The organism is Rhizobium cerradonense, assembly GCF_030182455.1.
GTDB lineage: Bacteria > Pseudomonadota > Alphaproteobacteria > Rhizobiales > Rhizobiaceae > Rhizobium.
This window is the reverse complement of the sequence record NZ_JAQJCK010000007.1, coordinates 56791-114461: the sequence shown is the minus strand read 5'-3', so window position 1 is coordinate 114461 and position 57671 is coordinate 56791. Positions and strand designations below refer to the sequence as shown.

Sequence of the window (57671 nt, the reverse complement as noted above, 5' to 3'; positions counted from 1 at the left end):
GGCTCGCACTACTGGAATTTTGGCCGATCGCGCAATTGCGGCGCTCTTCGAAGCGGGGCGGCTGACGAGCGAAAAGGAACTGGATGTCGATCAGATCCAGCCGGCGAGCCTTGACCTGAGGCTCAGTGCCCATGCTTTCCGTGTCCGCGCCAGCTTCATGCCCGGCCCGTCGCATCTTGTCGCCGACAAGCTCGACCGGCTGAAGCTGCATGTCGTCGATCTCTCGGAAGGCGCGGTATTGGAAACCGGCTGTGTCTACATCGTGCCGCTGATGGAGCGGCTCGACCTGCCGGCCGACATGTCCGCCTCCGCCAATCCGAAAAGCTCGACCGGCCGTCTCGACATCTTCACCCGCGTCATCACCGACCGCGCCCAGGAGTTCGACAAGATCCCGGCCGGCTATTCCGGCCCTCTTTATCTCGAAATCAGCCCGCGCACCTTCCCGATCGTCGTTCGTCGCGGCTCGCGCCTGTCGCAGATCCGCTTCCGCGTCGGCCAGGCCATGCTCTCCGAGCCGGAATTGCTGGCGCTGCACGAGAGCGAGACGCTGGTCGCCAGCAAGAAGCCGAACGTCACCGGCGGTGGCATAGCGCTCTCGATCGATCTGGCTGGCGACAAGGAAGGCCTGATCGGTTATCGCGGCAAGCACCACACGGCGGTCGTCGATGTCGACAAGAAGGCGCAGCACGATATTTTCGATTTCTGGGAGCCGCTCTATAGCCGCGGCCGCACCGAACTGATCCTCGATCCGGACGAGTTCTATATCCTCGTCTCGCGTGAGGCGGTCCATGTGCCACCGCATTATGCCGCCGAAATGACGCCCTTCGATCCCTTGGTCGGCGAATTCCGCGTTCATTACGCCGGCTTTTTCGACCCCGGCTTCGGCCACGCCCCCGCCGGCGGCCGCGGCAGCCGCGCCGTGCTGGAAGTCCGCAGCCACGAAGTTCCCTTCATCCTCGAAGACAGCCAGATCGTCGGCCGCCTGGTCTACGAGCACATGCTGGAACAACCCTCCAGCCTCTACGGCTCCGGCCTCGGCTCCAACTATCAGGCGCAGGGCCTCAAGCTGTCGAAGCACTTCCGGCTGTGATCGCCTATTTGGCGGCCTTGACAGAGGCCGCCAACTGTTGGACATCTCTGAATGTCAGGCGGGTGTAGCTCAATGGTAGAGCAGCAGCTTCCCAAGCTGAATACGAGGGTTCGATTCCCTTCACCCGCTCCAGTTCTTCCTTCATAAACAGCTATTTATAGACGGCCTTACCGAGCGCCTACGCACTTGCCTGTCCGGTCCGAACGCGATGGGCGCACAAGCCTGATTTTCGACGACGGCTGGCGCCGGCGTCATCGCCACAACAATACCCATCTTCATTCAGGTTAATGCCAGATATTCCTGCCAAAAATCATCCCTCGACTGGAAGGGATGCCGATGCTCAATGTTGCGCTGCTTTACAGATTGAGGGCGATCTTCGCGCGCGGTGCATTGAGGATTTCCCGCCGCACGAAAGTGCCGCGCAGCGCGACGATCATCTGGAAGGATGGCAGCGTCAGCATCGGGCCAAAGGCCTTTCTGCGCAGGGGGATCGTTATCGATGCCCAACGCGGCAGCATCGATATCGGCCGGAATGTCTCCCTCAACGACTACACAATTCTGCTGGGACGCGGCGGCATCACGATCGGCAACGACGTGCGGATCGCCGCCCATGCCATGGTGGTGTCGTTCGACCACAATTTCGATGATCCCACACAGCCCATTCGCATGCAGGGCGTCACCAAGAAGCCCGTCGTCATCGAAGACGATGTCTGGATCGGCGCCGGGGCGAAAATTCTCGGCGGTTCTTATATATCCAAAGGTTGCGTCATCGGCGCCAATTCCGTCGTCAAGGGCAGAACCATACCCTATGGCGTCTATGTCGGCGCTCCCGCGAAGCTGATCAGGCGCCGGGGCGAATCCGACAGCGTCAGACACGCGGATTTCGAACGGTTTTCTCTCTCCAAAAGAAAAGCGGACCGATAGGCTCCCTCAAACAAACAGGCGGGATGCGATGAAGCATCCCGCCTGTTTTCGTGTCGCGTTATTGCGTCAAGCAGCGTTGCGGGCTCAGAATTCCGTCCAGTCCGCGTCCTTTGTGGGAGCCGCCACCGTCTGGCTGCCGCTGCCGAAGGCGCTCATCAGTTTTTGGCCGAGCGCGCGGGCAGGGGAGGGTGCCGGGCGTGCCTTCGTCCCCTCGACGGCGCGAACCGGAGCAATCGCCGGCCGCGGCGCGGGGCGGGTGACGGCGCGCGGCGTGTGGTTCGAGGGGGCCGCGGCAGCAACATAGTTGCCTTCGGTTCCGGTCATGCGGAACTGGCCGAGCAGGGCCGTCAGCGAGGCGGCTTCTGTTGCCAGGCTATGGCTGGCGGCGGTGCTTTCCTCAACCATGGCGGCGTTCTGCTGCGTGCCGTGATCCATGGCGTTGACGGCGGTGTTGATCTCCTGCAGGCCGGCCGATTGTTCGCGCGAGGCCTCTGCGATCGCGTGCACATGCCGGTTGATCTCCTGCACTTCCGAGACGATGACGTCGAGCGCCTTGCCGGTCTCGTCGACGAGATTGACGCCGGTCTGCACATGCGTGCTGGATGCGGTGATCAGCGATTTGATCTCCTTGGCGGCATTGGCCGAGCGCTGCGCCAGTTCGCGCACTTCCTGGGCGACGACCGCAAAGCCCTTGCCGGCTTCACCGGCGCGAGCGGCTTCGACGCCGGCGTTCAGAGCGAGAAGATTGGTCTGGAAGGCAATGTCGTCGATCACGCCGATGATGTTGCCGATCTCAGACGAGGATTTCTCGATCTGCTGCATGGCGCTGACGGCGTTGCGGACGATCTCGCCGGACCGTTCGGCGCCGGAGCGGGTGTGGGCGACAAGCTGGCTTGCTTCCTCCGCCCGCTTGGCGGCGTCCTTGACGGTAGTGGTGATCTGCTCGAGGGCGGCCGCCGTTTCTTCGACGGCGGCGGCCTGTTGTTCCGTGCGCTTGGAAAGCTCGTCGGCGGAGCCGCGGATTTCATTGGCGCCGGCGTTGATGGCGCGTGCATTGGCACCCACCGCCTGCATGGCCTCGTTCAGCTTGATGAGCGAATGGTTGAAATCCTGCCGTAGCTGATCGAGATGGGCGACGAACTGCGTGTTGATGTGGGTGACGAGATCACCTTGCGCTAAGCGCTTCAGACCGTCGCCGAGCGCCTGCACTGCCTGCTGCAGATGCGCGGCTTCGGTCGCCTGCCGCGCTTCACGTTCGGCGTGCTCGCTGTCGCTGAGATTACGGTCGACTTCGGCTTGCGCTTCCAGCCGGGCGCGTTCGATGGCGTTGTCGCGGAAAACGGAAACTGCCGAGGCCATTTGACCGATTTCGTCGCGACGGTCGAGACCTTCGATCTCGCTTGCCGTATCACCGCTGGCAAGCGTCACCATGCGGCGATGCAGGCGCGTCAGTGGCGTCGCAATGCCAGTCTGAGCGACATAGACGCCGAGGATCATGGCCAGAAGCGTCAGAGTGCCGAGAATGCCGAGCGTGTAGTTGATCGTGGTATTGACGTGGGCGGACACGGCATCGCCGCCATCATTCATCCGGTCGGTCAACTCATTGTTATTGGCCTGCATCTTGGCGACGAGCGCGGTCAGCTTGTCGCTGATGGCGGCCATATTCGCATTCGCGCCCTTGACGTCGCCGCTCTTGCGCTGGTCGATCACCTTGTTCGTCAGCGCTTCCAGCTCGTCTATGCCGGCGAGGATCTGATCCATCTGTGCTTTTTGGGCAGGAACCTGACTTTCGGCCTGCTTCAATCGGTCCTTGGCCTCGCCAAAGCGGCTTTTGCTGGCGGCAACCGTCTTGAAGGCGTCGCTGTCGGGGTCGAAATTCAGCATCATGCTTGCCTGCAGCACGGAGGCCAGAACGGAAGTGCTGGAGCGCGTGCCTTGGGTCGCCGCAACCGCCTCGTTGTCGAGGAAGGCGCTGTAGACCTGATCCGCCTTGCGGAATTCGCTGACGATGAAGAGCAGGCCGGCGAAGGAGATGATCCCGAAAAACAGGATCACGGCGAGCATCTTGGTTTTGATTTTCAGGTTCCTGAACATGACGATCCGTCCGAGGGATATCGCGCCGCACCGGAGGGTAGCGCGCAATGATCCGCTTTCCCTGGAGAAACGAAGGACATCGCGCTTGCTGCCTGGTGCACGCAAGTGAAGCCGAATTTTATGAGATACCTTGGCAAGCAAGGTTCGGACGACCTGCGTCATGCAATCGGCTTCCGGAGCCGACGTCGTCGGTGCCAAATAGAATCGATAGAGCTTAATCGACCGCTAACGCAGATATCTTCAAGGCTGGATTCTGCGGTGTATCCACGCTTTTCCAAGTATCGCAATACTGCGATGCGATTGCGTCGGCGGCTTTGCCTGAAGGGATCGTCGCGACCGACGGACAGGGCGGGATATTCTCCCTTCGGCACGACTCTGTTACACCGGTTTCGAAATCGGAAACCGCGAACCGACCGGAGGCTGGATCATCATCATGCGTGTTTGCCCTTCGGCGTTGGGATCCTTGGCAAGGCTTTTGGTATGCGCGGCGCTGATCCCCGCGTCCTGCACCATGCCTCTGGCGGCCCAAGAGGCGCCGCCGTCCGGCCTGCCGATCTTATTCGATTCGCGCGAGCGGCTGCCGAAGCCGGACCTTTCGTCGCTGGTCAGGCTGCGTTTCCTGACCTCCGTCGACTTCCCGCCCTTCAATTTCGCCGATCAGAATGGAAAGCTCGCCGGCTTTCATGTCGATCTTGCCCGCGAGATCTGCGACGAGCTCGGCATATCGGACAAATGTCAGATCCAGGCGCTGCCCTTCGATGAATTGCAGAGTGCGCTTGCTGCCTCGCAAGGGGATGCGGTGATCGCCGGCGTCGCGGTGACGTCCGAGCTGCGCAAGAGCTTTGCCTTTTCGCGTCCCTTTCTGATGTTGCCTGCCCGTTTCGTGCGCAATCTCAAAGCGTCGATCGACGGCACGACGGCCGCCGCCCTTACCGGTCATCCGGTAGGTGTGGTCAAGGGCACGGCGCATGAGGCGATGCTCGCCGCCTTTTTCCCCGCCATCAAGCAAGTGCCCTTCGACGACAAGGACGCGCTCCTGGCGGCAGTGAAGGACGGCAAGGTGGACGCCGCCTTTGCCGATGGGTTGCAACTATCCTTCTGGGTATCGTCGTCATCGGCCGAAAAATGCTGCGCGCTGTTCGACGGACCCTATCTCTCGCAGCAATTCCTTGGTGAGGGCATGACCATCATGTTGCGCCAGCAGGACGCCGATCTAACGGCCGCGATCAACCATGCGCTGGCAACACTGTCACGCGATGGCCGGCTCCAGGAAATCTACCTGCGCTATTTTCCCTACGGCCTCTATTGAGGACGCTTCTCAGCCCTTGCGGTAGCGGGCAATGGCGCTGCGCTCAATGGCGGCGCAGGTGAGCTTGTCGAGACCAAGACGGTCGCGCAGCAGGCTGAGCAGGCGCAGCTCCTCCGCCTTGACCGAGAAATCGGCAGAAGCGACCTCGACGGCAAGCGCGTAGGCGGTGTCATAGAGCCGCGCCGGCAGGGTGTCGCGCACCGTCTCCAGCACGATATCGAGCCCTTCGCTGCCTGCGAGAAGCTTGGCGCAATCGCGCGAAACGGAGATCAGCCGCTCGTCATCGAAACCGTCGAAAACCGGGAGCGCGTGGATCAGCTCGCCGATCCGCCCCAATTCCTTGTCGTTCATCGTCCGATCGACGGCGGATGCTATCACCATGACGTAGATCAGGGCTTCGTGGGCGGAAAGCGGCTTGTTCATGGCAGATCAAAATCCTTCAATTTGGCAGCAGACTAGAAAGTCGCGCCTCTCATGACAAGGGCTCGTGTCGGAAGCGCGGCGTCAGATTGTGATGTCAGATTGGATTAAGTGGGTTTTCCTTGGCAGGCGCCGGCCCGAGCGTTGATTTTCCGCCGACGCGCGGATCGTCGCCGTAGATGCCGCGCTTCTGCTGCTTTGCCTGTTCGGCAAGGGCGACCAGCGGCGATCCGGCCTCCGGCTCGGCCCAGCCGAACCGTACCAGCCATTCGCTGAGATCGACGCGAACATATCGGCAGGCGCCGATCACCGTACCCTGCCAGGTTGGGCTCGGCAGGTCGCAGTCGACGGTGCGGCCACGCAGATACATGCGGAAGGCCGTACGCGCCGCCGCCCCGCAGGGCCAGCTCTTGCCGCTCGGTCCGGTGCACATCCGGTCGACATCGGTCGGAATGATGCCGGGAAGCTGCACGCTCTTGCCGCCAATGGTCAGTATGCCGGCGCGGTCCGAAAACGGCCGCACCAGTTCCACCGGCTTTACCTGCTCGCTCGGCTTTTGATCACCGTCGGGCGACGCTTGCTGAGATGGCGGTTCTGCGGGCACGGTCCGGTGGGCCGCGGCCTCTCGCTCTCTGTCCACCTGATCGGCCGGCATCTGGTTTGCCGGCGTCTGGCCTATATTGGTCTGGTCGGAGGCGGCCGCAGTTGCCTGCGCCAATTGCGTCTCGTTCGACTTTGCCGGCGTCGTCTTTCGCTGCGCCAACTCGGTGGACGTGCTGCTTTCCGGCAAAATTGCCGGCTGCACGGCTGCGGTGGAGCTGCCTTTGTCAATTTGAGCCGCGCTGTCGGCGACAAGAGCTTTCGCCGTCTCTTCCAGTGTCGACGTCGGAGTTATAGGCGGTTGATGGCTGTTGTCCGCCGCCGCGGCAACGGCGGCAGATTGTACGGCGCTCGTATCGGCAGGTTGCTGGGCTGAAGCGGTTGTTGCCGGGACGGCGGCCTTTGCCATTTCCGTCGGCGCCGGCGTGCTCACGGCAGGTGCGCTTTCCGCTTTGGCTTTGGTCGACAAGCCAGAGCCATGCTCCTCAACTTGCACGGCAATCAGCGTCAGCCACGAACCGAGGACCACGCCTACGACGCTTGCAAGCCAAATATCACGACGCATCACGAGAAAACTTTCCTATTGGCTGGCCCAAATGATCCGCGCAATCCATTCGACATCCGCAAGATCGAAGCTTCGATTCGGATGTTCCGGGTTGAGCGACAGCAGTTCGATCGACCGCGCGGTTTGTCGCAGTAGCACCTTGGCCATGACTTCGCCCTCGCGGGTCTTGACCACGACGCGATCGTTGCGCCTGATCTGCGCGCCCGGCTCGACGATCAGTATGTCGCCATCGCGATAGAGCGGCAGCATGCTCTCGCCCTGCACTTCCAGCGCGTAGACGCCTCCCTTTTGCCCCGGCGGCACCGGAAATTCCACCATGTCCCATCCCTGGCCAACCGGAAAGCCGCCGTCATCGAAAAAGCCGCCGGAACCGGCTTGGGCGAAGCCGAGCAGCGGTATGGAGCTTGCCGGCATTGGGAAGGAGCGATCGAATGTGCCGCTGGCGCCATCCGCCGGCCGCATGAAGCCGAGAAACTGCTCGATGCTGGCCCCGGTTGCGTCCAGAACCTTGGCGATCGATTCCGTCGACGGCCAGCGCAGGCGCCCATCCTGGCTCAGCCGCTTCGACTTGTTAAACGAAGTGGGGTCTAGGCCGGCGCGCCGGGCAAGACCTGATGCCGTCAGGGCATGCCGTTCGGCAAGCCTGTCGATCGCACTCCATATCTGCTCATGTGACAGCATCGCCGTTCAGCACTCGGAAGCCGGATTGTCCGGCGTTTGGCCCTAAAAGAAAGGTTAACCGAGGCTTTTTTACGAGTAAAGCGGAGCGTAGGAATAAGGTCCTTTATCCCCCTGCTTTCGCTTTCTATTCCAGTGGCTTCAGGTCTTTTGCGGTTGCGCCTGGGTGTCGGGCGCCTCCTTCTGGAATTCTTTCGCCATCCCCATGAAGCCGCGCATGAATTTCTGCATAATGCCGAGGGTTCGATCGATGTCGGCGTCACTCGGCAGGTTCGATCCACTGCTTGCGGCCACGGTCTTTTCCAGCTTCGAGACGCGATCCGAGAGGCGGTCGAGTTCGTTTTCATAGGCTGCGCGCTCATCGGCAGCCATGCGGCAGACCAGATTGCCGTTCTGATCATCGCAGATCGACATGGCGCCCGTCTGCTTGTCCAGACGGACGAAATGATCGCCGCTGCGCTCGAGCTGGAAGCGCGCCGGGTCCGGCTCCGCGGCATGGCCGGGTGTGGCGAGAAGAAGAGCGGCAGGCAGGATGAGGGCCGCAAGGCCCGATATCGTTTCCTTCGTCATGTCATCCTCCGGATTTTCTGCTTTACTGTGCATCCATCTGCACTTTTCCCCGTGGACATCGGCAACGGTTTTCGTGCAAAGCCCTATCAAGGACAAAAGTCATGTAAGGATGATGACCGCGATGCCAGTGGTTTACAAGATCGTGCCGGATACGCTCTGGCAGCAAGCCAGACAAACCGGCGTTTTTAATGGCGCATCGATCGATCTGACCGACAATTTCATCCATTTGTCGACGGCGACGCAGGCAAAGGAAACGGCTGCGCGGTATTTTGCCGGCCAGGAGGGCCTGCTGCTGGTGGCGATCGACGGCGACGCGCTCGGTGACAAGCTGGTATTCGAGCCCTCGCGCGGCGGCGATCTTTTCCCGCATCTCTACGCGCCGCTCCAGCTTTCGACCGTGCTCTGGGAAAAGCCTCTATTGCTCGGCCCCGACGGCGCGCATGTCTTTCCGGAGATGCCGGAATGATCGGCGCCTTCCGCGATCTCGGCCGGCGCGGTCTGTTCATGTTCGATCCGGAGACAGCGCATGGAATGTCGATCGCCGCGCTGAGATCCGGGCTTGTTCCGGCCTGCCGGACCGGTAGCGACCCGCGCCTGCGCCAGACCGTGGCCGGACTGGATTTTGCCAATCCGCTCGGCATGGCTGCCGGCTATGACAAAAACGCCGAGGTGCCCGAGGCTCTGTTGAAGCTCGGCTTCGGTTTTACCGAGATCGGCACGGTGACTCCGAAACCGCAATCCGGCAATCCGCGTCCACGCATCTTCCGCCTGGTCGAGGATGAAGGTGTCATCAACCGCCTCGGCTTCAACAATGAAGGCCACGAGGCGGCGTTCCGGCGTCTGCAGCCGATCCGCGGCAAGGGCATCATCGGCGTCAACATCGGCGCCAACAAGGATAGCGCCGACCGCATCGCCGATTACGTCGCCGGCATCCGCCGTTTCTATTCCGTGGCGCGCTATTTCACCGCCAACATCTCCTCGCCGAACACGCCAGGCCTGCGCGACCTGCAGGCGCGTGAAAGCCTGTCCGCGCTGTTGTCGGCGGTCCTCGCGGCCCGCGACGAAGAGGCGGCAAAGGCAGGCAAAAAAATCCCGGTCTTCCTAAAGATCGCACCGGATTTGACCGAAGAGGGCATGGACGACATCGCCGCCGAAGTTTTGGCGCATGCGCTGGACGGGCTGATCGTCTCCAACACCACGCTTTCGCGCGACGGCTTGAGGGATCAGGTCCAGGCAAAGGAAGCCGGCGGCCTCTCCGGCAGGCCGCTCTTCGAAAAATCGACCGTCGTGCTCGCAAAGATGCGTCGCCGCGTCGGTGCAGCCCTGCCGATCATCGGCGTCGGCGGCGTCTCATCGGCGGAGACGGCATTGGAGAAGATCAAGGCCGGTGCCGATCTCGTGCAGCTCTATTCCTGCATGGTCTATGAAGGCCCCGGCCTGCCGGGCCGTATCGTGACCGGCCTGTCGAAGCTGCTCGACCGCGAGCGTGCCGGCTCAATCCGCGAGCTGCGCGACAGCAAGCTCGATCATTGGGCCAGCCGAAACGTCTGATCGGCACGCTTTTTCAGCCCCATGACGAGGAAAATGCCGCGGAACAGCAGGAAGGCGTTCATGGCCAGCCATAGGCCGTGATTGCCGAGCGTCGGCACGAAGACCGCAAGTGCCAAAAGGTAGCCGGCAAACGACATCAGCATGCGGTTACGCATGTCGCGTGACCAAGTGGCGCCGATGAAGACGCCGTCCATCAGAAAAGCGAGCGCGCCGGTGAGCCCGGTGACGGCGGCCCAGGGCAGGTAGGTTTCAGCAGCGGCCCGAACTTCCTGCGAGGTCGTCAGCATGCGGATCAGCGCCGGGCCGACGGCGAAGAAGAACACGGCGGCGGCAAGTGCCAGCCCGAAGGACCAAAGCCCGGTCAACTTCAGCCCGCGCTCGAAGGCCGGACGATAGTTGGCGCCGATCGAGCGGCCGGTGATCTGCTCGGCGGCATTCGCCAGCCCGTCGAGGTAATAGCCGGAGAGCAGGAAGAAGTTCATCAGCACGGCGTTTGCGGCAAGCGTCACCGCGCCAAACGTGTTGCCGATACGAGTCATCAGCGTGAAAGCGCCTATCAGTACGAAGGTGCGGATGAGGATGTCGCGGTTGAGCGCAAAAAGCTGCGTGAGTTTGGCGCGTGATAGAAGCTCGGCCCGGGCGGGCCGCGCTTTACCGGCAAAGCTGCGCAGCACGATGGCAAGGCCCGTGAGCGCGCCGACCGCCTCGCCAATCAAAGTGCCCCAGGCGACACCCGCGACACCCCAGCCAAGCCATAGGCCGAGCAGGATGGCAAGGATGATGTTGACGCCGTTAATCAAGGTCTGCAGCAAAAGCCCGATGCGGCCCTGACCCCGCCCGAGCACGAAGCCGAGGATGGCGTAGTTCGCAAGTGCGGCCGGGCCGGACAGCATGCGGATCGAGAAATAGGTGCGTGTCGCGTCGGCGATACCGCCTTCAGGCCCCATCAGCTTGATGCCGAGCCAGAGCAATAGGGGCGACATTAGGAGGAGCAGCAGACCGCATCCGAGCGCGGAGAGCAGCGCCCTCCAAAACACCGCCTGCTGCTCATGCCGGTCGTGACGGCCATAGGCTTGCGCCGTCAGGCCGGTGGTCGAAGAGCGCAGGAAGTTGAAGCTTGCGAAGATGAGATCGAAGAGCACCGCGCCGATCGCCAGCCCCGCCAGCGCATCCGGTTGGCCGAGATGCCCGACGACGGCGGTATCTGCAAGACCCAGCAACGGTGTCGTCATGAAGCCGAGCGTCATCGGAACGGCGATGGACAGCACCAGCCGGTGCGTCACGTCGAAAGGCAGAACCCTTGCGCTATGCTCTCGATGATCCATGTCCAATCAGCCCGTCTTCAATTCGAAGAGAGCACCATGGACCAGTAGGGCTTGTCATTGGAAGAGGGGGTGTAGGCGAGGGCGACGCCGAGACCGTTATATTTGCCGAGCATGTTGTGCAAATGCTTCGGCGAATTGATCCAGGCCGTCACCGCGGCGTTCACGTCGCGCTGACCCTCGGCAATGTTTTCGGCCGCCGGCAACTTGACGCCGCTCGCCTTGACGCGCGTGCCGAAGTTGTCGCCGATACCCATCAGATGTTCCATCCTGCCGGCGTCGGCCATCCGTTTGGCCTGGTAGATCGCCGCCGTGCTGGCCGCTGGATCGATCTTCAGTGGCGGTAGCCCGTTCTTGGCGCGCAGGGAGTTGACGAGCGGCAGCGCGGAAGCGGTCTCGTCTTTGGCCGGCGTGTTGGAAACATGGGTGGGCTGCGTGGCGCAGCTCGCGAGGACGGCAGCGAGCCCGAGGCCGGTGAGACGCAGCGCGAGGCGCCGCGTAGAAAGCGGAATTTTGAGGATCATATCAGCGACGGTAATTGAAAAGGCGGAGGATGATGAAGAGCGGAATGACAATGGTGGCGCCGAGCAGCATGTAATCGCCGAACTCGCCGAGCGCAGCAAAGCCGCTGTGCCAGAGATCGAGGAGGAAGCGCCGGAGACCATAGAGGAAGTCGAGCGGCCGCCAGCCGAAGAATTTCATCACGAAACCGACGATCAGCGACACGATGATAAGCTTCACGAGTGTACGGCCGGGCGAGTCGCCGAGGAACCTGTTCACCTGATCGGACATGCGGCTGTCTCCATAATGCCTGTCGAGCGGTTTTGAGATAAGGCTGCGGCTTGCGACTCGCAAGCGCTTTTGCCCGATGCGTACCGAAACAGTGCGCACCGAAACAGTGCTTACCTGAAACAGGTGTCTGCCTGAAATAGGACTTGAGTTTTTTTGTGGCCGCGTCCAAAGGCGGGTATCAAACAGGGCTGAGATCATGCTGCCGACTGAGCTTTCCTCCGGCGACGTCATTGCCGACCGTCGCGCAGACTATGCGAAGATGCTCGCCGAAAGCGGTGAGCCGGCAAGCGCTGCGGAATTGATGGAGCAGGCGCTGGAACTGACGCCGGGCTGGGCCGCAGGCTGGTTCACCCTGGCGACTTATCGTGAAAAAGCGGGAAATACAGAGGGTGCCATCGAGGCGCTGACAAAGGTTCTGGCCCTCGATGCCGGCGATGTCTTCGGCGCCCGGCTGAAGCTTTCGGTTCTGGGAGCGGCCGAACTGCCCGACCAACCGCCGAGCCGCTATGTCGAGCGCCTCTTCGACGATTATGCCGATCGCTTCGAGACATCGCTGGTCGAAAAACTCGACTACAGTGTCCCGCAGAAGCTTGCGGCTTTGGTCGCCGACACGGCCGGCATTTCCGGGCATTTCCGTCTTGCCGTCGATCTCGGCTGCGGCACGGGCCTATTCGGTCCGGAAATCCGCACGCGGGTCGATCGGCTGGAAGGGTTCGACCTGTCGAAAGGCATGCTCGCCAGGGCAGCGGAGAAGGGGATTTATGATCACCTGGGACAAGCCGATCTTTCGCTGCCTCCGCCCCAGTCTGGCGTTTTCGACGGCGAGCTCACGCCGGCACGGGCCGACTTGATTACCGCCGCCGACGTGCTGATGTACCTCGGCAATCTTCAGAGCGTCATGACAATCGTCGGGGAACTAGCCGTCTCCGGGGCCGTGTTCGCTTTTTCCGTCGAGGATGCGGGAGAGGAGGAAGGTTATCTTCTGCGCGACTCCCTGCGTTTCGCCCATTCGGAAGCCTATGTCAGGACGATATTGGCCGCTCGTGGCTTTGTTGTCCTCAGTCTCGCGCGCAGCATCATTCGCATGGATGCCGGAAAACCGGTGCAAGGCATTTTGTTCGTTACCCAGAAATCCGCCTGACCGGCCCATGGCCGGATCGCTATATCGCGCTATAGGTGAGCGGTAACGTCTATTGCTTGCGGGTCTGGTCGGACTCCGTAATGGCGGCTTCGTGATACCAGCTATCGAAAGCAGCCGTCGCGATGCGCGGGCCGATATCGGGATCAAGGTTCACCTGATCGCGTTGGCCGGCAGCCGGGACGGTTCGGGTCTTGATGGGAAACTGAAAAATCTTTGCCGTTTCGTGTTGAGGGCTGGTTGCCATTGCAATGTCTCTCCCTTTTTGGTGTTCAGCGGGCGCGCTTCAAGAGACAGCTTATATATAGCAGAGTCGGAGGCCATTTTTGAGAGATGTGCCCAAAAAAAATGCAAAAGGTTGAATTTATAGGCAATTTTGAGGTTTTGTGGCGTTGGAATGTGGTTTTCGGGCGCCTAATTGTTGCGCTGCTTCGAATCTGCCGCACTGCGACAAGTTGGCAGCACCTTTCGGCCAAGTTGCTCACGATTTTGAGAGAATCCGAGCTGGGGCGATGGAAAATCGGCAAAAATTGACTCCGATTTGTGCATTTTTCTTCGAACGGCAGCGCATCTCGCTCAAATTGGCATGTCAAATGCATGTCACATGGCGGCCGTAGGTGGCGAAGATTTCCGGGCGGGCGCCTTCGAATTTTCTCTGCTTCGGGTAGTTAAACCCTTATGAGGTGCGTAATGACGAAGTTTAAGCTCGAGTATATCTGGCTCGACGGGTACACCCCGGTACCGAACCTGCGCGGTAAAACGCAGATCAAGGAATTTGCTGATTTTCCGAAGCTTGAAGAGCTTCCGCTTTGGGGCTTCGACGGTTCGTCGACGATGCAGGCCGAAGGCCGCAGCTCCGATTGCGTGCTGAAGCCCGTAGCGATCTATCCGGATCCGGCCCGTACGAACGGCGCCCTCGTCATGTGCGAAGTCATGATGCCGGACGGCGTAACGCCGCATCCGTCCAACAGCCGCGCCACCATCCTCGACGACGAAGACGCCTGGTTCGGCTTCGAGCAGGAATACTTCTTCTACCAGGACGGCCGTCCGCTCGGCTTCCCGGAATCCGGCTACCCGGCTCCGCAGGGGCCCTACTACACCGGCGTCGGCTACAAGAACGTCGGCGATGTCGCCCGCGAAATCGTTGAAGAGCACCTCGACCTTTGCCTCGAAGCAGGCATCAACCATGAAGGCATCAACGCCGAAGTGGCCAAGGGCCAGTGGGAATTCCAGATTTTCGGCAAGGGCTCCAAGAAGGCCGCCGACCAGATCTGGATGGCACGCTACCTGCTGCTGCGTCTTTGCGAAAAGTACGGCATTGATATCGAGTTCCATTGCAAGCCGCTCGGCGACACCGACTGGAACGGTTCGGGCATGCACTGCAACTTCTCGACCAAGTTCATGCGCGAAGTCGGCGGCAAGGCCTATTTCGAAGCGCTCATGGCTCAGTTCGACAAGAACCTGCATGACCACATTGCGGTCTACGGCCCGGACAACCACATGCGCCTGACCGGCAAGCATGAAACTGCTCCGTGGAACAAGTTCAGCTACGGCGTTGCCGACCGCGGTGCTTCGATCCGCGTTCCGCACTCCTTCATCAAGAACGACTACAAGGGCTACCTCGAAGATCGTCGTCCGAACTCTCAGGGCTGCCCCTACCAGATCGCTTCCCAGGTTCTGAAGACCATCTCGGAAGTTCCGACGGCTGGCTTCGCTTCCGAAGCTGCTTGATCGTTATCGGTCTCGGTTCGCCGAGACTGAGGAAAACAAAAAAAGCGCGGGATTTCGGTCCCGCGCTTTTTTCGTTTCTGGAGTCGTGGTCAGGCCGCCTTCGCGTCCTTATCGATCGGATGCTGCGAGCGGAAGCCGACGGCAAGGCGGTTCCAGATGTTGATCGTGCCGATCGCCACGGTGATCTTGACGATTTCCTCTTCGCTGAAATGCTGCTTCAGCGGCTCGAAGTCGGCATCCGGTATGCCGGTCTGAGCAATCTTGGTGACGGAGTCGACCCAGCGCAGCAGGGCGCGTTCGCGGTCGTCGTAAACGGGCGATTCCCACCAGACGCACATCAGGTTGATCCACTGTTCGCTGAGGCCGTCGTGACGGGCTTCTTTCACATGCATGTCGACGCAGTAGGCGCAGCCGTTGATCTGCGAGGCGCGGAGCTTGATCAGGTGGATGAAGCGGCGCTCAAGGCCGCAGGTCTGGACGAAATTTTCCAGCGCAACGACAGCTTTGTAGGATTCGGGCGAGGCTTTGCCGAAGTTGAAACGAGGTTGCATGGTTCTCTCCTTGGGTTCTGGATCTATCGGATGGTTCTGCGTTCATTGAGGGCAAGGAAGGCGCAGCCCCTTGCCGCGATGGCACCATCGTCGGTCTCCGCGACATCGGCGAGGATATCGGCAATGGTGGTCTTGGCGAGCTCGGCACGGTACACCCGCTCGGCCGCCAGCATCGCCGCGCTGATGCCGCACGGCTTTGCGAAGTATTTTCCAGACAGCGGGTTAGGCCCGCGCTGGCGGATTTCGGCGCAGCGAAAGGCAGGCGCCGGCCCTTCGACGGCGAGCACGATATCTAGCAGGGTGATTTTGGCCGGCAAACGCGCCAGCCGGTAGCCACCCTTGGGCCCGGGCACGGTGTCAAGAATGCCGGCGCCGGAAAGCGCCTGCAGATGCTTCAAGAGATAACTCACCGACACCCCATGAAACTCGGCAATCGCCGCCGCCGAGAGCACGCTGCCCTCAGACAGTCCCGCCAGCATCGCGACGCTGTGTATGGCCTGCTCAACGCCTTCGCCGAGTTTCATCGGTACGTCCTTTTTATATCATGGATATTTTTTATCCGTGATTATGTGAAGAGTCAAGGGGAGGAGGTGAGGATGACGGAGGGTGGGTTAGACCCATGGCACAAAGCGCCCTCAACCAACCCCCTGCTTCCTATCCTCCGCAATTCGACTACATTTGCCTCGTGGACCAGATCGATTCCGAGCGCCGCCTTGCCCTTCCTGCCCCCTTCATCCGCTGGTTTACGGAAAAGGGATGGCAGCCGCGTGCCCATCAGCTTGAATTGTTGGCCCGCGCCGAAGCCGGGGAGAGCACGTTGCTGATCGCGCCGACCGGAGCCGGCAAGACGTTGGCGGGGTTTCTTCCTTCGCTCACCGATCTGACTAGGCGCGGCAAGATCCCGCCCGGCTCCGCCTTCACCGGCATCCACACCCTCTACATCTCGCCGCTGAAGGCGCTGGCTGTCGATATCGAGCGCAATCTGATGAAACCGGTCACGGAAATGGGCCTGCCGGTTTCCGTCGAAAACCGCACTGGCGATACGCCCAGCGGCAAGCGGCAACGTCAGAAGCTCAACCCGCCGGACATTCTGCTGACGACGCCGGAGCAAGTGGCGTTGCTCCTCGCCAATCATGAAGCCGCACGCTTCTTCAAGGATTTGAAATACATCGTCCTCGACGAATTGCATTCCCTTGTGACGTCGAAGCGCGGCCATATGCTCTCGCTCGGTCTTGCGCGCCTCCGCAAGCTTGCGCCCGATCTGCAAACCATCGGCTTGTCAGCGACGGTTGCCGAACCGATGGACCTGCAAAAATGGCTGGTGGCGCAGGAGGAGGGGATGGAACGGCATGCCGGCCTGGTGATGGTCGACGGCGGCGCCAAGCCCGACATTTCGATCCTTAAGACCGATGAACATATCCCGTGGTCCGGCCATTCCGCCAAATACGCCATTCCCGATATCTATCGCGAGCTGAAAGAGCATCGCACGACGCTTCTCTTCGTCAACACGCGTTCGCAGGCGGAAATGCTGTTTCAGGAGCTGTGGTCGGCCAATGACGACAATCTGCCGATCGCGCTGCATCATGGTTCGCTCGATGTCGGACAGCGCCGGAGGGTCGAAGCCGCCATGGCGGCCAACAAGCTGCGCGCGGTCGTCGCCACCTCAACGCTCGATCTCGGCATCGACTGGGGCGATGTCGATCTCGTCATCCATGTCGGCGCGCCAAAAGGCGCTTCCCGCCTTGCCCAGCGCATCGGCCGTGCCAACCACCGCATGGACGAACCGTCGAAGGCGATCCTCGTGCCGGCCAATCGTTTCGAGGTGATGGAATGCCAGGCGGCGCTCGACGCCAATTATGTCGGCGCGCAGGATACGCCGCCGGTCGGCGCCGGCGGGCTCGATGTCCTTGCTCAGCATATCCTCGGAATGGCCTGCGCCGGACCCTTCGACATGCTCGAGCTCTATGACGAGATCCGCAGCGCTTCGCCCTATGCCGACCTATCCTGGGAGACGTTCGAGCGCATCGTCGATTTCGTCGCCACCGGCGGTTATGCGCTCCGAACCTACGAACGCTACGCCCGCATCCGCAAGACCCCGGAGGGTCGCTGGCGCGTCTCCAATCCGCAGGTAGCGCAGCAATATCGTCTGAACCTCGGCACCATCGTAGAAGAGGCAATGCTGAACATTCGGCTGGTGAAGCGCAATGCGTTGGGGTCGCTCGGCCGCGGCGGAGCACCGCTGGGCAAGGTCGAGGAGTATTTTCTCGAACAGCTTTCGCCCGGCGATACCTTTCTCTTCTCCGGCAAGGTGCTGCGTTTCGAGGGTATCCGCGAGAATGAATGCCTGGCCTCGCAGACCTTCTCCATGGATCCGAAAATCCCCTCCTATGCCGGCGGCAAGTTTCCGCTGTCGACCTACCTTGCCGATCAGGTGCGCATGATGATCGACGATCCCGATCGCCGGCATCGTTTGCCGGATCAGGTGCGCGACTGGCTGGAGCTGCAGAAGGACAGGTCGCTGCTGCCGAAGCGCGACGAGTTTCTGATCGAGACCTTTCCGCGCGGCAGCCGCGCCTACATGGTCGCCTATCCCTTCGAAGGGCGGCTGGCGCACCAGACGCTCGGCATGCTGTTGACGCGGCGCCTCGAGCGGGCCGGCGCAAAGCCGATGGGCTTCATCGCCACGGATTATTCGCTCGGCATCTGGGGGCTGGAGGACATGGGGCTGATGATCGCCAATGGCCATCTCAGCCTTTCCGATCTCTTCGACGAAGACATGCTCGGCGACGATCTAGAAGCCTGGCTCGATGAATCCTTCCTGCTGAAACGCACCTTCCGCAATTGCGCCATCATCGCCGGCTTGATCGAGCGCCGCCACCCCGGCAAGGAAAAGACCGGCCGGCAGATGACGGTATCGGCCGATCTGATCTATGACGTGCTGCGCAGCCACGAGCCCGATCATATTCTGATGCAGGCGACAAGGCAGGACGCTGCCACGGGACTTTTGGAAATTGGCCGTCTTGGGGATATGCTGAAGCGAATCAAGGGGCACATCACCCACCGGGCGCTGGACCACATTTCGCCGCTCGCCGTGCCGGTGATGCTGGAAATCGGCAAGGTGCCGGTACCGGGCGAGGCACATGATGTGGTGCTGGCGGAAGCGGCTGACGATCTGATCCGCGAGGCCATGGAATAAAACATGCCAAACAACGAAGGCAGACCAAGTTGATGAACCGCCTGGCGCTTGCGCGAGAGATGAACGGCCAAGTCAGGAACGGATTGACGCCTGCCTCGGGCGTCGAGACCGCCGTTCATGGTGTTGCCGCCGTCTGCGATCCGCTCGGGGCTCTTTATCTGCCGGATGCCGGCATCCTCGTTGTTTCCGATCTGCATCTGGAAAAGGGAGCAGCCTTCGCGCGGCGCGGCATGCTGTTGCCGCCTTACGATACGCTGGCGACGCTGACCGTGCTTGCCGCCGTCATTTCCCGCTACGATCCGAAGCTCGTCGTCTCGCTCGGCGACAATTTCCATGACCGCGTCGGCTCGGCACATCTGCCGGAAGAATTCCGCAGCCTGATCATCAATATGGCGCGTGGCCGCGAATGGATATGGATCAACGGCAATCACGATCCGGATGGCACGGTCGATCTGCCCGGTAGCTCCGTCGATGAGATGCATTATGGTGGACTGACCTTCCGCCATGAACCGAGGGGCGGCCAGCAGGCCGGCGAGATCGCCGGCCATCTGCATCCGTCTGCCACTGTCCGCCGTCGCGACAGATCCGTTCGCCGCCCGTGTTTCGCCACCGACGGCGCCCGCCTGCTGATGCCTGCCTTCGGCATCATGACCGGAGGCCTGGACCTGCGCCACAAGGCCATGACCGGACTGTTTGACCGGGAAAGCCTCATTGCCCATGTGCTCGGCCGCGACCGCATCTATTCGGTACGCTTCGGCAATCTCTCTGCCTAAGCCACTTTCGCGGGCTCGTAGCGCAGGATCACCGCGCCGGTCTTCAGCGGCGTGGATTCGAGCAGCTTCATCGGAATCTGTTCCGCCGCCGGCTTGAAATGCGGGTTGCCGCGGCCGAGAACAACGGGGACGAGGCAGATGCGGATTTCGTTCACCAGTCCTGCTTTCAGAAGCGTATCCGTCACTTCGGCGCTGCCGAAGACGAACATCGTTTTGCCCGGCTCTTCCTTCAGTTTCCTGACTTCAGCGACGATGTCGCGAACGACGCGGGTATTGTTCCACTCCGCCGTGTCCATCGTCCGCGAGGCGGCGATCTTGGCGATGCCATTCATATAGGCGGCGATATCGGGTGTCTCCGTCGCACTCGTCCAATAGGCGGCCATGCCTTCATAGGTTTTGCGGCCGAAGATCAGCAGATCGCCTTCCTGGCCAAGCTCTTTCGCGTAGTTTTCCAACTCGTCGCCCCAGGCGAGCATATGGAAGTCGAGGTCCCAGGGTTTCGTTCCCTCGAAATAACCGTCAAGCGTCATGAGATTCCAGACAACAAGCTTTCTCATCGGTCTCCTCCTTGGTGATAACCGTATCATAATCAAAACTGGTTGCTAAAAGCAAGCAGTTGAAAATTAGCGCGACTGGTGGCAAAGTGCAAGCAGTTTTTGGAGAACCTTATGGACGCGCTCAATCGCTCCGGCTGCCCGATCAATCTCACCCTGGAAATCCTGGGTGATCGCTGGAGTCTGATTATCATCAGGGACATCATGTTCGGCAATCGCCGGCATTTCCGCGAGCTGCTGCAGAACTCGGAGGAGGGGATTGCCTCCAACATCCTCGCGGACCGATTGAAGCGGCTGGTCGAGCGCGGGCTTTTGACCCGAGACGACGATCCGACCCACAAGCAGAAGGCCGTCTACAGCCTCACCGAAATGGCGATCGACCTCGTGCCGCTCTTTGCCCACATGGGGGCATGGGGCCGCAAGCATCTGCCAGTCTCGGAAGAACTGTCGATCCGCGCGGAACTACTGGAAAATGGCGGGCCGAAGCTCTGGGAGGATTTCATGGACGAGCTGCGGGCAAAGCACCTGGGCAAGGTGTTGCCGCCGGGAACGCCATCGGTGCTCGGCCGGCTGACGGAAGCCTATCTGGAGGTGGTGGAGCGGAAGAGGAGCGCCTGATCAGCTCTTCCGGAACACGAAGCTCGCCGTCCATCCCGTAATCAGCGCCAGCAGCACCGAAAACGCGCCATAGGCGATGGGGCGTTCATGGGCGGCATCGGTGATCGTTTGCTCGATGCCGGTCTTGATGACGCGCAGCGGCAGGGATTTATCGGTCAGGAATTTGCCGCTCTTGAAGAGATAGGCGCGCACGGTATGCACGCCGTTCGGAACGTCCGCAGGCAACCTCAACGTTGCCCTGAACAGGCTGGAGCTGACGAAGCGCACGCCGGCCGGGTCGCTTTCGTAGAGGCCGCCAATCTCCTGCAGCCGCCGGAAGGCCTGGCGGAATTCCGGCACATCCGCGCCGCTGCCGACGAAACCGACCGGAGTTAGCTGAATATGATCCACGCCGATGCCGCGGTCGTTCAGTTCGAGCGGCGCGGTGATGTTGTCGACTGCGCGCGTGCTCGACAGCGAATAGGCCTGCGGCACATGCTCGAAGGTCATCGACCGGGTATTGACCCAGATGCCGAAGACACGTTCCTTTTTGCGCACCGTGGCGTTCTCGCGCGGTCCCTCCAGCACGACGACGATGTCGTATTGGCCGATCGCCAGCAGCAATTGGTCGGTGTTGGAAAGCGCGCCGAAGATCGTCAGGTCGGCACCGGTGAAATCGGAGGTGATGGCGATTTCGCTGGTTGAAGTGCCGATCTCCATCGTCTCGCGCGCGGTCGTGGAGGTCGTCGGCTGGTCGAGCAGCACCTGCGCCTTTGCACTCAATGGTGCAAGCAGGAGACCGGCTGCGAGCATCGGGCCGAAACGTCTCATCGGCCCGCTCCTTCGAGCACGACGGAATAGATATCGGCCGGCGTGACCACCAGGGCAATCGCCAGGCGAAGGCCGACGGCAAGTACGAGGAGGCCGAGCAAGGCGCGCAATTGTTCGCCGCGCAGTTTCTGGCCGACCCGCACGCCGTATTGCGCACCGACGACGCCCGCCACCATCAGCAGGAAGGCCAGCACGATATCGACGGAATAATTGGTCGCGGCCTGCACGACGGTCGTGTAGGCGGTGACGAAGATGATCTGGAACAGCGAGGTGCCGACGACGACATTGGTCGGGATGCGCAGCAGATAGATCATCGCCGGCACCATGATGAAGCCGCCGCCGACGCCCATGACTGAGGTCAGGATGCCGATGCCGAAACCGAGGCCAATTACGGGAATGACGCTCAGATAGATCTTCGACTTCTTGAAGCGCATCTTCAGCGGCAGGCGGTGCACCCAGCTATGATGGCCGGGCCTGCGGGGCATCGCAGGCTCGTTGCGGGCGGCACGACGCATCGCGTTCAGGCTCTCCCACAGCATCAACCCGCCGATCGTGCCGAGAAAGACGACGTAAAGCAACGAGATGAAGAGATCGAGCTGGCCGATGCGCCGGAGCAGCGAAAAGATCCAGATGCCGACAGTGGCGCCGGTAAGGCCGCCGATCAACAGCACCGTGCCGAGCTTCATATCCAGCGAGCCGCGGCGAAAATGCGTGATGGCGCCCGAGATCGACGAGGCGACGACCTGGTTGGCGCCGGTGGCGACGGCGACGACGGGCGGAATGTTGTAGAAGATCAGAAGCGGCGTGATCAGAAAGCCGCCGCCGACACCAAACATGCCGGAGAGAAACCCAACGGCGGCGCCCATGCCGAGAATAATAAAGATATTCACCGACAGTTCTGCGATCGGCAGATAGATCGTCACGGTCTGATCCCAGTTGCAGCTATCCGAGCACAAAGGACCGGATAGCTGTGAACAATTTCCCCTTTAAACAGACGATTCTAATCTGAAATGATTGCCAGAGCCTTAGGAAAAACCATGGCGTTATTCAGCTATCGCATTGTTCATTTCACTCTAACGCGGCATTTTCCGCGATTGTGTGACGATTTTCACAGCTAGGCAAAGCCGGCGCTTGCCGTTGGTGGGGGCGATCAAACGTACGGGCCCGAACCAATTCCCATCCGCAGAGGATCCCAATGCGTCGACCTTTCCGCCGAGAGTAAGCACTAGCCGAAGTGCGTCGACAGGTGTTCGTCGAACCGCAGGAAGTCGTTTTCGACATCTGGGTTTTTCATCACGTCGTAGGCCATGAAGGTCGGGAGCGGCTTATAGCCATTCCATTTAAAGTTTAGATGCATCGGGAGCAGCAGGTCGTCTTCGCTGAGCCCGTCGAGAAATTTTTCTTCCGGATTGTTAAACGCTTCCTTCGGTGCGTTTGCGGTGAAAGACAGCATGTAGTGGCCGTTCATCTTGCCCCCGAGACCGTAGTTCTTTTTCGGTTCCGCGCTCGAACGGCCATCGTGGTCGGAGAGCTCTCCCATCATGCCGAGTGTCCAGACATCGTCGATGTAGCGCTTGAAGGACCAAGGCACACCCATCCAGTTCAAGGGGGTTTGGACGAAAACATAGTCGGCCCACTTGAACTTTTCGATTTCCCGTGGGACGTCGTATGGATTTTCCGTGATGGTCTTTCTCACCTCGAACCCTGACGCTTGAAAAAGCTTTCAGCGCGCTCTGTGAGAGCATTGTTAAGCGCCCCCTCCGAGAAGGGATATTTTTGGTGGCCGTTGAGGATGAATACGTTTGGCATGTCTCTCTCTTTCTCGGTTTTAATAATCCGACGATGGACGGCCGGTGCCGCGCCATTGCTGCCTCTAGGTATATATTGTAGACCTAGCGTCAAGAACGCACCTTGTTTCTCCTAGGTATACTGAAGGAAACTGCCGATGGCCCGATGCCAGATTTTTCACGCCGACTGCCGCGCTCGTCAGTTGTTCGATGAGATTGCGGACAAGTGGTCGATGATGGTGCTGAGCCTCTTGGAAGCGAACCCCATGCGCTTCAATGCGCTTAAGAGGCAAATCGAGGGTGTGTCACAAAAGGCCCTCACGCAAAGCCTGCGCAGACTTGAGCGCAACGGCCTGATTACGCGCAAGGTCATTCCGGTATCCCCGGTCGCGGTGGAGTACGACATAACGCCGCTTGGCCGATCGCTGCAGCCCCCGTTCCACGCACTCTATGAGTGGATGCTCGGGCATCAAGACGATGTTGATAAGGCTCGCTTAACCTTCGATGAGGTCGGCAGGAATATTTGATAACCGCTCACGGGCGCATTCGATTTTGCCTCTTGCGGAGTGTTGGACTTTCTACCGGCCAGGAAGGCAAGAAGCAGGGGGCAGCTTTAACATCGGTCGGAGCGGCGAAAGGCATGTCGAACCGCTCTCTCAGTAGTCTCAAACATCGAGCGCTTGGCCTTCTTCCGACAAGTGATACAGTTGAATTTCGGTCGTTCACCTGGACAATACGAAAAAGGAATTATTCCATGGGAGACCAGAAGCGCCTGCTGCAGCCTGGAGATTCCGCGCCCGCGTTCGCGCTAGCTTCGGCCAACTTCGAGGGAACGGTTTCTCTCGCCGACTTGCGCGGTCGCCCGTTCTTGATCGGCTTCTTTCGCGGGCTGCACTGCCCGTTCTGCCGGCGTCAGGTAGAACAGCTCGCCGGCGTGCAGCCAACCCTGCGCGCCGCCGGGGTGGAGACCGTGGCCGTTATCAACACGCCGGTGGAACGCGCCCGGCTATATTTCCGCCACCGGCCGACGCCGGTAATGCTTCTATGCGACCCGGACTGCCGCTCACATCGCGCCTACGGCGTGCCGCATGCCGAGTTCTTGCCCGATGGGAGCAGCGAGCAGCCCGAATGGCCATATCGCGCAACGATGGCGCAATTCCAAGCGGCACGCATCAACTCAACGGGCGAGCTGCCAGAACCGCTACACCCGATGGAAGCCAACACGGTACTCAACGCCAAGGACCGCTTCGAGCTCGATGAAGCCGATAATGCAATATTCGAGAGCCACGCTACCCAGCTCGTCGGGCACTTCCTGGTCGATGCGAACGGCACCATCGGCTGGGCACAAATCGAAGCGCTCGACGGACCGAACAGCCTCTCCATCTTCCCGACCGCGGCGGAGATCATCGCCGCCGCTGGCAGCCTTGGACGCTGACCTGCAGCGAACCGTCCGCCAGCGTTGCTGCACGATGTCGAATGAGGGCGACGACACGTATTAGATCGGGGCAAAGCCGCTAGCAAAACGGGCTTTCGCCTGAAAGACGTGGCTCGAGATCGCGCATCGCAGCGTCAGCGGGTTCGCAGGCTCCATCTCGATCGGAAATGAAGCCTTCTTATTTGTTGCGGGCCAGAAGTTCCTTGACGACCTGATCTGTCACCCGGCCGTCCTGCGGCAGGCCGACCGATTTCTGGAAGCTCTTCAGCGCGGCGACGGTCTTGCCGCCCATATTGCCATCCGGCGTGCCGGCATCGAAGCCGTTGTTGTTGAGGATCGCCTGGATGTTGCGGATCGCCTTCTTCATGTCGATCGAGGCGGTGTTGACACCTTTGCCGGTCGTCCATTCCTCGGGGATGGTCGTGCCGTTCGCCTTGGCGTCGAGCGGTTGCGCCTTCCAGAGATCGACCTTGGCGCGGGCGCTTTCAAGCTCGTCCTGCTTCATGGCGTTCGCCACTTCGTCGCGCTTCTGCGCTGCGTCCTTGTCGCCACCCTTGGCGGCGATTGCGAACCATTTGTAGGATTCCTGCAGGTCCTGCTTCACGCCATTGCCGCGCGCATAGAGGATGGCGAGGTTGAACTGGCTGTCGGATACGCCGAGATTGGCCGCCTTGATGAACCAGTTCGCCGCCGTCGGATAATCCTGTGGACCGGCCGCACCCGAGGCGTAGAGGACGGCAAGGTTGTGCATAGCGCTGGCATTACCCTGATCGGCGGCCTGCTCGTAATATTGCTTGGCTTTGGCGAGATCGCGCTCGAGGCCATTGCCCTTCTCGTACATGCTGGCGAGCCGGTATTGCGCCGGCGCGAAACCCTTGTCGGCGGAAAGCTGATACCAGCTTGCCGCCTGCTTGAGGTCGGTTGCCACGCCGCGGCCATCCGTGTAGCGCGCGCCGATTTCGAACAGAGCGACGGGGTCGCCGGATTTGGCGGCGGAAACGAGGGTCGGCGGCTGGATGCCGTCAGGCACGGTGATCGCGGTGGCCGGCGGGGATGCCTCAGCCCCGGCAGGTGCCGGGGTTGCCGTGGTGTTGGCGGGAACGAAGGCTGCGGTTTGCTGAGCCGGTGCGGCGCTGCTGGCCGGCGTCAGGGTTTCGCTGGTGGAGTTGCCGTCGAGCGGTGCTGCGGCCGTCAGATGATCGTTCGTCGGCGCGACGACCGGATTTGCCGGCGTTGCGGAGGATTGCGCGGCTCCTCCGGCATCGGCGACCGAAGCCTGTGTCGCCGGTACCTGGGTCGGGGGCGTGTTCGTTGCCGCCTGAGCCGCCGGTGTCGGCATCTGAGCTGCATTGGCGGAAGCGCCGCTTGTCGTCGCACTTTCGGCAGCCGAGGTCAGTACCGAGACTTCGGCCGGTGGTGGCGCCTTCTGGCCGCGCGTCAGCGTGTTGACGAGCGGGAAGGCCATAATGGCGAGCAGGGCCGCACCGACCGCGAGCAGGATCGGCCGGCGGAAGCGCGAGAACGCGCCGCGTTTCTTCTCGCCGCTCTTGGGGGTGGGAGCCGAGCGCTGCGTCTGGTCCACTTCCATCGCGGCCGCCTGCGCGGCGCGGCGAGCGGCGGCGATATAGTCGGCGCGCTCGTTTTCGCTCGGTTGTTTGACGGTGCCATTGCGTGCGGCATTCTGGCTGGCGCGCACGCGTTCCAGGATCTTCTTGATATCAGGCGCGCCCGAGCCCGGCTCGAGCAGCTCATTCGCTTCCTCGGCGGGCATCATGTCGACCGGATCGATCGACGGCGCCTGCTCGATGACGGGCCGGTCGGGCAGGAAGATGGGTTCGGCCTTCTCGGGCATGAAGAAACGTCTGCCGAGGCTGGCGAGCAGGCTGGTTTTCCCCCCATCCTTCTTTGCCGCGGCCTTGATCTCCGCCTTGGTGACGGCATCGACCGCTTGCGCGACGACGGCTTCCGGCGATGCTGCGGTTTCGGCAGGCGCGACGGTACGGATGACCGGCCCGGCCTTCTGCGGTGCGGCCGAAGGCGGCTTCACCGCCGTCGTGTCGGAAGGGGCAAAAGCGTCGCTCTCGAAATTTGCGGCGGGCATGGCAGGCGCCGGCTGGCGATGTTCCATGTGGTCCAGCCGGTCGGCGATCTGCAGCAACGTGTCGTGCAGCGCCTCGAAGGTGCGGTGGGTGCGTTCGTCGCTGCTGCGGCTGAGGTCTTCGAGATGGCGAAGGTCTTCGGCAAGCGCGGTCATCGCCGACATGTCGGCGGACGCTACGCCGTGTCCGAGCATGCCTTCACGCGAGTAGGCCTCAACGACGGCTTCCGCCGCATGGCGGGCAGCCTCGATGATGTACTCGTCATTGGTCGCCATATAATCTTCGATCGCGCTCATGCGGCGGTCGAGATCGGCGGGAATTTGGTCGGCAACGGCGCGCGGCTCGTTCGTCAGCAGCGTCGACAGATGGGCGATCTGCTCTTCGAGATTGCGCAGCGCCTGTGTATCGGTCGGCGGTGCTGCCGTGCTCGCCTCCAGCCGCATGGCGATATCGGAGAGACGGCCTTCCAGCCGGCGGACGGCACCATCGTCGAGGTTTGCGGCCGGATGCGGCGGATGGAAGTCGATTTCGTCGATGCGCCGGGCCAGGTAATCCAGCCGTTCGGCCAGTGCATGGTCGACCGAGCCCTGTTCCAGCGCATCGATCTTGCGGGAGATATCGGCGAGGTGGTTGATCAGTTCCGGTTGCGGCGCCGACTTCTGCGAGCGCTCCATCAGGTAGGAAAGCTGATCCAAGCGCTCTTCCAGCCGGGCAGCCGCTTTGGCATTGCCGAGTTCATCGATGCGCATCGCCAGCGCCTCGAGGCGTCCGGAAAGATCGTCCGTCGGCTGGCGCCGCGCGGCGTCGCGGCTCATCATGTCGAGCTGATCGGCGAGGCCGCTGATGCGGCCTTCGAGCCGCTGCATCGCTTGATCCTGCGGCTGTATCATGCCGCCAAAGCTTTCAACGGCGGTGGCGATCGACAGCAGCTTGTTTTCCAACGCGTGCACGGCGGGGCTGTCGCTCATGCTGCCCAGATGCTGCTTGATATCGTCCAGGCGGTAGGCGAGCGATACCAGCTCGTCCTGAAGACCGGTCGTGTCGATCGCCTGGACCTGGCGTTCGACGTGGTGCAGCGAATCCTCGCGGGCGAGCCCGTCCATCAGCGAGCGCAGTTCTTCGAACTCTGCCTTCAGGCCGGCCGTTTCCGGCTGGCCGGGATGACCGGCGAGCTGGCTGATGCTGTCGGCAAGCCGCGCCATGTCCTCGCGCACATCGGCGGCGAAATGCTTGTCCTCGGCATTGTTGCGGATATCACGGATTTCAGCCCGCAGTGCGCTGACTTCGCGGGTAACGCTCTCGGCAATGTCCCGCTTGAGGTCCTGCCGCAGATTGACCAGCGCCTGGGCGATATCGACGGAGTTTTCGGGGGCGGAGCGCAGCGCCGAAGGCAGCGGCTGGCGCGAAGCCGGATTTTCGCCAACACGCGCGCCAAGCAGCGGCCGTTCGGCAATTGGAGCTTCCTCGCGGCGTGTGTGCAGGCGCTCGCGGCTTGCCTCGAGCGCACGCTGGCGCTGGCGGATTTCGGCAAGCGGGTCGGACCGTAGATCGGTTTCCGCACGTTCGGTGCGGAGCGGACGTTCATACGGGCGCGGGGCATAGGCTTCGCGCTCAGTGCGTGGTGTGCGGTCCGAAAGGGAAGCGCGTTCCGGCATTGGCGCCCGCTCAGGTGCCGCGGCATACCCGTTTGCCACACGCTGGTGCGTGTCCCGGGCTGCAGCCGTGCCCATCAGGCCTTCGATGCGCGCTTCCAGCCCCTCGATGGTGCGGCTCAACGCATCCAGCGACGTCCAGTCGCCCGTGCCGGTAGGATTTGATCGCGATCCGCTCATCTTCTTGCTCGCTTCGACATATGGACCACTCAAAGGCCATCTTGCTTGTGGAAAGGCAGCTTCGCGGATTCACGCGCAGACCGCATCCCACCGTTCGGAAAGAAATAGTTTATTAGGCTTTCCTCAGGCTGAACCGCGAAACGGCGCTCCATCAAGCAAAAGATGAAAGAAACGCGAAGCATCGCTGCTCATCCCGCACAATTCACGAAACGTAGTAAACAACCCGTTAAATTTTGCCGAAATCTTAACCTTTTATTTTGGTCTTGTTATTGAATATGCTCATGTTCTTATGAAATCGACGACGCTGTCGCGAGCGAGATGGGCGCATTGAGCGTCAATCATTCCTTGGCGTTGTCGTGGCTCGGTGGCCGCGGCGCAAATCCTTAAAATTGAGGGGTGTTATACTTTTCTCAATTGAGTTGTGAGACCGTGGAATGACTTGAATTTCCCTGGGAGCCGAACGCGTGCCGCCATCCATTGCCCGTGAATCGGATCCGGCACATTACATCCCGGCCCTGGATGGATGGCGCGGGCTGGCGGTCATCATGGTGTTGATGGGCCATTTCGGAGCCGACGTATATATGCCCGGCTTCAGCACTTTCGGCGTCGATCTGTTCTTCGTGCTGTCGGGGCGATTGATGGCGGACATTCTGTTTGTCAAACAGATGCCGCTTCCGATGTTCTTCGCCAGACGGTTTGCGCGCGTTTATCCGACATTGGTTGTTTTCGTATTGATCACCGGCCTGGCGTTTCACGGTACCATCGGTGAATTTGGCCTGAAAGTCGCCGCTTTTGCGCTGACCTTCACCTTGAACTATGCCACCATTTATGGGCTCCCCCTTTCCCTGCTGGATCATATCTGGTCCCTGTGCGTCGAGGAGCACAGCTACATCCTCCTGGGCCTGATCGCTTTCGCCAGTCGCTCGCGGAGCAAATCCATCACCTCGGGCCTCATTCTCACGGCCGGATTAATGGCCTTGGTCAACGGTGTGGTTCGGCTCCATACGACGGAGGGAGACCCGGGTTTGGTGATGTTGCGTACCGATGTTTCCATGGCAGGGATTTTCATCTCCGCAGCCTTCTACCTTATTCTCAGACCGAGACTGCATCGGGATAGTTGGACATGGATCGCGCCATGCGCTTTGGCGAGCGCGATCTTGGCGCGGATATTTGGTCTGGATGCTACGGTCTTTTTCGGCGTCAAGACGATCCTGTTGGCGATGGCGGTTATCGGGATCGAATATTCCGCGCCATGGTTCCGCAGGAGTTTTGAGGGCGATGTGCTCCGCTTTTTCGGGCAATGCTCCTTCTCGATCTACCTGTGGCAGGAGCCTTTTTTCAAGCTGACGGGCTTGCATCTGCTCCCTTCCGTTTTTCTGCTCATGATGGGTATCGCCTGCGGTGTGGCAAGCTACTACCTCATCGAACGCCCTCTGCGCACAACGCTGAATGCCATGTTCAGCCGCCGGGCTTTTAAACAAACTCTCGCCTGATCGCCGGCTTAGTCCGTTACCCTACCTAAAAATTCGCCTTGTCGCGCAAATTTGACGTTTACGCAAACGTCAATATTTTGTAAGGCTAGATCAGAGGCCGGAATGCGAGTCCGGCGGCGAATTGGAGGAATTCGAAAGATGCCAGTCTATAAGGCCCCGGTGAACGATACGCTTTTCGTCCTGAACGATGTGCTTGGGCTGGAACGCTATAGCAATCTGCCGGGTTTCGCCGAGGCCAGCCCCGACATGATCGAGGCGATTGTCGGCGAGGCGGCCAAGATGGCGGAAGAGGTGCTTTTCCCGCTGAATTATTCCGGTGATCAGGAAGGCTGCGTGCGTCACGGCGACGGCACGGTATCGACCCCGCAAGGCTTCAAGGAGGCCTACCGCGCCTATTACGAAGGCGGTTGGCTGGGCCTGGCGGTGCCGGAGGAATTCGGAGGGCAGGGGCTACCCTACACGCTGCATTGCGCTGTCGGCGAATATACCTCCGCTGCCAATATGTCGCTGATGATGTATCCGGGCCTGACGCAGGGCGCGATCGCCGCCATTCTCGTGCATGGCTCCGAGGAGCAGAAGCAGACCTATCTGCCGAAGATGGTCGCGGGCACCTGGTCCGGCACCATGAACCTCACCGAACCGCATTGCGGCACCGATCTCGGCCTGCTGCGCACCAAGGCAGTTCCACAAGCCGACGGCAGCTACAAGATTTCCGGCCAGAAGATATTCATCTCCGCCGGCGAGCACGACATGACGGACAATATCGTGCATATGGTACTCGCCCGTATCGAGGGCGCGCCGGAGGGCACCAAGGGCATCTCGCTGTTCATCGTGCCGAAAATCATGGTCGGGTCGGATGGTTCGCTGGGCGCGCGCAACGCGGTCTCCTGCGGCGCGATCGAGCATAAAATGGGCATTCATGGCAACGCCACCTGCGTCATGAACTATGACGAGGCCACCGGCTTCCTCATCGGCGCCGAGAACAAGGGCCTCAACGCCATGTTCGTAATGATGAACGAGGCGCGCCTCGGCGTCGGCCTGCAGGGGCTGTCGGTTGCCGAAATCGCCTACCAGAATGCCGTCGCTTATGCCCGTGAGCGCATCCAGGGCCGCTCGCTCTCCGGCCCGAAGGCGCCGGACAAAAAGGCCGACCCGATCATCGTCCATCCCGATATCCGCCGCTCGCTGATGACCATCCGTGCCTTCAACGAGGCCGGCCGCGCTTTCCTGCTGTGGACGGCACTGAAATCCGATATCGCCCATCGCTCCCCGGACGAGAAGGAGCGTCAGGCGGCCGATGATATCCTTGGTCTGGCGACGCCGATCCTCAAGGGCGTCATGACCGACAAGGGCTTCGAGCACGCCGTCATGGCGCAGCAGGTCTTTGGCGGTCACGGCTATATCGAAGAGCATGGTATGAGCCAGTATGTCCGCGATGCCCGCATCACCATGATCTATGAAGGCGCCAACGGCATCCAGGCGCTCGATCTCGTCGGGCGTAAATTGGCTCTGAACGGCGGTCGTGCCGTCATGGCGCTGTTCAAGGAGATCGGCGATTTCTGCGAGGAGAACCGCAATGACGAGCAAATGGCTTTCTACACCAAGCAACTGAAGAAGGGCTTGAACGACGTCCAGGCCGCGACCATGTGGTTCATGCAGAACGCCATGGCGAAGCCCGACAATGCCGGCGCCGGCTCCACGGATTACATGCACCTCTTCGGCCTCGTCGTCCTCGGCTACATGTGGGCGAAGATGGCGAAGGCGGCGCAAGCCGGTCTTTCGGGCGGCGAGAGCGAGCGCGAGGACTATTTGAAGAACAAGCTTGTCACGGCGCGGTTCTACATGGAGCGCATCATGCCGGAAACAGCGCTACGCAAGGCCCGCATCGAAACCGGCGCCGACACGATGATGGAACTGGCGGCGGAAGCATTTTGACAAGACTTACCTTCCCCCCGACGGGGAGAAGGTGGGTATGAATAAAAGGGCGGCTTGCCGCCGCAGGGAGATGAGACATGACCGAGGTTTTCATTTACGACCATGTGCGCACGCCGCGTGGACGCGGCAAGAAGGATGGGGCGCTGCATGAAGTGCCGTCCGTCCGCCTTGCCGCCAAGACGTTGGAGGCGATCCGCGACCGCAACGGTCTCGATACGAAGACGGTCGACGATATCATCATGGGCTGCGTCGATCCGGTGATGGATGCTGGCGCTGTCATTCCGAAGGCGGCTGCCTTCGAAGCGGGTTATTCGACCACGGCGCCCGGCATGCAGATCTCCCGCTTCTGCGCCTCCGGCCTCGATGCCGTGAATTTCGGCGCGGCCAAGATCGCGCAAGGGGCTGACGATATCGTCATTGCCGGCGGTGTCGAGAGCATGTCGCGCGTCGGCCTCGGCATGTCCGGCGGCGCCTGGTTCATGGACCCCTCGGTGAACTTCCCGGCCTATTTCATGCCGCAGGGCGTCTCGGCTGATCTCATCGCCACCAAATACGGCTTCTCCCGCGATGACGTCGACGCCTATGCCGTCGAAAGCCAGAAGCGCGCGGCCAACGCCTGGGAGAAGGGCTACTTCAAGAATTCCGTCGTACCGGTGAAGGATATCAACGGCCTGACGATCCTCGACAGGGACGAGCATATGCGTCCCGGCACCGATATGCAGGCGCTGGCCTCGCTCAATCCGTCCTTCCAGATGCCGGGCGAAATGGGTGGCTTCGAAGCGGTCGCCATTCAGGCGCATCCGGAAATCGAGCGCATCAACTATGTGCACCATGCCGGCAATTCCTCCGGCATCGTCGATGGCGCCGCCGCCGTGCTGCTCGGCTCCAAGGCGGGCGGCGAGAGCATGGGGCTGAAGCCGCGCGGCCGCATCAAGGCTTTCGCCAATATCGGCTCCGACCCGGCGCTGATGCTAACCGGCCCCGTCGATGTCACTGAAAAGCTGTTGAAGCGAACCGGCATGTCGCTCGCCGATATCGATCTCTTCGAGCTGAACGAGGCGTTTGCCGCCGTCGTGCTGCGCTACATGCAGGCTTTCGATATCGAGCATGACAAGATCAACGTCAACGGTGGCGCCATCGCCATGGGCCATCCGCTGGGGGCCACCGGCGCGATGATCCTCGGCACGGTGCTGGACGAACTGGAGCGCCGCGACCTCAATGCGGCGCTGGTGACACTCTGCATCGGCGCCGGCATGGGCACGGCCACGATCGTCGAACGCGTCTGAGGGGAGGAAACCAATGGCTTACACGAATTTCACCGTCGAGACCGACGCGGACGGCATCGCACTCGTCACCTGGGACATGCCCGGCAAGTCCATGAACGTCTTCACCGGCGAGGTGTTGGAGGAACTGAACGCCATCATCGATGCGACCGTCGCCGACAAGGCGACCAAGGGCGTGGTCATTACCTCGGGAAAATCCTCCTTCTCCGGGGGCGCCGACCTGTCGATGATCAAATCGCTCTTCTCTGTCTATCAGGACGAGAAGGCGAAGAATCCGGCGACAGCGGCGCAAAAGCTGTTCGATCTCGTTGGCCGGATGACCGGCTTGTTCCGCAAGCTCGAAACCTGCGGCAAGCCCTGGGTATCGGCCATCAACGGCACTTGCATGGGCGGTGCGCTGGAGATGTCTCTCGCCTGCCACGGCCGCGTCGCATCCAATGCCAAGAGCGTCAAGCTGGCGTTGCCGGAGGTCAAGGTTGGCATCTTCCCCGGCGCCGGCGGCACGCAGCGCATCGCGCGCCTGACGGACGCGCAGTCCGCCCTGCAGATGATGACGACGGGCCAGTCGCTGACGGCGGCACGGGCCAAGGCGATGAACCTGCTCCATCAGGTGGTCGAGCCGGATCAATTGATCGCTGCCGCCAAGCAGATGATCAAGGACGGTCTGAAGCCTATCGCGCCCTGGGATGAAAAGGGCTTCAAGGTGCCCGGAGGCGGCATCTGGACGCCGGCTGCCGCGCAGCTCTGGCCGGCCGCCCCGGCAATCCTTCGCCGCGAGACATCGGGCAATTATCCGGCCGCACTCGCCATCCTCAAATGCGTCTACGAAGGCCTGCAGGTGCCTTTCGATACCGGCCTCAAGATCGAACAGCGCTATTTCACCCAGGTGCTGCAGACGACCGAAGCCTATGCGATGATCCGCTCGCTGTTCATCTCCATGCAGGAGCTCGGCAAGGGCGCCCGGCGTCCGGCAGGTCAGCCGAAGACGGAGCTGAAGAAGATCGGCGTCGTCGGTGCCGGTTTCATGGGCGCCTCGATCGCCTATGTCACGGCAGCCGCCGGCATTGCCGTCACCCTCGTCGATCGCGACATGGAAGCGGCCGGCAAGGGCAAGGCGGTTTCGGAAGGTCTGGTTAAAGAATCCATCGGTAAGGGGCGGTTTACGCAAGACGAAGCGGCGGCACTCCTTGCCCGCATTACGCCGTCAGCCGATTACGCCGATCTGAAGGACGCCGACTTAGTCATCGAGGCAGTGTTCGAGGATCGCGACGTCAAGAAAGCCGTCATCGAGGCTGTTGAAGCGGTGCTGCCCGCGGGCGCCGTCTTCGCCTCCAATACCTCGACCCTGCCTATATCAGGGCTTGCGAAGGATTCCAAACGGCCCGCCGATTTCATCGGCATCCATTTCTTCTCGCCGGTCGAGAAGATGATGCTGACCGAAGTCATCCTCGGCAAGGAAACGGGCGACCGCGCCCTTGCCGTCGCGCTCGATTACGTCGCCGCCATCAAGAAGACGCCGATTGTCGTCAACGACACCCGCGGCTTCTTCGTCAATCGCTGCGTGCTGCGCTACATGTCGGAAGCCTATGACATGCTGATCGAAGGCGTGCCACCGGCCATGATCGAGAATGCCGCCAAGATGGCCGGCATGCCGGTCGGGCCTCTGGCGCTCAACGACGAGGTCGCCCTCGACCTGTCGCTGAAGATCCTCAAGGCTGCTGTGGCCGATCTTGGCGACAAGGCCGTTAATCCCGAGCACATGCAGTTGGTCACGCGTTTGGTGGAAGACGAGGGCCGCTTCGGTCGCAAGAATTCCAAGGGCTTTTACGACTATCCGCCAAAACCGGCCAAGAAGTCGCTTTGGCCGGGCTTGAAGGAAATGTACCCGCAGAAGAAGGCCGAGGAGATCGACGTTAACGTCCTGAAGCAACGCTTCCTCGTCACCATCGCGCTGGAGGCCGCCCGCACCATGGAAGAGGGCATCGTCATCGACCCGCGCGAAGCCGATGTCGGCTCCATCCTTGGCTTCGGCTTCGCCCCCTATACAGGCGGCGCGCTGTCCTACATTGACGGCATGGGCGTCAAAACCTTCGTGGATGTTTGTGAATCGTTAGCAACAACTTACGGTCCGCAATTTAAACCCACGGCGCTGCTGAAGGATATGGCGGCGAAGGGCGAGACGTTTTATGGCCGGTTTGACCCGTATCGCGTAAAGGCGGCGGCATAAGAGAGCTTCTCTATGAGATAGCCGCCGGACAATTCTGCGAAATAACGGGCCGCTCATGTCGGGAGCGGCCCTTTCCATTCGTCCTCTGCTCAGTCCATCAAACAGAGGAGACGAACGATGGCTGAAATTATCGGAAACCGCGAAGAAGCCGACGCCATCTTTGCCATGCTTGTTGCTTGGGCGACGGCGATCGGAGAAAAGAACGTCGCCGGCGTCCTGTCGCATTTGACCGACGACATCGTGGAATTCACCCTTGCGCCGCCGCTGCAATACAAGGGCAAGGATCAGCCTGGCCTGCAGAGCTGGTTCGATACCTGGCAGGGGCCGATCGAAGGCGATGTCGAAGACCAGAAGCTGACGATCGGCGGGGATGTCGCTTTCTGGAGCGGCCTGACGCACATGCTGGGCACCAAGACCGACGGCACCAAGGTCGACCTCTGGTTCCGCGAGACGCTCGGCCTCAGAAAGGAAGCCGGTGTCTGGAAGATCGCTCACGATCACGCATCGGTCCCCTTCGCCATGGACGGCAGTGGGTTGGCGGAGCTTAGGTTAAAGCCGTAGTCTCAGGTGCACGCCGACACCGTGACCTTCTCCCGGCCGGTCCTCAATGCCAGCACGCCGCTGACGACCAGAACCAGAATGGAGGCAGCATAGATATCCGTCGTTGCGGTGAACCCAACCGCCTTCGACAGGAACCCAGCCAAAATGGCGGGCAGGCTGAAGGCCAGATAGCTCTGGATGTAGAATGCCGAAAGCAGGCCGGCGCGTTCGTCGGCCTTGGCCAATGGCATGATGCTGCGCACGGCCCCGAGGAAATTGGCGCCGAAGCCGGTGCCCGCGATCATCGTGCCGGCGATGAGGAGCGGCACCTCCGCCAAATGCACGCCGGCGACCACGGCGAGAAGGCCGAGCGTCATGGTGGATATGCCGAAGGCCAGCGCGGTTGCCGCAGGTCTTTTGCGCAGCAAAAACACGGAGGCAGCTCCACTGATAGTCAATGTGCCGACGACCGAACCGCCGACGAGGGGCAAGGTGCTGCCCGTCGTGGCGCTGACCAATGACGGGACCAGCGAAAGATAGAAGCCGCCAAGCGCCCAGACCGCGACATTGATCGGAGTCAGCGCCAGCAATGTCCGGCGTGCCTGCGGCGGTATGGCCACCTCGGGCCTGAGCGAGGCGATAAGGCCCGGTCTACGCCGGGTGGTTTCAGGCGTTATCCAAATCAGCACGGCCTGTATGACGAGAAGAGCAAGCACGATTGCATAGACGAGAAGTGTCGGCGCCGGCGCATATTGCACAAGGGTGCTGGTTCCGAACGCGCCGATCGCCATGCCGATAAGCGGCGCGATGCTGTTGGTCACCGAACCCCTGGCCGGATCGAGATCGACGAGTGCGGCACCGATCGAGGCTGCCGCGGCACCCGTCGCGAAGCCTTGCACGATGCGCGCGGCAATCAACCAATTCGGGCCGTCGGCCGTTAAAAACAGCGCCATCGCCACCATATTGAGGATAAGCGAGGCAAAGATCACCGGCCGTCGTCCCAGATGATCGGAGATCGAACCGACGATCAGAAGCGAAATGAGGAGCGCGAAGGCATAGACGGCGAAGATCACCGTGATCAGCACCGGCGAGAAGGCGAAGACTTGCTGATAGATTCGATAGAGCGGCGTCGGCGCAGACGAGGCGGCAAAGAAAGTGGCGCTGGTGGCGGCATGGAAAAATGGCGCCAACCGGCGGCTACGTGGCAGCAGTGAATTGTCGGTGGATTCGATCGCGGTCATCGACTATATCCTGGCTTAAAGCAAAAAAGTTGCGTTAAGCACATGTAGTGTGCCGTATCGCTAAAAGCAAATAATTTGCGTTAGTGGCGCGCTGCTACCTGTGATGCAAGAGACGCAATAAAGGGAAGATTGGCATAAGATAATGAATTCAAAGGAAAACCCGCGCCCCGGCGGGCGCAGCGCACGGGTGCAGGCCGCTGTGCATCAGGCGGTTCGCGAGATGTTGGCCGGGATGGAACGCGCCGAAGTGACGATCCCGCTCATCGCGCAGCGCGCCAACGTGACGCCATCGACGATCTATCGCCGCTGGGGCGACTTGCAGGAATTGCTGGCAGATGTCGCCGCTTCGCGGCTGCAGCCGGAAACGGAGCCGCTCAAAACCGGCAGCGCCAGGATGGACCTGCAGGCCTGGGCCGAGCAATATGCTGACGAAATGTCCTCCGGCGCCGGCCGGCAGATGATCCGCGATATCCTGGCAGTGTCCGGCACGGCGAATGCGGAGAAGTGCTCGGGCTATACGCAGCAGCAAGTGCGTATGATCGTCGCCCGAGCTGAAGAGCGGGGCGAGGCCTTTCCGACGCTCACCGAGGTGATGGACTTCGTCATCTCACCGATCATGTACCGCATTCTCTTCGATCAGGTGCCGAGCAGCGACTATATTCATGGCCTGATCTCGCGGGTCATGCCACAAGATGCGGCAAGTCGCAAAACTGCGGAAATAACGCCCGATGCGTCCAACGCCTGACGATGCCTCGACGGGCTTGTTTCTTCCGCCGGTTTAGGTCGCGCTACGCCGCAACCGGCCAACAAGTAAGCTGGCGATCACACTTGGAAAATGCTGCGGCCACTGAATCCCTTGGGATATGCAGCATCGATGTCTCTATCGCGCCATTTCGCTATTGAAGAACAGAGCTAAAGATGATGCTAATGGTTGCTGAATAGATTCAACGGCAACGCAAAGGGGACATTCGATGCTGAATGAATTCAAGGCATTTATCGCCCGCGGCAACGTCATGGATCTCGCGGTCGGCGTGATCATCGGTGGCGCCTTTGGCGGTATCGTTAAGTCGCTGGTTGACGATATCATTATGCCGATCGTCGGCGCCATTTTCGGCGGCTTCGACTTTTCGAACTACTTCGTCGGCCTTTCCTCGGCGGTCAACGCGCCGACGCTCACTGCCGCCCGCGCCCAAGGCGCGGTTTTCGCCTATGGCAATTTCATCACCGTCCTCATCAATTTCCTCATCCTCGCCTGGATCATCTTCCTGATGGTCAAGGGCGTGAACACGCTGCGTAAGCAGGTCGAGCGCAAGGAACAGAAGATCGAGGAAGCAGCACCGCCGCCGGCCGACGTGCAATTGCTCACTGAAATCCGCGATCTCCTGGCCAGGCGTCCCGCCGTCTGAGGTCCGTTTTCCGCCCTTGTTTTCCGCCCCCGGCCTATTAACGGTCGGGGGCCATTCATCACGAAAATCGATTGGTCGCTCAGTCAAAGTCATGGGATTTGCCCGCCGAATTGCTCTAAGAAAGCAAAAACCGGAGACTTTGCATGTCGATATTGGATAGCCTCAGCCCGCGTGCGCTGGCCGCGCCCGAAAGCGGGATTGTGGAAGTGGTGAACTATGCCCGTGGCCGTGATGGCCTGCTGCCGCTCTGGGTCGGCGAGGGGGATCTGCCGACGCCGGATTTCATCAATCGTGCGACCATGGCCTCGCTCAATGCCGGCGAAACCTTCTATACGTGGCAGCGCGGCATACCGGAGCTGCGCCAGGCGCTTTCCGACTATTATGGGCGGCATTTCGGCGTCTCTCTGCCGATGGAGCATTTTTACGTCACCGGTTCGGGCATGCAGGCGATCCAGCTTTCGGTGCAGGCGATCACCTCGCCCGGCGATGAGATGATCTATCTCTCGCCGGCCTGGCCGAATATTGCGGCCGCGCTTGAGATCGCCGGCGCCCGCTCGGTCGCCGTGCCGCTGCAGTTCGAAAACGGCAAGTGGACGCTCGATCTTGAGCTTTTGAAAGCGGCGATCACGCCGAAAACCAAAGGCCTCTTCATCAACACGCCGTCGAACCCGACCGGCTGGACGGCGACGCATCAGGACCTCCGCGATATCCTGGAACTAGCCAGGGAGCACGGCCTCTGGATCATGGCCGACGAGATCTATGCGCTCTATTATTATGCCGGCGGCCGGGCGCCCTCCTTCCTCGAGGTCCGGCAAGCTGACGACAGGATCATGTTCGTCAACTCCTTCTCGAAGAATTGGTCGATGACCGGCTGGCGCGTCGGCTGGATCGTGGCGCCCGCCGAGCTTGGCCAGGTCATCGAAAATCTCGTGCAGTACTCGACCTCCGGTGTGGCGCAGTTCATGCAAAAGGGCGCCGTTGCCGCTTTGAACGAAGGCGATGATTTCGTCCGCTCCAACATCGCCAAGGCGGCCCGTTCGCGCGATATCCTTTGCGACGCGCTGATCGCGACCAATCGCGTCCACACGCTGAAGCCGGATGGCGCACTCTATGCCTTCCTGAAGATCGACGGCGTCACCGACAGCCGCAAGGCCGCCCTCGATATCGTCGACAAGACCGGTGTTGGCCTGGCACCCGGAACGGCCTTCGGCAAGGGCGGCGAACTCTTCATGCGGGCCTGTTTCCTGCGTGATCCCGCGCAGGTAGCGGATGCCGCTGAACGCCTAAGCCGCTATATCCTGAGTTTGTAAGGGCAGGACTCCTTGCTGATATATTGACTGAACCCGGCCTCTGTGCCGGGTTTTTCGTCCGTGAGACTAGGATCGATAAAATTCGAGCAATCCCTGAAAACTCCGCCTAACCATAGGAACAATCTTCCCTGCGCGGTACCCCGCTCAACCCCTGCTTTTAATCAAATCCGTAAGAAAGCGGGCTTCATATGCTTCTCATATTACTTTGCAGAGGCGCGAAGAATGACAGTGTTGGTGACAGGCGGCGCGGGATATATCGGCAGCCATATGGTCTGGAAATTGCTGGACGCCGGCGAGGATGTGGTTGTCATCGACCGTCTTTCCACCGGTTTTCGCTGGGCAGTCGCGCCGGCTGCACGCTTCTATCTCGGCGATGTCGCCGATGAAGTGTTGCTGCAAAAGATCTTCGCGGAAAATGATATTGATGCCGTCATTCACTTCGCCGGCTCCGCCGTCGTGCCGGCGTCGATCGAAGATCCGCTAGCCTATTACGACAACAACGCCGGCAAAACCCGCATCCTGATGAGCGCGGCGATCAAGGCCGGTATTCGCCACTTCGTCTTTTCCTCCACCGCCGCCGTCTACGGCCCGCAGCCCTCCGACGAACTGGTGCGGGAAAACGCGCCGCTGCGGCCGGAAACACCCTATGGGCAATCCAAGCTAATGTCGGAGTTGATGCTGCGCGATGCCGCCGCCGCTTACGATTTCAGCTATGTGGCGCTGCGTTATTTCAACGTCGCCGGCGCCGATCCGAACGGCAGGACCGGCCAATCGACCGACGGCGCCACGCACCTTATCAAGGTCGCCTGCGAGGCCGCCCTCGGCCGGCGCCGCCAGGTGGATATCTACGGCACGGACTATCCGACACACGACGGTACCGGCGTGCGCGACTACATCCATGTTTCCGATCTCGTCGAAGCCCATATGATGGCGCTGCAGCATCTGAGACGCGGCGGCCGCCCGCTGGTTGCCAATTGCGGTTATGGCATGGGCTATTCGGTGCTCGATGTCCTGAACATGGTCATGCGCGTCTACGGCCAAGCGTTTCGCATTCACATGGCGCCGCGCCGGCCCGGCGATGCCGCCAGCGTCGTCGCCGATGCCACGCTCGCCCATCGCGAACTAGGCTGGGAGCCGAAATACAATTGCATGGAGACGATCGTGCGCTCGTCACTGGAGTGGGAAAACTACCTCGCGCACAGATCCGGTTTCGATGTCAGTGGCCTGCATAAGGTGTTCGCAGCACCCAGCATCTGATGCTGGAATGCATGAATATATTTCGATGTTTGGGTGAAACTCAAAGTATACAACAATCATCGGTAATATTTCCCAATAAAAATAACTGAAAATCAAGTTTTTTGTGGTTTTGTGTGGGTGGGGGAAGGAAGCCATGAGGAACTTGCTTTCAGGCTTGCGCCTGCAGAAAGAGAATCCGACGTTTCTGGTGGCGCAATACAAGGCGCTGGCGTCACAGATACCGGTCCTTTATATTCTTTTGATCATCAACGCCCTGGCCGTGGTGATCACCCATATCCACACCGCGCCGATGTGGCTGGCGGTTTATGTGCCGGTCAGCCTGAGCATCCTCTGCGTTTTCCGCATCGTCTGGTGGCAGTTGCATGGGCAGGATCCCATCGATGCGGATCGAGCCTATGGTGTGATGCGCCGGACCGTCGTGCTCGCCGGCGTGCTGACCCTTGCTTTCGGCATCTGGGCAGTCGCACTTTATCAATACGGCAATGCCTATCAGCAGGGGCAAATTTCCTATTTCCTTGTGGTGACGGGCATTTCCTGCGTCTTCTGTCTGATGCATCTGCCGGCCGCAGCCCTTCTGACGACGGCCATTACCTTTTCCTTCATGGTCGTCACCTTCATGTTCTCGGGCAATTCCGTGTTCGTGGCGACCGCGACCAGCGTCATCTTCCTGTCGTTTCCCTTCGTTCGTGTCATCAATAGCTATTTCCGGAATTTTGCCGGGCTGGTGCGGCTGACGGAAGAACTCGGCGACAAGCAGGCGGAAGCCGAACGGTTGAACCTCGTCAACAGCCGCAACGCGCTACAGGATCAACTGACCGGTCTTGCCAACCGCCGCAGTTTCTTTCGCGAATTGCAGGATCTCTTGCAGCAACGGCCGGAGACGCCACCAATCATCGGCCTTGTCGATCTCGACGGCTTCAAGCCGGTCAACGACGTCTTTGGCCATGCCGCCGGTGATTTCGTGTTGAAACAGACTGCCGAACGTTTTGTGGCTTTGATGGGCGGCAAGGGCACAATTGCGCGCCTTGGGGGCGACGAGTTCGGCGTGATTTTTCCAAGCGATCTCAGCCGTGATTGTGTCTCCGAGATGGGGCAGGCTTTCTGTGCGGCGCTCCGCGAACCCTATGATGTGCCCGGCGGCTCCATCCGCATTTCCGGGTCCTGCGGTATCGTCGTTCCGGAGGGCGGCGGCCACACCGCCGAGCAGCTCTATGAAAAGGCGGACTTCGCCCTCTATCAGGTCAAGAGCCGCCGCAGCGGCAATGTCGAGTTCTTCTCCCACGATCTCGAAGAAATCCTCCAGCAACGGCACCTGATCGAGTTGGAATTGCAGGGCGATAATTTCGCCAGGGAGTTGTCGCTGGAATATCAGCCGATCATCGATCTCGATGATGGCCATGTCGTCGGTTTCGAAGCTTTGGCGCGCTGGAACAGCGCCCGCCTCGGCCGCGTCAGCCCCGATGCCTTCATCCCCGCCGCCGAACGCACCGCGATGATCGGCAAGATGACCCGCATCCTCTTCGCGGAGGCGCTGCAGGCGTTGTCGATCATGCCGCCGCCGCTGCGCATGTCCTTTAACCTCTCGGCCCGCGATATCTGCGACCATGAAACGTCGATGGCTCTTCTTGCCATGATCCATGCCGCCAGGATCGACCCGCGCCGCATCGAATTCGAGATCACCGAGACGGCCTTATTGTCGGATTTCAACACCGCCTATGAGGTCATCGGCCTGCTGCGCGGCGCAGGTATTACCATCGCGCTCGACGATTTCGGCACCGGCTTTTCCAGCCTCAGCCATATCCACCGGTTGGAATTCGACAAGATCAAGATCGACAAGAGCTTCGTCATGCGGTTTGATCGTGATGTCCGCTGCATGAATATCACCCGCTCGGTTGCCAGTCTCTGCCGCAATCTCGGCATCACATCGGTCGCCGAAGGCGTCGAAAGTGCTGCAATTGCCGAGGCGCTGCATGCTTTCGGCGTGCGGTTGGCGCAGGGCTATCATTTTTCCAGGCCGTTGCGTCTGCATGATGCGATCGCCTTTGCCGAGGCGAGCGAGAGCGGCATCGCGGCGGGGCGCGTGGCAAGCGCCTAGAGCAATTCCAGGAAAAGTGCGTAGCGGTTTTCCGTCCGGAATTGCGTAAAACAATAAGATAGAGCGGTTCTGAACCGCTCTAAGCTGACGCATGCCCCAGAAAGGCCGGTGCGTTGCGATGCACGGCCTCTACCAGAAAGTCGATGACGGTGCGCACGCGCGGCGACTGCCTGAGGTCGCGGTGGCAGGTGATCCAGTAGTGCCGTTTCAGGTCGACTTCATCGGGCAGCACCATCTGCAGGTCCGGATGCCGGCAGGCGATAAAGAAGGGCAGCACGCAGAGCCCCAGCCCGCTTTTGGTCGCCGTCAACTGCGCAAAGATGCTGGAACTCTGGAATTGCGGCTTGATGCGCGGATGGATGTCGCCGAGATAATCGAGACCAGGCGCAAAGATCATGTCCTCGATGTAGCCGACGAACGCGTGCTCCGGCAGATCGTCGCGGCTCTCCACCGGCGGGTGGCTGGCGAGGTAATCCCGCGATCCATAGACCTGCAGGTGGTAGTCGGTCAATTTCTCGGTGAAATAGGGGCCGGCCTTCGGCGGGTCGAGCACGATGACGATATCGGCTTCCTTGCGCGACAGCGACATGATCTGCTGGATCGTCACCAATTCCAGCGAGATGTTCGGATACCGCGCGGTGAACTCCGAAAGCATGGTGGTGAAGAAGAAATTGGAAAAGCCCTCCGGCGCGCTGATACGCACCACGCCGCGTTGTGCCGCCGAGCCGACCCTCAGGTCTGACCGCAGTCGCTCGGTTTCCTGCTCCATTCGCTCGGCTGTGTCGATGAAGCGCTGGCCCATGCCGGTCAGCATATAGCCCCGCGGATTGCGCTCGAAGAGCTTGACCTGAAGCGAAAATTCCAGCCGGTCGATACGGCGCGAGACGGTGGCGTGGCTGGTGCGCAATTGCCGCGCAGCGGTTGAAAGCTGCCCGGTCCGGGCCACCGCCAGGAAGAACTGCAGGTCGTCCCAGGTGAAGTGCGGCGCGGTCTTCATGCCTCCCTTTCTGTTCAAAAATGAACAGACACTGTTTGGAATTAGTTGCAAACTTCACTTGCGTCAATGCGCGATTTCAATGATCTTGAGGGATAGCAAAGTCGTTTTGAGGATAACGACTGGCCAATTTTGAACAGATTCATTTTTGCCAAATCTCTGGGAGGAGAGGATATGCGAAAGAGTCTCATTGCGTCCCTGGCACTTCTGCTTGCAAGCAGCACCGCAGCATTCGCCGCTGGCGCGTCCGACGGTGTGGTGAAGATCGGCATCCTGAATGACCAGTCGGGCGTCTATGCCGACTTTGGTGGCAAGTCCTCGGTGGAGGCGGCGAAGATGGCTGTCGAGGATTTTGGCGGCAAGGTGCTGGGCGTGCCGATCGAGATCGTAGATGCCGACCATCAGAATAAACCCGATATCGCCTCTAATATCGCTCGCCAATGGTATGACACCGACAAGGTCGACGCCATCATGGAGCTGACGACCTCGTCGGTGGCGCTGGCCGTGCAGGCGATCGCCAAGGAAAAGAAGAAGATCGATATCGTCACCGGCGCGGCAACGACCGATCTCACCGGCAAGCAATGCTCGCCCTACGGCTTCCATTGGGCCTATGACACGCATGCGCTGGCCGTCGGCACCGGCGGCGCACTGGTCAAGCAGGGCGGCGAGACCTGGTTCTTCCTGACCGCCGATTATGCCTTCGGCTATTCGCTGGAGCAGCAGACATCTGATTTCGTCAAGGCAAACGGCGGCAAGGTTCTCGGTTCCGTCCGCCATCCGCTGTCGACCAACGACTTCTCGTCCTTCCTGCTGCAGGCGCAATCGTCCGGTGCCAAGGTCATCGGCCTTGCCAATGCCGGCCTCGATACTTCCAACGCCATTAAGCAAGCGTCGGAATTCGGTATCACCCAGGGCGGCCAGCATCTGGCGGCGCTGCTCTTCACGCTCGCCGAAGTTCATGGCCTCGGCCTGCAGGCGGCCCAGGGTCTGACGCTGACCGAAGGCTACTATTGGAACCGCGACGACGAAAGCCGCAAATTCGGCAAACGCTTCTTCGATCGCACCGGCAAGATGCCGAACATGATCCACACCGGTACCTATTCCGCCGTGCTGCAATATCTGAAGGCCGTGCAGAAGGCCGGCACCGACGATACCGAAGCGGTCGCCAAGGAACTGCATGAAATGCCGGTCGACGACGTTTTTGGCCGCGGCGGCACTGTCGGCCCCAACGGCCGCATGATCCACGACATGTACCTGCTCCAGGTCAAGAAACCGGAGGAGAGCAAGGGCGACTGGGACTACTACAACGTGCTGGCAACGATTCCCGGTAAGGAAGCCTATATCGATCCGGCCAAGAGTGGCTGCGATCTCGTCAAGCAGTAAGGTTGCGATCAGCCGATGGCGATCTCTGCGGCAGAGAAACAAGAAGAGCCACGGGTGGTGTTATCCGCCCGCGGCCTCCGGCGCGATTTTGGCGGCTTCACGGCCGTCAAGAATGTTGATCTCGATGTGCGCCATGCCTGCGTGCACGCGCTGATCGGCCCGAACGGCGCCGGCAAGACGACTGTGTTCAATCTTCTGACCAAGTTCCTGCAGCCGACGCATGGCACGATCACGCTTCTCGGCACCGATATCACTAGGACGAAGCCGGACAAGGTCGCGCGCATGGGGCTGGTGCGCTCGTTCCAGATTTCGGCGGTCTTTCCGCATCTCTCCGTGCTGGACAATGTCCGTGTCGCCCTGCAGCGGCCGAACAATCTGGCGCATCAATTCTGGCGGCCGATCTCGGCGCTGGCGAGCCTGGACGATCGTGCCGAACAATTGCTGGCAGCAGTCGGTCTGACGAAGGAGCGCAATGCCATCGCTGCCGATCTTTCCTATGGCCGCAAGCGGGTGCTGGAGATAGCGACGACCTTGGCGCTTGATCCCAAGGTGCTGCTGCTCGACGAGCCAATGGCCGGCATGGGGCTCGAGGATGTCAACACCGTCTCCGCCATCATTCGCGACGTGGCGCGCGACCGGGCGGTGCTAATGGTGGAACACAATCTCTCCGTCGTCGCCGATATCTGCCACCATGTCACCGTCCTCCAGCGCGGCGAAATCCTCGCCGAAGGCGACTATGCCACGGTCAGCCGCGACCCGCGCGTCCGCGAGGCCTATATGGGCACGGAGGAGGCGTAGGATGGCAGCGCTACTGGAGGTACAGGGTCTCAATGCCTGGTATGGCGAAAGCCACATATTGCATGGCGTCGACATGAACGTTGGCGAGGGCGAGACCATCACCATTCTCGGCCGCAACGGCGTCGGCAAGACGACGACGCTGCGCACCATCGTCGGCATCGTCCGGGCGCGCAAGGGCAGGATCGCCTTTGCCGGCGCCGACATGATGCAGGTGCCGCTGCACAAGACGGCGCACAGGGGCATTGGCTTCGTGCCGGAGGAGCGCGGCATCTTCTCGACACTCAATGTTCATGAAAACCTGATGCTGCCGCCGGTGGTCGCGCAGGGCGGGATGACGGTTGACGAGATTTTCGAGCTGTTTCCCAATCTGTACGAGCGCCGCAACAGCCCGGGCACGAAACTCTCCGGTGGTGAGCAGCAAATGCTCGCCATGGCCCGCATTCTGCGCACGGGCGTGCGAATGCTGCTGCTCGACGAGCCGACCGAGGGACTGGCACCCGTCATCGTCCAGCGTATCGGCGAGGTGTTGAAGAAGCTGAAGGAGCGCGGCATGACCATTCTGCTGGTTGAGCAGAATTTCCGCTTCGCCAGCCGTATTGCCGATCGTTTCTATCTGATGGATCATGGCCAGATGGTCTCGGAATTTCCGGTCGGCGAATTGCCGGAGCGGATGGGCATGCTGCACAAGGTTCTGGGGGTCTGACGCCATGACCATGATATTCGGGATCCCGCTGCAGGCGCTTCTCGGACAATTGCTGATCGGGCTGATCAACGGCTCCTTCTATGCGCTCTTGAGCCTCGGGCTCGCGATCATCTTCGGCATGCTGCGGGTGATCAATTTCGCCCATGGCGCGCTCTACATGCTCGGCGCCTTCACCGCCTATTTGCTGCTTGCCTATGCCGGCATCGGCTATTGGCCATCATTGGTGCTCGCGCCGTTGATTGTCGGCCTGTTCGGCGCGGTCGTGGAGCGCCTGTGCTTGCGCCGGCTCTACAAAGTCGATCCGCTTTACGGCCTGCTCTTTACCTTCGGCATGGCGCTGACCATCGAAGGCACGTTCCGCTATCTCTATGGTTCGTCCGGTCAGCCCTACGCCGTACCGACGGCGCTGGTGGGCGGTGTCAATCTCGGCTTCATGTTCCTGCCGATCTATCGCGGCTGGGTGATCGTCGTGTCGCTTATCGTCTGTATTGGCACCTGGCTGCTGATCGAGAAGACCAAGCTCGGCGCCTATCTGCGTGCTGCAACGGAAAATTCGGTGCTTGTACAGGTCTTCGGCGTCAACGTGCCGGTGCTTCTGACGCTGACCTATGCTTTCGGCGTCGCGCTTGCCGCCCTTGCCGGGGTGCTGGCCGCGCCGATCTATCAGGTCTCGCCGTTGATGGGATCGAACATGATCATCATCGTCTTTGCCGTGGTGGTCGTCGGCGGCATGGGCTCGATCATGGGTGCGATCATCACCGGCTATGTGCTTGGCGTCGCGGAAGGCTTGACGAAGGTGTTTTATCCGGAAGCATCCAACATCGTCATCTTCGTGATCATGGCGATCGTGCTGCTTCTCAGGCCCGCGGGCCTCTTTGGCCGGGATGCGTGACATGGCTGATATGACCGATACGCTGAAGTCCGAAAGCCGCCGCCCGTCATCATCAGTTCAGAAGGGCTTCCTGGTCGTCGGCCTGGTGCTGCTGATCTGGGCACCGTTTTTCATCTACCCCATCTTTGTCATGAAGGTGCTCTGCTTCGCGCTGTTCGCCTGCGCCTTCAACCTGCTGCTTGGCTATACCGGTCTTCTGTCCTTCGGCCATGCCACCTTCTTCGGCGGCGCGGCCTATTTCACCGCGCATGCGGTAAAGGTATGGGGCGTGCCGCCGGAACTCGGCATCCTGATCGGCGTTGCGGGTGCAGCCTTGCTCGGCCTGATCATGGGCTTCGTCGCCATTCGCCGGCAGGGTATCTATTTCGCCATGATCACCCTGGCGCTGTCCTACATGTTCTATTTCTTCTGTCTGCAGGCGAAGTTCACCCAGGGCGAAGACGGCATTCAGTCGGTGCCACGAGGTTCCCTGTTCGGCGTCATCGATCTCAGCAACTCCTTTAACATGTACTATTTCGTGCTGGCGGTGTTCATCATCGGCGTGCTGATCATCTGGCGTTTCATCAATTCGCCCTTCGGCATGATCCTGAAGTCGATCCGGGAAAACGAGCAGCGGGCGATTTCGCTCGGCTATTCCGTGGCCCATTACAAGCTCGGTGCTTTCGTCATGTCGGCGGCGCTTGCCGGGCTTGCGGGTGCAGTCAAGGCGCTGGTCTTCCAGTTCGCAACGCTCACCGATGTCGCCTGGCAGATGTCGGGCGAGGTGATCCTGATGACCTTGCTTGGTGGCATCGGCACGTTGGTCGGCCCGCTTTTCGGCGCCGGCTTCGTGGCGACCCTGGAAAACTATCTCGCGACCTCGGAATTCCCAGTGACGATCATCACCGGCATCGTCTTCATGGTCTGCGTCCTGCTCTTCCGTCGCGGCATTATCGGGGAATTCTACGCTTCGCGGCTGGGGCGGAAGCTGGGATTTGAGTATCGGCGGTGACGGCTTGATTTTCCTTCTCCCCGTCCTGAGCTTGTCGAAGGGGCGGGGAGAAGGTGCCCGAAGGGCGGATGAGGGGCCTGCACGGATTGCCGGTGAATACCGAGTTTGCCGAACCTTCGAGCCCCTCACCCTAACCCTCTCCCCGCAGGCGGGGAGAGGGGACAACAGAGTCTCTGGAATGGATCGCTTCGACTACATCATCATCGGTGCCGGCAGTGCCGGCTGTGTGCTTGCCAACCGGCTGTCGGCGGATCGCAACAACAGGGTGCTGCTGTTGGAGGCAGGTGGCAGCGACAATTACCACTGGATCCACATCCCCGTCGGCTATCTCTATTGCATCAACAATCCCCGCACCGACTGGTGCTTCACCACAGCGCCGGAAGCGGGGCTGAACGGCCGCTCGCTGAACTATCCGCGCGGCAAGGTGCTCGGCGGCAGCTCCTCGATCAACGGCATGATCTATATGCGCGGCCAAGCGCGAGACTATGATCTCTGGCGGCAGCTCGGCTGCGCCGGCTGGGGCTGGGACGACGTGCTGCCCTATTTCGTGAAGTCCGAGGACCATTATAGGGGCAAGGATGAAATGCACGGCGCGGGCGGCGAATGGCGAGTCGAGAAAGCCCGCGTGCGCTGGGCCGTGCTCGACGCCTTCCAGGCGGCCGCCCGCGAAGCCGGCATTCCGGAGACTGCGGATTTCAATCGCGGCAACAATGAAGGTTCCGGCTATTTCGATGTCAACCAGCGCTCGGGCATCCGCTGGAACACCGCGAAGGCTTTCCTGCGACCGGCGCTGAAGCAGGGCAATCTTACCGTGCTTACCAAGGCACAGGTCCGCCGCTTGCTCATTCAGGACGATGCCGTCACCGGTGTCGAATTCCAGCATGACGGCGTGACGAAGCACGTTTATGCCGACAAGGAGACTGTGCTTTCCGCCGGCGCGATCGGCTCGCCGCAGATTCTCGAACTCTCCGGCATCGGTCGCGGCGAGGTGTTGAGCCAGGCCGGCATTGAAGTGGTGCGGGAGGTCAAGGCGATCGGCGAGAACCTGCAGGATCACTTGCAACTGCGCATGGCCTATAAAGTGACCGGCGTGCCGACGCTGAACGAGAAGGCGACGAAGTTCTTCGGCAAAGCGGCGATCGGGCTGGAATATCTCGTGCGCCGCTCCGGACCGATGGCGATGGCGCCGAGCCAGCTCGGCATTTTCACCCGCTCCGGCCCCGACAAGGAAACGCCGGATCTGCAATATCATGTGCAGCCGGTCTCGCTCGACAAGTTCGGCGATCCCGTCCATCCCTTTCCGGCGATCACGGCAAGCGTCTGCAATCTGAGGCCGGAAAGTCGCGGTTCGGTGCACATCCAGAGCCCTGATTTTGCCATGCAGCCGGCGATCAGCCCAAACTATCTTTCGGCACCGCGCGACCGAGAGATTGCCGTGCGCTCCATCCGGCTGACCCGGCGGATTGTTGAGCAGCCGTCTTTCGCCAAGTTCAAGCCGGAAGAATTCAAGCCAGGCCCGTCCTATCAGACCGATGCCGACCTCGAGCGCGCCGCCGGCGATATCGGCACGACGATCTTTCACCCGGTCGGCACCTGCCGCATGGGCGGCGATCCGCAAAGCGTGGTCGATCCGCGCCTGCGGTTTCGGGCGCTGGCAAGGCTTCGGATCGCCGACGCCTCAGTCATGCCGTCGATCACCTCGGGTAATACCAATTCGCCGACCATCATGATTGCCGAGAAAGCCGCCGAGATGATCCTTGCCGACAACCGCTGAGCGCCTATTGATTGAGGAAGGCGGGCATAGGGAGTTTTCGAATGCAGAGCATAGACGAGGTCATCATCGGGCGTCAGGGATCGGCGGGTCTCATCCGCCTCAACCGGCCGCAGGCGCTGAACAGCCTAACGCTGCCGATGATCCGGGCGATTGCAGCGGCGCTTGCTGATTTCGCTGCCGATCCATCGATCGCCAGCGTCATCGTCAGGGGTGAGGGTGACCGCGCCTTCTGTGCCGGCGGCGACATCCGCCTGTTGCATGAGAGCGGCAAACAGGGTTCTTCAGACGCCGAAACCTTCTGGCGCGAGGAATTCCGCCTCAACCACGCCATTGCCGATTATCCCAAACCCTATGTGGCGCTGATGGACGGCATCACCATGGGCGGCGGCGTCGGGCTCTCTTCCCATGGCAGCCATCGCGTCGTCACCGAACGCACCCGCTTCGCAATGCCGGAAACCGGCATCGGCTATTTTCCCGACATCGGCGCCACCTGGCTTTTGCCGCGCGCGCCCGGCGAAGCTGGCACCTGGATGGGCTTGACCGGCCTTGCCATCAACGCCGCCGATGCGATTCACGCGCGGCTGGCCGATCATTGTGTTGCTTCTTCCGATCTATCGGCGCTGATCGAAGCGATCGGCGCGCTGCCGGTTGCCGCATCGCCGGCCGATGTGCATACGGTGATTGCGGGCATGGCGGTTGCTGTAGGCGAAAGCCGCCTGGCCGCCAACCGCGACATGATCGATCGGGCGCTGGCATATGATACCGTCGAGGAGATTCAGGAGGCGCTGGCGCGCGAAGCAGGCGATTTCGCCGCCGAAACGCGGCAGATAATCAGCACGCGCTCGCCCACCAGCCTGAAGCTGACGTTGCGGCTGCTGCGTGCCGGACGCAGCAGTGCAAGCCTCGCCGAATGCCTGAATCGCGAACTCGGCGCCTGCATGCGGATCTTGTATAATCCCGACTTCTACGAAGGCGTCCGCGCCGCCGTCATCGATAAGGACCGCAATCCAAAATGGTCGCCGGCAAGCCTTGCCGAGGTCGCGGCAAGCGATATCGACTGCTTCTTCGTGCCGGCGCGACCGCCGCTTTTCGAAGCATAAATGATCATGGGAGGAGAGCATCATGACACGGATCGCATTCATCGGGCTCGGCAATATGGGTGGTCCCATGGCCGCCAATCTGGTCAAGGCCGGCCATGACGTCGTCGGCTTCGATCTCTCGCATGATATGCTGAAGGCCGCGGAGGCAACGGGCGTCAAGGCGGCAAACATGCTGAGCGAAGCGCTTGCGGATGCCGAAGCCGTCATCACCATGTTGCCGAAGGGGCAGCATGTTCTAACGGTTTGGACCGATATTCTGCGCTCCGTGCCGAAGGGCACTCTGCTGATCGACAGCTCGACCATAGATGTCGACAGCGCTCGCAAGGCCCATGCCATGGCAGGCGATGCCGGCTGCCTGTCGCTCGACGCGCCGGTCTCCGGCGGCACCGGCGGTGCGGCAGCCGGAACGCTCACCTTCATGGCTGGTGGCTCGGCGGAAAGTTTTGCAGGCGCCAAACCGCTGCTGGAAGTCATGGGCCGGAAGATCGTCCATTGCGGCGACGCAGGCGCCGGGCAGGCGGCGAAGATCTGCAACAACATGATCCTCGGCATTTCCATGATCGGCGTCTGCGAGGCCTTCGTGCTCGGCGAAAAGCTCGGCCTCTCGCATCAGGCGCTCTTCGACGTCGCCTCGACCTCTTCGGGCCAATGCTGGTCGATCAATACCTATTGCCCGGTGCCCGGCCCTGTGCCGACCTCGCCGGCCAATAACGACTACAAACCGGGCTTCATGGCAGCACTGATGCTGAAGGATCTGCGATTGGCACAGGAGGCAGCGCTGTCAACCGGCGCATCCACGCCGCTGGGTGCCGAAGCGGCGCAGCTCTACGCACTCTTTGAAAAGCTCGGCAATGGCGGCCGCGATTTTTCGGCCATTATTGAGATGTTTCGGGAGGCGGATTGAATATTACTCGTGATGATCGAGTGAGTTGAAGCTCCGACGCCGGAAAAGCGGCCTCGACAAATGGGCCCCAATTCACCGCCACATGCCGCGCATGCGCGCACCCACATCGACTCTTACCTGCCGCGCCCTGATGGCGGCAGCGCTTTCGGCGCGGGCCTGTGGCCAGCCGCAAACCTCGAAAAACTGCAGCAATGTCGCCGGAATGAAGCGCGTTCGCGAGGCAAAGACATGCCGGTCGCCCTGCGCATGCTGGCCATGGATGAAGAAGCGCTGCGGGATGACGAGATCGAGACTGTCTTTGGCACGTGTCATGGCAACATAGAGCAACCGCCGCTCCTCCTCGATCTCGGAGGAGGAGCCGACCGCGAGATCAGCCGGAATGCAGCCATCGACGGCATTGAGGACAAACACCTTCGTCCATTCCTGGCCCTTGGCGGAATGGATGGTCGAGAGGATGAGATAATCCTCGTCAAGCAGCGGCGTGCCGGCCTGGTCGCTGGTGGCATCGGGTGGATCGAGCGTCAGTTCGGTGAGGAAGCGCTCGCGCGAGCCATAGCCGCTGGCGATCTGTTCGAGCTGGATCAGGTCCGCCTGGCGCGTCGCTGCGTCCTCGTGCGCCCGCTCCAGATGCGGTTCGTACCATTGCCGTACGAGGCCGATTTCCGCCGGCCATCCCGCCTTGCCGGCCTTCAACTCCTGCATAGTCGCAACGAAGGCCGTCCAGTCTTCTCCCGAGCGCGGCGGCGCCGGAAAATCGGCTAGGGCCGCCATTGGACTGGCCTGTTCGCCGATATGATCGAGCACGCGCTGGGCAGTCGAAGGGCCGACGCCCGGCAAAAGCTGCATCAGCCGGAAGCCGGCGACACGGTCGCGCGGGTTCTGGGCAAAGCGAAGGGCAGCGAGCATGTCCTTCACATGGGCGCTGTCGAGAAACTTCAGCCCGCCGAATTTGACGAAGGGAATGTTGCGGCGGGTGAGCTCGACTTCCAGCGGTCCGCTATGGCTTGAGGTACGGAAGAGCACCGCTTGCTGCTTGAGCTTGGCGCCGCTCTCCCGATTTTCCAGCACCTGATCGGCGATATAACGCGCCTGATCGCTTTCGTCGCGCACCGTGACCAGCCGCGGACGCTCAGCACTCTGGCGTTCTGTGCGCAGATTCTTCGTGAAACGCTCGGAGGCAAGATCGATCACCGCATTGGCGGCGGCGAGAATGGGTTGCGTCGAGCGGTAGTTGCGGTCGAGCGTGACGATATTGGCGGCGGGCGTAAAAGAGGTCGGAAAGTCGAGAATGTTGCGCACGGTCGCGGCGCGAAAGGAATAGATCGACTGCGCATCGTCGCCGACAACGGTCAGCCCGTGGCCGTCAGGTTTCAGCGCCAGCAGGATCGATGACTGCAGCCGGTTGGTATCCTGATATTCGTCGACCAGCACATGGTCGAAGCGGCCGCCTATATCCTCGGCGATCAGCGGCTCGTGCAGCATATGCGCCCAGTAGAGCAGCAGATCGTCGTAATCGAGCACATTTTGCGCTTGCTTGGCTTCGACATAGGCCGCGAAGAGGTCGCGCAACTGCTTGTCCCAGGCGGCGCACCAGGGGAAGAAATCGCGCAGCACCTCTTCGAGCGGCGCTTCCGAATTGACGGCGCGGGAATAGATCGCGAGGCAGGTCGCCTTGGTCGGAAAGCGGTTTTCCAGCTTGGAGAAGCCGAGTTCGTGGCGAATGAGGTTCATCAGATCGGCGCTGTCTTCGCGGTCGTGGATCGTGAAGGCCGGGTCGAGGCCGATCTGTTCGGCGTAATCGCGCAGGAGCCGCGCGCCGATGCCATGAAACGTGCCGGTCCAGGCAAGCGCATCGGCCATGATGCCGGCATTGGCGCCAAGCACCTCGCGACAGATGCGCTCGACGCGGCGGCCCATTTCGGCCGCCGCACGGCGGGAGAAGGTCATCAGCAGGATGCGGCGGGGATCGGCGCCTTTGACGATGAGATGCGCGACGCGATGGGCCAGCGTATTCGTCTTGCCGGAGCCCGCGCCTGCGATCACCAGCAGCGGCCCGGCAATATGGCTGCCATCGACCGTCGTGCCGTGCTCCACCGCCTGCCGCTGCTCCGGGTTCAGCTTTTCCAGATAGGCGGCTGTCATGGGCTCTCCTGAAGGCTTCGGACGGCGGGCGCACGAACACGGAATCGGCGACGAATCATGTTCGCAATAATATCCGAATGTTCGATGAATGTTCTGAATTGGCTAAAACTGTCAAGATCGGGCGAATCTGCACAAAGATGTGACCCTCCCGTCATGAATTTGGTTCAGATTTAACGAATACCCGGCTCGAAAAAGCTTTTGGGGTACTTATTTACCATCTGTGACACACGATTTTTGGGGTTTCGGTGCGCTGGGTAGGGTTCCCGAATATGAACGAGACGATGGCCACCGGATTGCGTCTGCCGGAGGGGCCTGTTGCCCTGACCGATGGTCGCATCGCGCTTGTGGAGACCGACGACAGTCGTCGTTGCCTGACGATGATCGTGGGCGGCATCCGCCGTGAAATCTGCCGGCCTGGCGGCCGGCCGGCCGGGCTCGCGGTCGATGGCGACAATTGTTTCTGGGTGGCGGGCGGCCCGGAAAATTCCCTTGTCCGGCTGTCTCCGGAAGGCCGCACCTTGCAGGTGATCGAAGGCGGCAATGACGGCCCGTTTCTCTACCCGAACGATCTGGCCTTTGGTCCCGACGGCCTGCTCTACATGACCGATTCAGGCGTCCGTATCTCCGATCTGCTCGAAGGCGCCGATATCAATCCCGGTTTCTTCCAGGCGCCCTATAACGGCCGTGTCTATCAGATCGATCCGGCGGAAGGCCGGGTGCAGCGCGTGCTGGCGACCGGTCTGCTCTATGCCAACGGCATAGCCTTCGGGCCGGACGGATTGCTCTATTATAGCGAGACATTGACCGGGAAAATCTACCGCCAGGTTGTCGGCGGACGGCAGGAACTGTTTGCGCAGGTAATGCCGGCGCCTGCTGTGAAGGCGCTATGTGGGCCGGCAGGCATGGCCTTTGATCGCAACGGCACGCTCTATTGCACGATTTATGGGCAAGGCGAGATTTGCATGGTCGATCCCGCGGGAAAGATCGCCGGCCGTATCCGCACCAATGGCACGCGGCCGGGCAACATCGCTTTCACCCTCGATGGCAAATACGTGCTCATCACAGAGCAGGAAAACGGTGTTTTGGAGAGAATAGTGGCGCCGCGGCCAGGACTGGCGCTGCACATGCCCGCCTTCGGATCTTGAGGCGGCTGGACATGCCCGGAAGCCGGGCATGTCCTCATTCATGTCTATCCGCCGTTTATTCGGCAGCAGGAATCTGCTTGTTGTCCTTGCCGGACTTGTCGTCCGACTCGGCGTCGTTGGCGACCGCCTTGGCATGGCGGCGGCGCCAATCGCCGAGGAACAGCAAGATCGGAGCGGCGATGAAGACCGACGAGGCGCCAGCGACGAGTATGCCGAACACCATCGGGATCGCGAAGCTGGAGACGGCGCTGCCGCCCCAGATCGCCATCGGCACCAGCGCCAGGAAGGCGGTGGCGTTGGTATAGAGGCTTCGCGCCAGGGTCTCGTTGATCGACTTGTCGATGATGTCGCGGAGCGGCATCGACTTATAGAGACGCATGTTTTCACGCATACGGTCATAGACCACGACCTTGTCGTTCACCGAATATCCGACGAGCGTCAGGATCGCGGCGATAGCCGTCAGGTTGAAATCGAGGCCGGTGATCGCGAAGAAGCCGATCGCCTTGGTGACGTCGAGTACCAGCGTGACAATGGCTCCGACCGCGAACGGCCATTCGAAACGAAACCAGATGTAGAACAGCATCGCCAGGCTGGCGATCACGACCGACAGAATGCCGGCCCAGGCAAGTTCGCCCGAAACCTTCGGACCGATGACATCCGTCCCTTCGATGGTCGCGGTTGGGTCGATCTTGACGATTTCTGCCTTGAGCTTGGTGACCGCGGCTGTCTGTGCCTCTTCGCCGCCGTCCTGGCGTTGGGCGCGGACAAGGAGGCTGCTGTTGTCGCCGAAGGACTGCAGTGCGATTTCGCCGAGGCCGAGCGTGTTCAGGCCCTCGCGGAACGTCGCCAGATCGGCCGCGTCCTTGGTCTTGACCGACATCTGGATGCCGCCGCGGAAATCGACGCCGTAGTTGAGGCCTGGATGAATGAACAGGACCACCGAGGCGATCGACAGGATTGCCGAGACGGTGACGCCAAAGAAGCGGGCCTTCATGAACTGGATGTGCTTGTCATAGGGGCTGAAGGGGATCAGCGGCCTGATGTTGAGCACCTTCAGCTTGCGGCGACGGGTGATGGCGATCATCACGACGCGCACGAAGGCGACGGAGGTGAACATCGAGATAATGAGGCCGAGACCCATGGTCACGGCAAAGCCGCGAACCGGGCCGGAGCCGAAGTAGAACAGGATGGCGGCGGCGATCAGGGCCGTCATGTTGCCGTCGATAATCGTAGAATAAGCCTTCTTGAAGCCGTTATCGATGGCGGCGAAGGCGCCGCGGCCCTTGCGGGTTTCTTCGCGGATGCGCTCGTTGATGAGAACGTTGGCATCCACCGCAAGGCCGATACCAAGGACGACGCCGGCGATGCCGGGCAGCGTCAGCGTGGCGCCGACCAGCGTCAGGGCCGAGAAGGTCAGGACCGTGTGGATGAGCAGGGCAACATTCGCAAGAATCCCCCAGGCGCCGTAGAGCACGAAGATGAAGGCGGCAACCAAGACGAAGCCGATCAGGCCGCTATAGATGCCCTTCTGGATCGCGTCGCTGCCGAGGTCGGCGCCAACAGTGCGTTCTTCGATGACGGTGAGCTTGGCCGGCAGGGCGCCGGCGCGCAGCAGGGCT

General features: G+C 60.9%; 51 protein-coding genes and 1 tRNA gene (2 of these 52 only partly in view). 32 read left to right on the top strand and 20 right to left on the bottom strand.

Annotated features, from left to right (window positions below):
* From PH547_RS17270 to PH547_RS17260, 3 genes are all read left to right on the top strand, one after another.
* Positions 1-1090, top strand: the 3' portion of a protein-coding gene (locus PH547_RS17270; RefSeq protein ID WP_199773514.1) for a 2'-deoxycytidine 5'-triphosphate deaminase. Its footprint begins 5 nt before the window's first position; the window shows 1090 of its 1095 coding nt (coding positions 6-1095); the start codon falls outside the window, past its left edge; it ends in the stop codon at positions 1088-1090.
* A 58-nt stretch (positions 1091-1148) separates the two neighbouring features.
* Positions 1149-1222 (top strand) — tRNA-Gly (locus tag PH547_RS17265).
* A 204-nt stretch (positions 1223-1426) separates the two neighbouring features.
* Positions 1427-2014, top strand: coding sequence for an acyltransferase (locus PH547_RS17260; protein ID WP_104824973.1), 588 nt, complete (start codon positions 1427-1429; stop codon positions 2012-2014).
* An 84-nt stretch (positions 2015-2098) separates the two neighbouring features.
* Here PH547_RS17260 and PH547_RS17255 read toward each other — a convergent pair whose 3' ends face one another.
* The gene (locus tag PH547_RS17255) at positions 2099-4108 is read right to left on the bottom strand and encodes a methyl-accepting chemotaxis protein (protein ID WP_285168949.1); all 2010 of its coding nucleotides are present in this window, start codon (positions 4106-4108) and stop codon (positions 2099-2101) included.
* Between the two features lie 511 nt (positions 4109-4619).
* Between PH547_RS17255 and PH547_RS17250 the strand changes: the two genes are divergently transcribed.
* Positions 4620-5417, top strand: coding sequence for a transporter substrate-binding domain-containing protein (locus PH547_RS17250; protein WP_245463966.1), 798 nt, complete (start codon positions 4620-4622; stop codon positions 5415-5417).
* 9 nt (positions 5418-5426) lie between these two features.
* Here PH547_RS17250 and PH547_RS17245 read toward each other — a convergent pair whose 3' ends face one another.
* The 4 genes from PH547_RS17245 to PH547_RS17230 form a co-directional block, all read right to left on the bottom strand.
* Entirely contained in the window at positions 5427-5840 is a 414-nt protein-coding gene (locus PH547_RS17245) for a tellurite resistance TerB family protein (protein ID WP_104821932.1), read from the bottom strand.
* A gap of 94 nt (positions 5841-5934) precedes the next feature.
* Entirely contained in the window at positions 5935-7002 is a 1068-nt protein-coding gene (locus PH547_RS17240; protein ID WP_285168948.1) for a thermonuclease family protein, read from the bottom strand.
* A 15-nt stretch (positions 7003-7017) separates the two neighbouring features.
* Positions 7018-7683: a S24 family peptidase gene (locus PH547_RS17235; RefSeq protein WP_285168947.1), complete on the bottom strand. Its 666-nt coding sequence runs from the start codon at positions 7681-7683 to the stop codon at positions 7018-7020.
* Between the two features lie 138 nt (positions 7684-7821).
* Entirely contained in the window at positions 7822-8250 is a 429-nt protein-coding gene (locus PH547_RS17230) for a hypothetical protein (RefSeq protein WP_285168946.1), read from the bottom strand.
* A gap of 109 nt (positions 8251-8359) precedes the next feature.
* Between PH547_RS17230 and PH547_RS17225 the strand changes: the two genes are divergently transcribed.
* Together PH547_RS17225 and PH547_RS17220 are read left to right on the top strand one after the other, a co-directional pair.
* Positions 8360-8716 (top strand): DUF952 domain-containing protein, encoded by a 357-nt coding sequence (locus tag PH547_RS17225; protein WP_104821935.1) that lies wholly within the window; start codon positions 8360-8362, stop codon positions 8714-8716.
* Positions 8713-9801, top strand: a complete 1089-nt coding sequence (locus tag PH547_RS17220) for a quinone-dependent dihydroorotate dehydrogenase (RefSeq protein WP_285168945.1) — start codon at positions 8713-8715, stop codon at positions 9799-9801. The genes PH547_RS17225 and PH547_RS17220 overlap by 4 nt, the downstream gene beginning before the upstream one ends.
* On the opposite strand, the gene PH547_RS17215 is transcribed toward PH547_RS17220, so the two are convergent.
* The 3 genes from PH547_RS17215 to PH547_RS17205 are packed head-to-tail and all read right to left on the bottom strand — an operon-like array spanning position 9777 to position 11915.
* Entirely contained in the window at positions 9777-11126 is a 1350-nt protein-coding gene (locus PH547_RS17215; protein ID WP_285168944.1) for an MATE family efflux transporter, read from the bottom strand. The two genes, PH547_RS17220 and PH547_RS17215, sit on opposite strands and share 25 nt — an antisense overlap.
* Positions 11127-11143: 17 nt before the next feature.
* The gene (locus PH547_RS17210) at positions 11144-11644 is read right to left on the bottom strand and encodes a CAP domain-containing protein (RefSeq protein WP_285169102.1); all 501 of its coding nucleotides are present in this window, start codon (positions 11642-11644) and stop codon (positions 11144-11146) included.
* Between the two features lie 4 nt (positions 11645-11648).
* Positions 11649-11915: a DUF6460 domain-containing protein gene (locus PH547_RS17205; RefSeq protein ID WP_285168943.1), complete on the bottom strand. Its 267-nt coding sequence runs from the start codon at positions 11913-11915 to the stop codon at positions 11649-11651.
* A 196-nt stretch (positions 11916-12111) separates the two neighbouring features.
* Here PH547_RS17205 and PH547_RS17200 point away from each other — a divergent pair, with 196 nt between their 5' ends.
* Positions 12112-13056: a class I SAM-dependent methyltransferase gene (locus tag PH547_RS17200; RefSeq protein WP_104821940.1), complete on the top strand. Its 945-nt coding sequence runs from the start codon at positions 12112-12114 to the stop codon at positions 13054-13056.
* Between the two features lie 49 nt (positions 13057-13105).
* Here PH547_RS17200 and PH547_RS17195 read toward each other — a convergent pair whose 3' ends face one another.
* On the bottom strand, positions 13106-13300 hold the full coding sequence (locus PH547_RS17195) for a DUF2735 domain-containing protein (protein WP_104821941.1): 195 nt from the start codon (positions 13298-13300) through the stop codon (positions 13106-13108).
* 443 nt (positions 13301-13743) lie between these two features.
* Here PH547_RS17195 and PH547_RS17190 point away from each other — a divergent pair, with 443 nt between their 5' ends.
* Positions 13744-14784, top strand: a complete 1041-nt coding sequence (locus tag PH547_RS17190) for a glutamine synthetase beta-grasp domain-containing protein (RefSeq protein ID WP_104821943.1) — start codon at positions 13744-13746, stop codon at positions 14782-14784.
* Between the two features lie 89 nt (positions 14785-14873).
* On the opposite strand, the gene PH547_RS17185 is transcribed toward PH547_RS17190, so the two are convergent.
* Positions 14874-15335, bottom strand: a complete 462-nt coding sequence (locus tag PH547_RS17185) for a carboxymuconolactone decarboxylase family protein (RefSeq protein WP_104821944.1) — start codon at positions 15333-15335, stop codon at positions 14874-14876.
* 23 nt (positions 15336-15358) lie between these two features.
* Positions 15359-15859: an RrF2 family transcriptional regulator gene (locus PH547_RS17180; RefSeq protein WP_104821945.1), complete on the bottom strand. Its 501-nt coding sequence runs from the start codon at positions 15857-15859 to the stop codon at positions 15359-15361.
* Positions 15860-16020: 161 nt separating this feature from the next.
* On the opposite strand from PH547_RS17180, the gene PH547_RS17175 reads away from it, so the two are divergent.
* Together PH547_RS17175 and pdeM are read left to right on the top strand one after the other, a co-directional pair.
* Complete coding sequence (locus PH547_RS17175; protein ID WP_285169101.1) at positions 16021-18531, top strand: ligase-associated DNA damage response DEXH box helicase; 2511 nt, start codon at positions 16021-16023, stop codon at positions 18529-18531.
* Positions 18532-18563: 32 nt separating this feature from the next.
* Positions 18564-19304, top strand: coding sequence for a ligase-associated DNA damage response endonuclease PdeM (gene pdeM / locus PH547_RS17170; protein ID WP_104821946.1), 741 nt, complete (start codon positions 18564-18566; stop codon positions 19302-19304).
* Here pdeM and PH547_RS17165 read toward each other — a convergent pair.
* Positions 19301-19861 (bottom strand): dihydrofolate reductase family protein, encoded by a 561-nt coding sequence (locus tag PH547_RS17165; protein ID WP_104821947.1) that lies wholly within the window; start codon positions 19859-19861, stop codon positions 19301-19303. The two genes, pdeM and PH547_RS17165, sit on opposite strands and share 4 nt — an antisense overlap.
* Positions 19862-19972: 111 nt before the next feature.
* On the opposite strand from PH547_RS17165, the gene PH547_RS17160 reads away from it, so the two are divergent.
* Entirely contained in the window at positions 19973-20476 is a 504-nt protein-coding gene (locus tag PH547_RS17160) for a winged helix-turn-helix transcriptional regulator (RefSeq protein WP_283049027.1), read from the top strand.
* Here PH547_RS17160 and PH547_RS17155 read toward each other — a convergent pair whose 3' ends face one another.
* The 3 genes from PH547_RS17155 to PH547_RS17145 form a co-directional block, all read right to left on the bottom strand.
* The gene (locus tag PH547_RS17155; RefSeq protein ID WP_104821949.1) at positions 20477-21286 is read right to left on the bottom strand and encodes a TIGR02186 family protein; all 810 of its coding nucleotides are present in this window, start codon (positions 21284-21286) and stop codon (positions 20477-20479) included. It lies immediately after the preceding gene.
* Complete coding sequence (locus tag PH547_RS17150) at positions 21283-22209, bottom strand: sulfite exporter TauE/SafE family protein (RefSeq protein WP_104824977.1); 927 nt, start codon at positions 22207-22209, stop codon at positions 21283-21285. The genes PH547_RS17155 and PH547_RS17150 overlap by 4 nt, the downstream gene beginning before the upstream one ends.
* Before the next feature lie 302 nt (positions 22210-22511).
* Complete coding sequence (locus tag PH547_RS17145; protein WP_285168941.1) at positions 22512-22982, bottom strand: NAD(P)H-dependent oxidoreductase; 471 nt, start codon at positions 22980-22982, stop codon at positions 22512-22514.
* 249 nt (positions 22983-23231) lie between these two features.
* On the opposite strand from PH547_RS17145, the gene PH547_RS17140 reads away from it, so the two are divergent.
* A complete protein-coding gene (locus tag PH547_RS17140; protein ID WP_285168940.1) occupies positions 23232-23600 on the top strand; it encodes a winged helix-turn-helix transcriptional regulator in 369 nt (122 codons plus the stop codon).
* A gap of 227 nt (positions 23601-23827) precedes the next feature.
* Entirely contained in the window at positions 23828-24508 is a 681-nt protein-coding gene (locus tag PH547_RS17135; RefSeq protein WP_285168939.1) for a redoxin domain-containing protein, read from the top strand.
* A 178-nt stretch (positions 24509-24686) separates the two neighbouring features.
* Here the strand turns inward: PH547_RS17135 and PH547_RS17130 are convergent, their stop codons facing one another.
* Entirely contained in the window at positions 24687-28439 is a 3753-nt protein-coding gene (locus PH547_RS17130; protein ID WP_285168938.1) for a peptidoglycan-binding protein, read from the bottom strand.
* 464 nt (positions 28440-28903) lie between these two features.
* Between PH547_RS17130 and PH547_RS17125 the strand changes: the two genes are divergently transcribed.
* The 5 genes from PH547_RS17125 to PH547_RS17105 all read left to right on the top strand — a co-directional run bounded on the left by PH547_RS17125 (position 28904) and on the right by PH547_RS17105 (position 35938).
* The gene (locus tag PH547_RS17125) at positions 28904-29932 is read left to right on the top strand and encodes an acyltransferase family protein (RefSeq protein ID WP_245463922.1); all 1029 of its coding nucleotides are present in this window, start codon (positions 28904-28906) and stop codon (positions 29930-29932) included.
* A 138-nt stretch (positions 29933-30070) separates the two neighbouring features.
* Positions 30071-31867: an acyl-CoA dehydrogenase C-terminal domain-containing protein gene (locus tag PH547_RS17120; protein ID WP_104821951.1), complete on the top strand. Its 1797-nt coding sequence runs from the start codon at positions 30071-30073 to the stop codon at positions 31865-31867.
* Positions 31868-31944: 77 nt separating this feature from the next.
* On the top strand, positions 31945-33153 hold the full coding sequence (locus PH547_RS17115; protein ID WP_104821952.1) for an acetyl-CoA C-acetyltransferase: 1209 nt from the start codon (positions 31945-31947) through the stop codon (positions 33151-33153).
* A 13-nt stretch (positions 33154-33166) separates the two neighbouring features.
* Complete coding sequence (locus PH547_RS17110; protein WP_285168937.1) at positions 33167-35377, top strand: 3-hydroxyacyl-CoA dehydrogenase NAD-binding domain-containing protein; 2211 nt, start codon at positions 33167-33169, stop codon at positions 35375-35377.
* Positions 35378-35494: 117 nt separating this feature from the next.
* Positions 35495-35938 carry a YybH family protein gene (locus PH547_RS17105; RefSeq protein ID WP_285168936.1) on the top strand — a complete coding sequence of 148 codons (444 nt, stop codon included), beginning with the start codon at positions 35495-35497 and terminating at the stop codon, positions 35936-35938.
* A 2-nt stretch (positions 35939-35940) separates the two neighbouring features.
* On the opposite strand, the gene PH547_RS17100 is transcribed toward PH547_RS17105, so the two are convergent.
* Positions 35941-37158, bottom strand: a complete 1218-nt coding sequence (locus PH547_RS17100) for an MFS transporter (protein ID WP_285168935.1) — start codon at positions 37156-37158, stop codon at positions 35941-35943.
* 142 nt (positions 37159-37300) lie between these two features.
* On the opposite strand from PH547_RS17100, the gene PH547_RS17095 reads away from it, so the two are divergent.
* From PH547_RS17095 to PH547_RS17075, 5 genes are all read left to right on the top strand, one after another.
* Complete coding sequence (locus tag PH547_RS17095; protein ID WP_285168934.1) at positions 37301-37903, top strand: TetR/AcrR family transcriptional regulator; 603 nt, start codon at positions 37301-37303, stop codon at positions 37901-37903.
* Between the two features lie 226 nt (positions 37904-38129).
* Positions 38130-38564, top strand: a complete 435-nt coding sequence (gene mscL, locus PH547_RS17090; RefSeq protein WP_283049050.1) for a large conductance mechanosensitive channel protein MscL — start codon at positions 38130-38132, stop codon at positions 38562-38564.
* 143 nt (positions 38565-38707) lie between these two features.
* The gene (locus tag PH547_RS17085) at positions 38708-39874 is read left to right on the top strand and encodes a pyridoxal phosphate-dependent aminotransferase (RefSeq protein ID WP_285168933.1); all 1167 of its coding nucleotides are present in this window, start codon (positions 38708-38710) and stop codon (positions 39872-39874) included.
* Between the two features lie 222 nt (positions 39875-40096).
* On the top strand, positions 40097-41131 hold the full coding sequence (galE, locus tag PH547_RS17080) for a UDP-glucose 4-epimerase GalE (RefSeq protein WP_285168932.1): 1035 nt from the start codon (positions 40097-40099) through the stop codon (positions 41129-41131).
* Positions 41132-41264: 133 nt separating this feature from the next.
* The gene (locus tag PH547_RS17075) at positions 41265-43226 is read left to right on the top strand and encodes a putative bifunctional diguanylate cyclase/phosphodiesterase (protein WP_104821960.1); all 1962 of its coding nucleotides are present in this window, start codon (positions 41265-41267) and stop codon (positions 43224-43226) included.
* Positions 43227-43305: 79 nt separating this feature from the next.
* On the opposite strand, the gene PH547_RS17070 is transcribed toward PH547_RS17075, so the two are convergent.
* Positions 43306-44223 (bottom strand): LysR family transcriptional regulator, encoded by a 918-nt coding sequence (locus PH547_RS17070; RefSeq protein WP_104821961.1) that lies wholly within the window; start codon positions 44221-44223, stop codon positions 43306-43308.
* A gap of 171 nt (positions 44224-44394) precedes the next feature.
* Between PH547_RS17070 and PH547_RS17065 the strand changes: the two genes are divergently transcribed.
* From PH547_RS17065 to mmsB, 8 genes are all read left to right on the top strand, one after another.
* On the top strand, positions 44395-45603 hold the full coding sequence (locus PH547_RS17065) for an ABC transporter substrate-binding protein (RefSeq protein ID WP_104821962.1): 1209 nt from the start codon (positions 44395-44397) through the stop codon (positions 45601-45603).
* A gap of 15 nt (positions 45604-45618) precedes the next feature.
* Positions 45619-46401: an ABC transporter ATP-binding protein gene (locus PH547_RS17060; RefSeq protein ID WP_104821963.1), complete on the top strand. Its 783-nt coding sequence runs from the start codon at positions 45619-45621 to the stop codon at positions 46399-46401.
* A gap of 1 nt (position 46402) precedes the next feature.
* The gene (locus PH547_RS17055) at positions 46403-47104 is read left to right on the top strand and encodes an ABC transporter ATP-binding protein (protein WP_283049067.1); all 702 of its coding nucleotides are present in this window, start codon (positions 46403-46405) and stop codon (positions 47102-47104) included.
* A gap of 4 nt (positions 47105-47108) precedes the next feature.
* Entirely contained in the window at positions 47109-47996 is an 888-nt protein-coding gene (locus tag PH547_RS17050) for a branched-chain amino acid ABC transporter permease (protein ID WP_104821965.1), read from the top strand.
* Position 47997: 1 nt separating this feature from the next.
* Positions 47998-48987, top strand: a complete 990-nt coding sequence (locus PH547_RS17045) for a branched-chain amino acid ABC transporter permease (RefSeq protein WP_285168931.1) — start codon at positions 47998-48000, stop codon at positions 48985-48987.
* Between the two features lie 178 nt (positions 48988-49165).
* Entirely contained in the window at positions 49166-50761 is a 1596-nt protein-coding gene (locus tag PH547_RS17040; protein WP_285168930.1) for a GMC family oxidoreductase, read from the top strand.
* A 41-nt stretch (positions 50762-50802) separates the two neighbouring features.
* Positions 50803-51861, top strand: coding sequence for an enoyl-CoA hydratase/isomerase family protein (locus PH547_RS17035; protein WP_285168929.1), 1059 nt, complete (start codon positions 50803-50805; stop codon positions 51859-51861).
* Positions 51862-51883: 22 nt separating this feature from the next.
* The gene (mmsB, locus tag PH547_RS17030) at positions 51884-52765 is read left to right on the top strand and encodes a 3-hydroxyisobutyrate dehydrogenase (RefSeq protein WP_285168928.1); all 882 of its coding nucleotides are present in this window, start codon (positions 51884-51886) and stop codon (positions 52763-52765) included.
* Between the two features lie 72 nt (positions 52766-52837).
* On the opposite strand, the gene PH547_RS17025 is transcribed toward mmsB, so the two are convergent.
* Entirely contained in the window at positions 52838-54907 is a 2070-nt protein-coding gene (locus PH547_RS17025; RefSeq protein ID WP_285168927.1) for an ATP-dependent helicase, read from the bottom strand.
* Positions 54908-55176: 269 nt separating this feature from the next.
* On the opposite strand from PH547_RS17025, the gene PH547_RS17020 reads away from it, so the two are divergent.
* Positions 55177-56052, top strand: a complete 876-nt coding sequence (locus PH547_RS17020) for an SMP-30/gluconolactonase/LRE family protein (RefSeq protein WP_285168926.1) — start codon at positions 55177-55179, stop codon at positions 56050-56052.
* Positions 56053-56107: 55 nt separating this feature from the next.
* On the opposite strand, the gene secD is transcribed toward PH547_RS17020, so the two are convergent.
* Positions 56108-57671, bottom strand: partial view of a protein translocase subunit SecD gene (gene secD, locus PH547_RS17015; protein WP_104821972.1) — the 3' portion only. It continues 992 nt past the right edge of the window; 1564 of the gene's 2556 nt are visible here — the last part of the coding sequence; its start codon lies off the right edge, out of view; it ends in the stop codon at positions 56108-56110.

Bases quoted from the DNA above. Each gene is read 5' to 3' on its own strand.
- PH547_RS17045 (WP_285168931.1), top strand. From the start codon at position 47,998: ATGGCTGATATGACCGATACGCTGAAGTCCGAAAGCCGCCGCCCGTCA.
- mscL (WP_283049050.1), top strand. From the start codon at position 38,130: ATGCTGAATGAATTCAAGGCATTTATCGCCCGCGGCAACGTCATGGAT.
- PH547_RS17050 (WP_104821965.1), top strand. From the start codon at position 47,109: ATGACCATGATATTCGGGATCCCGCTGCAGGCGCTTCTCGGACAATTG.
- PH547_RS17035 (WP_285168929.1), top strand. From the start codon at position 50,803: ATGCAGAGCATAGACGAGGTCATCATCGGGCGTCAGGGATCGGCGGGT.
- PH547_RS17065 (WP_104821962.1), top strand. From the start codon at position 44,395: ATGCGAAAGAGTCTCATTGCGTCCCTGGCACTTCTGCTTGCAAGCAGC.
- PH547_RS17105 (WP_285168936.1), top strand. From the start codon at position 35,495: ATGGCTGAAATTATCGGAAACCGCGAAGAAGCCGACGCCATCTTTGCC.
- PH547_RS17075 (WP_104821960.1), top strand. From the start codon at position 41,265: ATGAGGAACTTGCTTTCAGGCTTGCGCCTGCAGAAAGAGAATCCGACG.
- pdeM (WP_104821946.1), top strand. From the start codon at position 18,564: ATGAACCGCCTGGCGCTTGCGCGAGAGATGAACGGCCAAGTCAGGAAC.
- PH547_RS17185 (WP_104821944.1), bottom strand. From the start codon at position 15,335: ATGCAACCTCGTTTCAACTTCGGCAAAGCCTCGCCCGAATCCTACAAA.
- PH547_RS17040 (WP_285168930.1), top strand. From the start codon at position 49,166: ATGGATCGCTTCGACTACATCATCATCGGTGCCGGCAGTGCCGGCTGT.
- PH547_RS17230 (WP_285168946.1), bottom strand. From the start codon at position 8,250: ATGACGAAGGAAACGATATCGGGCCTTGCGGCCCTCATCCTGCCTGCC.
- galE (WP_285168932.1), top strand. From the start codon at position 40,097: ATGACAGTGTTGGTGACAGGCGGCGCGGGATATATCGGCAGCCATATG.
- PH547_RS17130 (WP_285168938.1), bottom strand. From the start codon at position 28,439: ATGAGCGGATCGCGATCAAATCCTACCGGCACGGGCGACTGGACGTCG.
- PH547_RS17165 (WP_104821947.1), bottom strand. From the start codon at position 19,861: ATGAGAAAGCTTGTTGTCTGGAATCTCATGACGCTTGACGGTTATTTC.
- PH547_RS17195 (WP_104821941.1), bottom strand. From the start codon at position 13,300: ATGGCAACCAGCCCTCAACACGAAACGGCAAAGATTTTTCAGTTTCCC.
- PH547_RS17100 (WP_285168935.1), bottom strand. From the start codon at position 37,158: ATGACCGCGATCGAATCCACCGACAATTCACTGCTGCCACGTAGCCGC.
- PH547_RS17180 (WP_104821945.1), bottom strand. From the start codon at position 15,859: ATGAAACTCGGCGAAGGCGTTGAGCAGGCCATACACAGCGTCGCGATG.
- PH547_RS17070 (WP_104821961.1), bottom strand. From the start codon at position 44,223: ATGAAGACCGCGCCGCACTTCACCTGGGACGACCTGCAGTTCTTCCTG.
- PH547_RS17085 (WP_285168933.1), top strand. From the start codon at position 38,708: ATGTCGATATTGGATAGCCTCAGCCCGCGTGCGCTGGCCGCGCCCGAA.
- PH547_RS17240 (WP_285168948.1), bottom strand. From the start codon at position 7,002: ATGCGTCGTGATATTTGGCTTGCAAGCGTCGTAGGCGTGGTCCTCGGT.
- PH547_RS17120 (WP_104821951.1), top strand. From the start codon at position 30,071: ATGCCAGTCTATAAGGCCCCGGTGAACGATACGCTTTTCGTCCTGAAC.
- PH547_RS17190 (WP_104821943.1), top strand. From the start codon at position 13,744: ATGACGAAGTTTAAGCTCGAGTATATCTGGCTCGACGGGTACACCCCG.
- PH547_RS17110 (WP_285168937.1), top strand. From the start codon at position 33,167: ATGGCTTACACGAATTTCACCGTCGAGACCGACGCGGACGGCATCGCA.
- mmsB (WP_285168928.1), top strand. From the start codon at position 51,884: ATGACACGGATCGCATTCATCGGGCTCGGCAATATGGGTGGTCCCATG.
- PH547_RS17235 (WP_285168947.1), bottom strand. From the start codon at position 7,683: ATGCTGTCACATGAGCAGATATGGAGTGCGATCGACAGGCTTGCCGAA.
- PH547_RS17225 (WP_104821935.1), top strand. From the start codon at position 8,360: ATGATGACCGCGATGCCAGTGGTTTACAAGATCGTGCCGGATACGCTC.
- PH547_RS17020 (WP_285168926.1), top strand. From the start codon at position 55,177: ATGAACGAGACGATGGCCACCGGATTGCGTCTGCCGGAGGGGCCTGTT.
- PH547_RS17135 (WP_285168939.1), top strand. From the start codon at position 23,828: ATGGGAGACCAGAAGCGCCTGCTGCAGCCTGGAGATTCCGCGCCCGCG.
- PH547_RS17160 (WP_283049027.1), top strand. From the start codon at position 19,973: ATGGACGCGCTCAATCGCTCCGGCTGCCCGATCAATCTCACCCTGGAA.
- PH547_RS17095 (WP_285168934.1), top strand. From the start codon at position 37,301: ATGAATTCAAAGGAAAACCCGCGCCCCGGCGGGCGCAGCGCACGGGTG.
- PH547_RS17200 (WP_104821940.1), top strand. From the start codon at position 12,112: ATGCTGCCGACTGAGCTTTCCTCCGGCGACGTCATTGCCGACCGTCGC.
- PH547_RS17055 (WP_283049067.1), top strand. From the start codon at position 46,403: ATGGCAGCGCTACTGGAGGTACAGGGTCTCAATGCCTGGTATGGCGAA.
- PH547_RS17025 (WP_285168927.1), bottom strand. From the start codon at position 54,907: ATGACAGCCGCCTATCTGGAAAAGCTGAACCCGGAGCAGCGGCAGGCG.
- PH547_RS17215 (WP_285168944.1), bottom strand. From the start codon at position 11,126: ATGGATCATCGAGAGCATAGCGCAAGGGTTCTGCCTTTCGACGTGACG.
- PH547_RS17140 (WP_285168940.1), top strand. From the start codon at position 23,232: ATGGCCCGATGCCAGATTTTTCACGCCGACTGCCGCGCTCGTCAGTTG.
- PH547_RS17260 (WP_104824973.1), top strand. From the start codon at position 1,427: ATGCTCAATGTTGCGCTGCTTTACAGATTGAGGGCGATCTTCGCGCGC.
- PH547_RS17220 (WP_285168945.1), top strand. From the start codon at position 8,713: ATGATCGGCGCCTTCCGCGATCTCGGCCGGCGCGGTCTGTTCATGTTC.
- PH547_RS17060 (WP_104821963.1), top strand. From the start codon at position 45,619: ATGGCGATCTCTGCGGCAGAGAAACAAGAAGAGCCACGGGTGGTGTTA.
- PH547_RS17155 (WP_104821949.1), bottom strand. From the start codon at position 21,286: ATGAGACGTTTCGGCCCGATGCTCGCAGCCGGTCTCCTGCTTGCACCA.
- PH547_RS17255 (WP_285168949.1), bottom strand. From the start codon at position 4,108: ATGTTCAGGAACCTGAAAATCAAAACCAAGATGCTCGCCGTGATCCTG.
- PH547_RS17205 (WP_285168943.1), bottom strand. From the start codon at position 11,915: ATGTCCGATCAGGTGAACAGGTTCCTCGGCGACTCGCCCGGCCGTACA.
- PH547_RS17250 (WP_245463966.1), top strand. From the start codon at position 4,620: ATGCCTCTGGCGGCCCAAGAGGCGCCGCCGTCCGGCCTGCCGATCTTA.
- PH547_RS17245 (WP_104821932.1), bottom strand. From the start codon at position 5,840: ATGAACAAGCCGCTTTCCGCCCACGAAGCCCTGATCTACGTCATGGTG.
- PH547_RS17115 (WP_104821952.1), top strand. From the start codon at position 31,945: ATGACCGAGGTTTTCATTTACGACCATGTGCGCACGCCGCGTGGACGC.